Source organism: Neorhizobium alkalisoli, from assembly GCF_002968635.1.
GTDB lineage: Bacteria > Pseudomonadota > Alphaproteobacteria > Rhizobiales > Rhizobiaceae > Neorhizobium > Neorhizobium alkalisoli.
The window spans coordinates 115,344-169,201 of record NZ_PVBN01000010.1; the positions used below are offsets into that span (position 1 = coordinate 115,344).

A 53,858-nucleotide genomic window follows, 5' to 3' on the forward strand; every position below is an offset into this window, starting at 1 on the left:
CGATTGAGATACTTCCGCACCGCGGAGGCCAGCATGACCCCCGGCACGTCATTGCCGGCGAAAACCATTGGGCGCTCAATTGCGCCGGTCGCGAGAATGGCGCGCTTCGTGCGGACCAGCCAGTAGCGCTGGCGCGGCTTTCCGGCTTCCGGCGCCCTGACGTGATCCTGGAAGCGCTCGACGAGGCCGAAGACCTCGGTGTCATAGGCACCGAAGGCCGTTGTGCGGCTGAGGATGCGGACGTTGGGAAGATCGCGGAGCTCCGCCTCTGCGTGGGAGAGCCAGGTGTCCGATGGGGCTCCCGCCTGTTCATTGAGGAGAGAGCCTCCGAGGACGTGATCCTGCTCGACGAGAATGACGTTCTCGCCCTTGCGGCCCGCGGCCAACGCGGCGGCAAGACCGGCCGGACCTGTTCCGGCGATCAGGACATCGCAGAACGCATTGATCTTTTCGTAGTGATCGGGGTCGTCGAGTGTCGTCGCGCGGCCCATGCCCGCAGCCCTGCGAATGAGCCGCTCCCAGAACATCCAGAAACCGGTCCCCTTGAGCGGGCCGATGAACGTCTTGTAGTAGAAACCAGCGCCAAAGAACCGCGACATCAAGCCGTTCACCGCACCCACGTCGAACTGGAGGCTTGGCCAGGCATTTTGGGAGGTCGATTTCAAGCCATCGAAAGCCTCTACCATCGTCGCTTGAGCATTTGGTTCGTGACGGTTGCCGTCACGAAGATGCACGAGTGCATGCGGCTCCTCTACGCCGGCCGCCATCAATCCGCGCGGGCGATGGTACTTGAAGCTGCGGGCGAGAAGAGTCTGGCCGCCGGCCAGCAGCGCCGAGGCGAGTGTATCGCCGGGATGAGCGACAAAGGATCGGCCGTCGAACTGAACTCTGATGGTGCGGCTGCGGTCGATGCGTCCACCGCTGGGAAGTCTGCGCGCCGTCATGCCGCCACCTCATCGGCAAGATCTGCCACCTCGCGGGCCAGGTAGCTTCCGGAAATCTCGTGTGTGAGCGTGTCGCGCTTCACGATCAGCCATTGCCGGCAGCCGGTCACGTGATGCCAGTATTCCTTATGGGGACCGCGAGGGTTGTCGCGGATGAAGACGTAGTCCACCCATGCTTTGGGGTCGGATTCGGTCATATCAGGACGACGCATAGTTGCGTCCCCGCCATAGGTAAATTCGGTTTCGTCCCGAAGTCCGCAGACGGGGCAATGAATTCTCAACATGGTGACCTCAATGGGCGTTGGGTTGAGGGCCTGCGCCCTTTTCGTCAATCTGACAGCCGCGTTCGAAACGCTCGAGTGTAAATTCCGCGTTGTCGGGATGGGGCTCGTCCTTGGCGATTGTCCAGGCGAAGCAGTAACCGGACGCGGGTGTCGCCTTGAAGCCGCCGTAACACCAGCCACCGTTCAGCCAGAGCCCTTCGACCGGCATTTTACCGATGATGGGCGAGCCATCCATCGACATGTCCATGACGCCAGCCCAATGGCGGAGCAGACGAAGCCTTGACAGGGAGGGCATCAGAGCCTTGGCGCTGTGAAGGGTGTGTTCCACAATGGGCAGACCGCCGCGCTGGGCATAGGAATTGAAACCATCGAGGTCACCACCGAGCACCAATCCACCCTTGTCCGACTGGCTGATGTAAAAGTGGGCAGCGCCGAAAGAGATAACGCTGTCGACCATCGGCTTCAGGGGTTCGGTTACGAAGGCCTGAAGAACATGCGTCTCGACGGGCAGACGAAGTCCCGCCTTGCCCGCAAGATGACCGGTATGGCCGGCGACGGCCAACGCCACCTTCTTCGCGCGAATCGGGCCGCGGGTGGTCTCGACACCGACGATCCGGTCCTTATCCCAGATGTAGCCCACCACCTCGCATTGTTGGATGAGGTCAACGCCATGCTTGTCTGCGCCACGGGCATAGCCCCATGCGACGGCGTCGTGCCGCGCCGTGCCCGCGCGTCCTTGGTAGATCGCGCCGTGGATCGGAAAACGGGCGTTCTCCGAGTAATCGAGATAGGGAATGCGACGCATGACCTCGGCGCGATCAAACAGTTCTGCATCGATGCCGTTTGCACGCATGATGTTGCCGCGCCGGCGCGCCGCGTCCATCTGGGCGGGGGAGTGGCATAAGTTATACTGCCCACGCTGGGAGATCATGACGTTGTAGTTCAGGTCTTGGCTTAGGTTCTCCCAGAGCTGCATGGACCGTTCGTAGAACATCGTATTGCCCGGCATCATGTAGTTCGACCGCACGATCGTGGTGTTACGCCCAGTGTTGCCACCACCAAGCCAGCCCTTTTCGAGCACGGCGACATTGCGGATGCCGTGTTCCTTGGCAAGATAGTAGGCGGTCGCTAGACCGTGGCCGCCTCCGCCGACAATGACGACGTCGTAGCTTGGTTTCGGTGCGGGATCGCGCCAGGCGCGCGACCAGTGCCTGTTGCCGGTGAGGCCATGGCGCAGAATGGAAAGGGCAGAATAATGGTTCATGCGATCTCCTCGCGATAATCGGTACTTTCGCGAACAAGCTGGAGGACCTCATCGTGGGTCAGAAGGCCGCGTTCTATGGCTAGTTCAATAAATGGGCGCCGTTCGGCAACCGAGCCCTGCACAAGCTTGGAGACCTCGGCATAGCCGAGCTTCGGTACGAAGACGGTGGCAAGCGCCGAGGATTGCATCAAATTCTTGAGCGACTGCTCACGGTCGGCCTCGATGCCGGCGATGCACTTATCGGCGAAAATGCGTGTTGATTTCGAAAGGAGCTCGATCGAGTCGAACAGTCGGGAGGCGATGATCGGTTCAAAGTGATTGATTTCGAGCTGCCCCTGCAGCGAGGCCAGGGATACCCCAGCGTCGTTGCCGATGACGGCAAACGCCACCTGTTGCATCATCATCGGCAAGACCGGATTGACCTTGCCCGGCATAATGGAGGAACCGGGTTGGACGGAGGGAAGCCGCAACTCGCCGACACCGCTGTTCGGACCAGATGCAAGAATGATGAGATCGGATGCGATCTTGCCGATGACCTCGGCGCAAATACGGATCTCCGACGAGACGCGGGCAAACGCGTCGGCATTCTGCATGGCATCGAACATATTCTCGCCGGGGCGGACGTCGGCGCCGACGATTTCTTTCAGATGCCGATAAACGGCGCTTCGGTAACCCGGAGCGGAGCCGAGACCGGTTCCGATGGCCGTTCCGCCTAGGGGCAGGACGAGCATCTCATCACGAGCGGTAGTCAGTTTCTCGACAAGCCGACAAATGGCCGCAGCATAACCGCCGAACGCCTGACCGAGGCGCATGGGCTGCGCTGCCTGCATGCAAGTCCTGCCGATCCGCAACACATCTTCGAACGCCACGGAGCGATCTTCGAGAGCTTCCGCTAGATGCGCCAGGGCATCGAGGAGGGACTGCGACTTGTCGTAGACGGCCAACTTGACGGCTGCGGGCAGGACGTCGTTGGTCGACTGGCCGGTGTTGACGTGATCGTTGGGGTGGATGCGGCTATATGTACCCGGCTGCTCGTTGATGATCTGGAGCGCGCGGTTGGCAATGACTTCATTGACGTTCATGTTGATCGAGGTTCCACCGGAACCTTCCAGCAAGTCGACGATGAACTGATCGGCATGACGGCCGTTTTCGACCTCGACCGATGCGGCGATAATGGCGTTCGCGATATCGGCGGGGAGGACGCCGATATCGCGATTGGCTGCTGCTGCTGCATGTTTGATGCGCGCAAGCGCCTTGAGAAGTTCCGGTGCGTCGCCGAGCTTATGGAATGAGATGTCGAAGTTTTCCTGGCCGCGAAGCGTGGCGACGCCATATAGCGCTCCTGCCGGCAACTCCCGGGAGCCGAGGCTGTCTGTATCTGTTCTAGTCTTTGGCATGGGGTTCCCCAAGTCCGATCAAGTGATGCGTGAGCATGACAAAGTCGACCTGGATTTTGAACCAAATAAGCGCCACTTAAATCAATTCACTTAACAACATTATTTCCACTTATATTGATCCCGAGTTCTTGCGTCACGTGGCGTCAGATCGCTATCGATGGCCGACACAGTGGGAGAAGAGCATGCTTCCTAAAATTGCTTTCGTCGGAACAGGCGGGACGATCGCCTCTATCGGGACAGACCCGTTTGATCTGCTCGACTACAATGCGACCGGTGAGCGCATCGATGCTGAAACGCTGATCGAGCGGACGGGGCTCCAAGGGGCCATCGCAAACATAGTGCCCGTCAATTTTCGTCAGATCGACAGCACCGCTATCACGTTCAACGACTGGGCCGATCTCGCGGGTCTGTGCAGCGAACTTGCCTGCGACCCGGAGATCAACGGAATTGTCATCGGGCACGGGACGGCCAGTCTTGAAGAAACAGCTTGGCTACTGTCGCTGGTGCTGGATCTCAAAATCCCTATCGTCGTCACAGGATCGATGCGGCCCTTGACCGGCATTTCCTCGGATGCTCCGGCCAACTTGGCCGCGGCGATCCGCGTGGCCGCGGCCTATGCCGACAACCCGGATGTTCTCGTCGCCATAAACGACGAAATCCACTCGCCGCGCACGGTGACGAAGTCCCACACGCTTCGTCTGAATGCATTTCAGTCCCCGGGGTTTGGTCCGCTTGGTTTTGTTGACGGGCCGGTTGTCAATATCACCCGCGCCGAATGCAACCGCGAGCGAGGGAAATTCTCACAGGACCTCCTGCACCTCCTTCCGCGCGTCGATATCGCTCTCAGTTATGTTGGCGCAGATGGCGCAGCCATTCGTTCGTTCATCGGTGCCGGTGCAAAGGGGATCGTTTCGGCAGGATTCGGTCCGGGCATCGGCACGCCCGATGAGGTGCGCGCCTTAAGCGACGCCGTATCGGCCGGGCTCGTGGTGGTACAGTCGACACGAACCGGCGCGGGACAGGTGGTCGACAGTGCGCACCACCGATCAATCGGGATTATCGCCGGCAATGATCTCAATCCTCAGAAGGCCAGAATTCTGCTCGCACTGTGTCTCGCGAGAGGCGACTCTCCTCGCGAGATCGAGAAGATCTTTCAGTCTATCTGATCGCTGTCTTGCGAGGGCTGCCGCCAGATCATATCTTTGGCAATGCCCGTAAGCCACGGAATTTGGCTGGCGATCTGCGGCAGAGTATGGTTCTCGAGCATTTCTCGCGCAGCTTCCGCGATCCTTGGTCCGAGCGTGTCGAACTCGCCTCGACGGGTGACAAGGGTCAACTCTCTGGAGAATCCGGGACTAGGCAGAGGCAGTACTGAAAGCGCGGGTAGATGGATCGCCCCCTGCATCAGACAGAGCGGCGTCGTGATCGCAACACCGACCCCCCCTGCCACCATCGCAAGAAGTGAGTCCGACGTGTCGAAGGACAGAACCTGCGGATGCTCGATCCGCAATCGCCTCAAGTGTCTCTCGACCTGGTTTCCCATGTGCGAGCGCGCGCTGTAGCGAATGAGCCGGTGTTCGAACAGCACATCCCTGAGTGGGCGGTTCCGCAGCGTGTCGCCCCAGGCGACCGGCGCCACCAACAGGAAGGGCTCTCGATACAGCGGAAAGCGCATCAAGTCATCCAATTCCTCCATCGGATCGGACGTGATGGCTGCGTCGATCTCGTGACGCATCAGGGCATCTGTGTGAGCATGCGCCAATCCGGAAAACGCAGTTACCCTCAGCGCGATGGAGCCTTCCATCAGGTCACGTATCAACACCGGCCCGACCGCGGAAGCAAAGGTATCGACCATGCCCAAGCGCAGGTCCTGCCGCTCTGGCCGTAAGGCGGTTGCCCGTACCTCCTCAATGGCCCGCTCCGCACGTATGGCAATCTCTCTAATATGGGCAACGAGTACCCGCCCCGCTTCTGTCGGAACGAGGGGGCGACGGTCCCTATGCACCAATGTAACTTCAACCTGAGTTTCGGCGCGCTTCATCGCCTGTGACACGGCTGATTGGGTCATGCCAAGCTGTGCGGCGGCAGCACTCATGCTGCCTTCCTCTATGACTGTCGCGGCAATCTCGAGCGCATGAAGATCGGGGAGCGGCATGGCGTAATTTCAACTCGACCTAATGTTAATTAGTAATTCTGCTACTACTATCGAATTCCAATTGAAGCAATGGCCGTTATTCAGGACAGTATGAACGCACAGGCAATCCTCTCCGAATAACCACAAGAGGAAACAACCGGAGACTATCGACGGCCTGAATTAACCCAGCAAACGTAGGGGAACGGATATGATGAGTTTGAAAGCACTTGCACTCGCTGTCGGCGTTGCATTCGTCGGCACGGCAGCCGTCGCGCAATCGATAGAATGCGGCGACGACACCCTTTGCAAGGTCAAAGCCGCCGGTGTGCTGAAGATCGGCACGAAGGACGACTATGTTCCATGGTCTTACCGCGCCTCCGATGGCAGCTTCAAGGGCATGGAGGTCGATATCGGCAAGAAGATTGCCGAGGTCCTCGGTGTAAAGGCCGAGTTCGTGAAAGTCACGTCCGCCAACCGTTTCGAATTCTTGGCGCAAGGCCAGATCGACCTGATGATCGCGTCTGCATCCGATACTGCCGAGCGGCGAAAGATCGTCGCTTTCGTTCATCCGAACTACTACTCGTCCGGCTATACTGTTCTTCTCCCGAAAACTGTCAAGGCCACGGAATGGAGTCAGATCTCCAGCCAGACGGTCTGCGCTGTTCAGGGTGCCTGGTATAACAAGCCGGCGCAGGAAGAGTTTGGCGTGAAGGTCCTCGCATTTGCGGGTACCGCGGAGACTGAATCCGCAATGACCCAGGGTCGCTGCATCGGTCTTCTCGAAGACGACAATCAGATCAATGTTCGCCTCTCGAACGCGAAATGGGCCGACTACCAGATGCCACTGCCCATTCAGGCCGACACGCCTTGGGGAATGGCCGTCCGCCAGGCCGACCAGTTCGCGCCTTTCGGCTACTTTGTCGCCGGCATGATCGCCGAAATGCATCGCGACGGCACGCTGCTCAAGCTGGAAGCTGACAACGGCATCAAGAATTCCGCCTTCCTCACCAAGATGCATGACGCGCTGAAAGATCACCTCGACTGATCCTTGCACGTTAATTGGTCCGGCGCACACATGCGCCGGACACAGAGAGGATCGGGGTAATGATTACTGACATCCAGACATTTTTCCGCGAGCTGGCAGCCTCGGGAGTAAATCTGACGATTTTCTACGACGCGTTCGATTTTGATCGCTTCGTTACAGGTCTCGGCAACACACTGCTGCTTATCCTCGCCAGTTCATTTTTCTCGATCGTCATCGGGGCGGCCGGGGCGGCCGTCCTCACGTTGAGCAAAGGCCCGGCCGCAGCGGTCGTTCGTGGATACGTCGCCGTATTTCGCAATACGCCGCTGCTCGTGCAGATGTATTTCTTCTACTTCGCGGTGGGAAGCATCATGCCGGTGGGACAGAACGAAATCGGACTGCCGCAGCCCTTGATCGGGAGCTTCGCGTGGGCGGTCATATCGTTGTCACTCTACTCCGGGGCCTTCAACGTCGAGACCTTCCGGGCGGGCGTCGGGGCCGTCCACTCCTCCTATGAGGAAGCAGCGCTGGCGCTCGGTTATAATCGCAGACAAGCCTTCTTTTCCGTAACCGTACCTCTCGCGCTGAGATTTTCCTTCGCATCATTGGCAAACAATCTCGTTGACCTGACAAAGGCAACGACAGTGGCCTACGCAGTCGGTGTCGCTGAGCTGCTCTACGTTTCCAATCAGATCTGGTCGGATTCACTCAACACGATCGAAATGATGAACGTGATGCTCCTGATCTACCTGGTTCTGACGGGTGCCGTCGTCTTTATCATCAACAGGGTCGAAGCCGCGATGCGCTTGCCAGGATTTGGCCTGGGAGACGGACAATGAATCCAACAAATCTGCTTTCACAAATTCTGGAATGGATGCCTTTCGTCCTTCAGGGTTTTGCTCTGAACATCTTGATGAGCCTTCTGGCCATTGCGATCGGCACGATGTTCGGGACCTTTCTTGGTCTGGGGCAGCTATCCCCAGGCTGGATCATCGGCGCGCCTTCAAAGCTTGCGACGCAGCTGTTTCGCAACGCGCCTTGGCTGGTGCTCCTGTTCTATTGCATCTTCCTGATGCCGTATCAGATCAATGTCGGCGGAATTTCGATCCAGCTTCCGAGCTGGCTGCGAGCCACGATCGGCTTTTCTTTTCCGGTCGCTGCAAATTTCTCGGAGATCGTCCGAGGCGCCGTCAAGTCGGTTCCACGCGGTCAATGGGAAGCGGCAGAGGCTCTTGGTTATAGCCGTCGTTCGACGCTGTTTCGGATAATCTTGCCTCAGTGCATTACGCGGATGATACCCCCGTGGATGAACCTTTACGCTTTGCTCCTCACTGCGACACCACTCTCCATGATCGTGGGCGTTGAAGAAGCGCTCGGCAGAACGCAAGCCGCGGTTCAAGCGCAAAGCGACTCGCGGGTGCTCATCCCCATGTATCTCGCGCTGCTGGCAATGTTCTTCCTCTATACCTGGCCGATCAATCGGCTGTCGCTGTTGCTCGAACGCCGATTCCGCACGAAATGAGGTGCTGACATGACCCTTTCTTCAAACTCTCAGCCATTGATCTCGCTCCGTGGCGTCCGCAAGTCCTTTGGTAGCTTCGAGGTTCTGCGTGGCATCGACATGGACGTTCGCAAAGGCGAGGTCGTCGCCATCATTGGCCCCTCAGGATCGGGGAAATCGACGATCCTGAGAACGATTAACGGTCTGACCCCGATCAATGAAGGAACGATCAATGTTGGCGAGATCAAGGTCAGCGATCCGAAGCTGGACCAAGTCAAACTCCGCCACCGGGTGGGAATGGTGTTTCAGCAGTACAATCTGTTCCCCCACAAGACTGTTCTCGAAAACGTGGCAATGGCGCCGATCCAGGTCCTGAAGCAGCCCCGACGGCAGGTGGAAGACCGTGCCCGCAAACTCCTTGCGGAAATGCGTCTTCCCGATAAGGCGGACGCTTACCCTGGGGAACTCTCCGGTGGCCAGCAGCAGCGTGTCGCAATTGCGCGTGCGCTTTGCATGGAACCGGAGGTCATCCTGTTCGATGAGGTCACCGCAGCCCTCGACCCTGAAATGGTGAAAGAAGTGCTATCCGCGGTCAGGAAGGTCGCCGAGGACGGCATGACCTGCATTCTCGTCACCCACGAAATGGGGTTCGCCCGGGAAGCCGCAGATCATATCTATTTCACGGACAGGGGCGTGATCGTAGAGCACGCGCCTCCGGCTGAATTCTTCACCCGTGCGAGCGACCCGCGCACCAGAGAATTTCTCTCAAAGGTGCTGTGAAATGGCGACTGTCATCGACGGCAAGGCATTCGCGCTGCGTTTGCGCGACTACATACGTCTCCAAGTCGCAAGCCTCAAAAGCCAGCGTGGAATCGCACCCGGCCTCGCCACAGTGCTCGTCGGTACCGATCCGGCGTCGGAGGTATATGTCCGCAACAAGGCGAGGCAAACCACAGAGGCCGGCATGGAATCGTTCCAGCACAAGTTAAACGCCGATACATCCGAGGCAGCATTGCTGGAACTGATTGCCAAGCTAAATGCTGATTCCAAAGTCCACGGCATTCTCGTCCAATTGCCACTTCCGCGGCATATCGGCACCGAGCGCGTGATCAACGCCATCGATCCGACCAAGGACGTCGATGGTTTCCACGTCTCGAATGTCGGATTGCTTGGCAGTGGCCAGAAAGCGATGCTCCCGTGTACCCCACTCGGCTGCATCATGATGTTGCGTGAGCAACTGGGCTCTCTCAGGGGAAAGCATGCTGTCGTCGTGGGCCGGTCGAACATCGTTGGCAAACCGATGGCGCAACTGCTACTGGCGGACGACTGCACGGTTACGATAGCACATCGGTACACGGAAAACCTTCCCGACCTTTGCCGGCAAGCCGATTTATTGGTTGTGGCGGTCGGTAAGGCGGAGATGATTCAGGGCGACTGGATCAAACGCGGCGCTACGGTCATCGACGTCGGTATCAACCGCATCGAGAGGGCAGGCGAGATCCGCCTCGTTGGCGATGTCGATTTCCAATCGACTGCCGCTGTTGCCGACGCAATCACTCCGGTGCCAGGCGGAGTTGGCCCGATGACAATCGCGTGTCTGCTGTTCAACACCTTGACGGCGTTCTGCCGAATCCACGGGTTGCCCGAACCTCAGGATGCCGGTTTCGCGTTGGCCGAGGGGATCGGCGTCCTTCGCGAATTCCGACACGCAAGCTAAAATGACGTTTCCCAAGCGCACTCAAGCTGAAGCGCGCCAACTTGCCGGGCGCGTGCCGGGCATTTTTCGGGACTGACCCGTTAAATGAGGTCCGCGACAACGACACTTGACCACGCGTCTGCTCTTATTTTTACTCTAAGTAAAAATCAAACGTCTCTGGGGAGGGGATGCGGTTGAAACCGAACCGTAGTCGACGCGAAACCCGTGCGGCCATCCTCAACTATATTTGGTGCAATGGTGGTACATATAGGCCGAATTTGGCCGTGGATCTCGCGCTAACTGACGCAAGCATCTCCCGGATCGTTGCCGAACTGAAGTCGGAAGACGTGATCGCCGAGTCGCGCCATACTGCGCCCTACCAAGGAGGGCCGAGTGCATTTTTTACACTAAGTAAAAATAAACATGTCGGCGCGATCGAGGTCTCCAACAATTCCATTCACGTCGGCGTGGCGGCGTTAACCGGTGTGCCGATATTCGTCGAGCGTCTCACCCTCGTTGATGGCGCGGATCCACGGGTGGTAGAAGACGCCATGTCAAAGGCTGTAGGCGCGCTGGCCAGCGGCTGCGCCAGATACGGCACGCAACTCGAACAGATTGCCGTTGCCCTCCCCGGATATGGCGCCGGACGCGTCACGAACCCGATAATACCGCTCAACATGGGAAATTTGCTCAAGAGCCTGGAGCACGTATTTCCAGACGTGGCGGTCGAGATTGCCAACTCGATTGCCGCACGGGCGATTGCCCACCGTACGCGAATGCGCGTCGGTCGGAAGCTTGAAGGGCAGGTCCATGACGATCTCCTACAAAAGACGATGTAAACCTGTGGCGTCGATTGCGTGAGCTGTTTGCGCGGCGCGGGCGCCGCTATGCCGCCACCAGCCTGTTCGTCGAACATTTGGTGCCAGAATTGCTGGCGACGATGCAGGAATTGCAGGCCCATTGGCATATTCTGGTGCCGGAAGAATGAGGCCAGTCCATTCCTATTTCGAACAGAGATCGGAGAGAAGGCAGCTCCTCAGGTCTTCCAACAACTCCATGAAGCCCTTGGTGCCGGGTGAACAGCGCACCCATTTCAGCCGTACCGAGCGACGTGTCGCCAACGACGCCGTTGGGGTTGAGATCACGAGCGATCTAGGCGAGGTAATGCGGCGGCAGCGGCTGCAGATAACGGGTGTTGTCTTTCATCCATTCGGCCCTGAAGGGGAAATTCTCGGCTTTGTCCATGCGCACCAGATCCAGACGAAAATGCAGCATCATCGAGGCTTCCATGCCGCCGTGAATGCCGAAATTCTGCTCATGTTCGCCGATCAAGCCTTGGGGCTGCCGAAGCGTGACCACTGTGTGGCGACGACCGCCATCGAAAAGCGAACGCGCAATTCGCGCGACGATGTTCATGACATCGAGATTGCCGCCATGTGAATTGACGATCACCATCTTGCGCAAGCCAGTGGGAATGAGGATTTCCGCAGCGAGCGACAGGGTGCCGGGGCCGTAGATATGGAATGCGTGCGGAGTTCGCGTTGCGAAGCCCGCAGGCCGGGACGATCTGATCGCCGCGATGTTCTTTGACGGCCTCATTCAAAGCGTTCAAGACGCTTCCTTGGTCGCCGTATAGCGTCCTAACATCCAGGTGGCCGGCCTCGAAGCTCCTCAAAACCGCGCCGCCGGCCGGTATGGCCAATCTTCCACGACACGCACATAGGGCGAGCTTGGCAAGGGGGCGAGAGGCACGCGCTTAATCTTTGCCTCAGTGGCAAATGCTATGCCGACTCTCAAGCATATGTGGGTTCGAGCCGGCATTGTTTTCGCTCCTTGATATCGTGACAGCACAAGAAACGTTCCGGCAGAAGATACGCTGGAGGACTGTTTTGCCACAGACTGCTCGAACCATCGCGTTTCGCCGTTCGGCAGGGTGATGCTAAGGCACCGGCCATACCCGGTGGAGGGCTCCCGGAGAGCGGGGTACTTGATTCGAACGGCTACTGTGAGGCAATAAACTGCTCGACCAACCATTGACCAGCCGGACCCAACGCCTTTTCCTTCCTATAGGCAATGACCAAAGGGAAGCTCGGTATCCGGTCGGCCCCCTCCCAACTGTCCGGTCTCAGCTCGACCAAACGTCCCCTTGCGAGATCTTTCTCTACCCGTGACCGTGGCATTGAACCCCAGCCGACGCCAGCGAGGATAAGGTCGTATTTGGTTTGGAGGTCGTTGACCCGCCATCTGTTGACTGCAAGCACACCATAGTCCCGCCCACTGTCCAGGTGAGGGGCAGGGCTAATGACCAACTGGGTATGGTCTCGCAACAGTGCTGCGCTTAACCTTCCCTCCATTTGGCCAAACGGATGCGTTGGCGCGGCGACGGGGACCAGGTCGATCCGCCCGCAGACGCGGCGCTCGAACTCCTCCGGCTGACGCTCGGCAAGCAGGCCCAGATCGGCGACTCCGTCTCGCAAAGCCTTGGCTGCAGCATCGAAGGTGTCGGTCAAAATGCGGATTTCTACGAAAGGGAAAGTCGCATTGAATGCGCGAAGAACACGGCTCAACAAAGCCGGTGGCGCATAAGAGATAACGGCCAGGATGAGTTCGGCTTCCAGACCCATTGAGATGCCTTGCGCCTGGTGGCGCCAGTCTGCGACGTCTTCGAGGATGCGTCGCGCGCGCGGCAGCAAGGCTTTGCCGGCCTCCGTGAGAAGTGGGCGATAGGCCGAGCGATCAAAAAGCGTAAGCCTGCTCTGCTCCTCCAATTTCTGAATGGTGTAGGTGATCGCCGACTGCGCCCTGTTCAGATGCCGCGAGGCAGCGGCAAAGCCGCCCGCGTCGATAATCGTGACGAATACGCGGAATTGATCGAGAGTAAGCGCATCCATCGCAAATCCATGAGATTTGAATTCTTCACTGTTCAATATTTTTGCTCCACTGCCGCTGCGGTAAGACGGCTGCTCGTTCCGTCACTCCGGACCAGCTTTCGTCCCGCGAGACCGATCGACCCAATTCAGTCGCGCCTCAGCGTCGGATGGAATGATTGAAGGCGTTCTAAGCATATAACTCAATCAATTTCCTTGAACAAGAAGAGCTATATTTTATCACTTTTTTGTTCGGAGTTAGCAATTTAACCTCGTTTCCGAGGCTCACGTTGAGCAATTGGAATGAAGATACCCGTGTGGTCCGCGCATCAAGCCGGCTTTGATCACGGCATACAAAGACCAAGCGATTTAGTGTTCAGGAGACATACGAATGGCAGCCACCATGACAGCTTCATTTACCCCGCCCGCTGGCAAAATGCTGCGGATCAGCCTCTGGAGTGTTCAGACGCTGATGTGTGCCGCGTTCATTCTGTTCGGTTTACAGAAGCTCTTCATGCCCGTCGAGGCTCTGGCTGCTATGTGGCAGACTCAATGGCCAATCGAATATCCGAGCCTGTTGCGTTTTACCGGCCTCATCGATGTGGCGGGCGGGATCGGCGTCCTCTTGCCTACGCTTACTCGCATCCAGCCGCGTTTATGCGCGCAGACGCGGCAAGTCGCACGGCGAACATGACCGCCCTTGTGACAAACCGGATCATGACCCCGAACGAGGTTCGGGCCGTCCTGAATATGCCGCCACTCCCCGGTGGCGACGAGCTTATTAACCCCCACACGACTAGCACCGCAGCGCCGAAAATCGATCCCGGCCCGGAAAAGGAAGCCGCATGAGCGATCACCGCGCATTCTTTGGCGACGGGGAAAAGGTCTTCGCCTTCCCCTCCCGCGAACTCATTGAGGAACTGGAACGGAAAACCGGCCAAGGCGTCGGCGCGCTGTTCCGGCGCTTCCGGCAGTCCGATTACAGCTTTTCGGACGTGACCGAAATCATCCGGCTCGGCTTGATCGGCGGCGGCACTGCACCCGCCGAAGCTGACCGTCTCGTTTCCGTCTATGCCATCGGGCGACCGCTGGCCGAAGTCTTCGAAGTTGACTGTGCTTGCGGCGCTTGGCTGCGTGCTGCTGCAAATCTGCGCCATTATCTTCCATGCCACGCGTGGTGAGTTTGCCGCTCTTCCCCTCAACTTCATCCTTCTTCCTCTCGTGGCCTTCATCCTGTGGGGTCGCGGCAAGAGGGCACCTTCCTTGGAGTTCTACCATGAAGCTTTATTATAGCCCCGGCGTCTGCTCGCTTGCCTCCCACATTGTCCTACGTGAGGCCGGATTGCCCTTTACGCCCGTGCGCGTTGATCTGCAGACGCACACATTCGACGAGGGCGCCGACTACTACACTATCAACACGCGTGGCTATGTCCCGTTGCTCGAACTCGATGACGGCCAGCGTCTGACAGAAGGGCCAGCGATCATGCAGTACCTAGCCGATCGGGTGCCGGAGACGAAGCTTGCGCCTGCCTGGGGCACGATGGAGCGCTATCGACTTGTCGAATGGCTCGCCTTCATCAGCAGCGAGCTGCACAAGAACTTCGGCCCGCTATTCAGTCCCGCAATCCCTGAACAGGTCAAGGAGCTTCACCGCAAACGCGCACTCGATCGCTTCGGATGGATGGACCAGCAGCTCAGTGGCAAGGCCTACGTGATCGGCGATACATACACCGTGGCCGACGCCTACCTGTTGGTTGTTTCCAACTGGGGCAAGTACGTTGACGTCGACCTTTCGGGTTTTAGCAATCTGCAAGCAATTCTCGGCCGGGTTGCGGGCCGCCCATCGGTGCAGGAAGCGCTGAAAGCAGAAGGACTGGCATGAAGATTTTGTCAGAAGCCGCTCCTGCCAGTTGTTGCCATCGCCGCCCAGTCTGAAATCGCATTCGGAGGCCATTCAAGTCGAAACGTCGGCTTGAATGGAGCGCCTGGATGCTCGCAATTCTCCACGCCACCGTCAGAGACAACGCGCCCTGAAGCGGGCGACGAGGAGCCGTCAAACATGAACCAGCATCGTGCAAAAGTCGTGCATCACAAGAGCATCCCGCATATTCGCACCGCTGCCCAATTGCCTATCTTTATTGGCAATCGCGATGAAGCGCTCGGCACAATCTATAGCTTCGAAGGCCTTTCCGATGGCAAGGAGCATTTTGCGCTTAAGCTCGGCGTCCCCGATGAGCATGCGCCTCTGGTCCGGGTGCACTCCGAATGCGTGACAGGGGACGTTCTGGGCTCGGCGCGCTGTGACTGCGGTCCACAGCTTCAGGAGGCGCTGCTGCGTTTGTCAGAGGAAGGCGGCTATCTCCTCTATTTGAGACAAGAGGGACGTGGCATCGGCCTCTACCGCAAGCTGGAAGCATACCGGCTGCAGGAACTCGGACAGGACACCTATGCAGCCAATCGCGTTCTTGGCCATGGTGACGACGAGCGCGATTACACGGCGGCCGCTCAAATGTTGACCGCTCTCGAAATCACCCACATCACACTTCTCAGTAACAATCCGGACAAGCGCTCTCAGTTGGTGGCCGCCGGCATCGAAGTAGCTGCGGTTCGGCAGACGGGTGTTTTCGCAGGCCATCACAATCTTCGATATCTTGAAGCCAAGATTCGGCAAACCGGCCACACGATCGATCTGGCGCAGCGAATTGAGCAGGCAAATGCCCGCGACTGAGAGACTCGAGTTCATCAACGCGACTCTATGCACCCGTCTTGCTCTATCCGCGGCGAGGCGAGGGCGGCACACCGAGAACAGATCTTGTGGCGATTGCCATCCCGGCACACGAAAGGGGGCGGTGTAGTGTCGCAAGTGCGTTGGAACAACGTTGACCAACTTTCATTCGTTGGGACAAATGCCAACGAGCTCGCAGCAACCCTTTCTCGCCTGCATCCCGCAACAACAGTCTTTCCGGGGGGCAAGGAGCGGGTAGGTTATGAGATTCATATGTTCGGTATGGGAGAGCTCTCGTTCATCGCGAGCAGCTATGAAGACGATCTCACGATCCGTTTTCCGGGTCCAACCGATACGAACATGGTTCTCATTCCCGTGGCAGGAACTGCCGTTGTCACGGTCGACAATCGCGAAATGCTGTCCGCGGGAAACCACGGTATCATTGCCGATGGCATGTTAGAGAACCAAACGCGCATTATCGGACCTCGGAAACATCTCTGTATCAGAATACCCGATCGCGAACTGATCCGACGGCTCGCAGTTCGGTTGAACGCTCCAATAACAGGGCACTTTCATTTTGCGCCCGAAATTGATCTTTCGCGAGGCCCCGGCTTAAACCTGGTTCGGTTAGCTGCCATGATGCACATCGGTCTGGCGGACGGAACGCTATGTAAGTCGCCTATCGCGCTCGGCAATCTCTCAGACGCAATTCTCGAGCTGCTGCTTGAGGCCATTCCGCATAAATATTCCCATGAGTTGCACCGCATCGCCGAACCTCCTTTACCGCGGCACATCAAACGCGCGATTGACTATATGCAAGCCAATATCTTGCGACCGATCACGCTTCCTGAGATTGCGAATGCCTGCGGTGTGAGTGCCCGAACGTTGCAGGAAGGCTTTCGCAACTTTCGGATGACCACGCCCATAGCTTATTTGCAGCATTTGCGGCTGGAGGCTGCCCATAAAGACCTTTCATCACGTGAAAGCGGTTTATCGGTGAAAGCAGTCGCGCTGAAATGGAGTTTTGCCCACATTGGGCGATTTTCGGCGCTTTATCGAAAGCGTTTTGGGGAATTCCCTTCCCGTACACTTCGTGCGAGCGACTCATTAGACAGCTCGTACTTGGCCACGGGTGAAGCTCAACCGACAAATGCCCACCAGACGCATAACTGCCCATGACGCAGTCGAAGACTTTGACAATTGTACGAGCTGCGAGGACAAAGTCGTATAAGCGGTCATGCAAAGTTCCATAAATCCGATTATGCGATATGTTATATCATTACAACATGCATCCGTCCGTCAAGCACGTGCTCTGTCTCAGAGGCGCACCGTCGCGTCCCTCTACCGGAATTTGAAAATGCGTTCAGAAAATCGATCACAGCAATCCACAAAGCCCGACATCATAGATGTTGAGGTTGGAGAAAAGATCCGGTCAAGGCGTCGCGCCCTCGGGATAACGCAGAAGAAATTAGCTGATAGTGTCGGCGTCACATTCCAACAGATACAGAAATATGAGAAGGGCGCGAACCGGGTTGGTGCGAGCCGGCTCCTGCAAATTGCGAATGTCCTTACCGTCTCTGCCTCGTTCTTGTTTCCGAATGAAAGGAAGGCCAGTGCTGAAAAGAAGGAGCAGGCGGAATACCATCCTTATGCTGATCTGCTGGGCTTTCTAGAATCGAGCGAGGGGTCGGAGTTGAACGCGGCCTTTGCCCGGATAAGAAGTCCAGCGATTCGAGCGCGCACCGTTGCCCTTATCAAAACCATCGCGGAGGCTGGCCCCGACCGATAAAGCAGCATGTCAGCGGCCGACCGGTCCAAAGCGCCGTCCGCTAATCGCTCAACTTGGAACCCTATACACAACCAAAGGATGCTTACGAAACGCTGTTTGGAAGGATGTTCCTCGACCTTCGCCCCTAACGGCCAACCCTTTGCCGAAAAAAGAATTTTTGATTGTTCTCACGAATTTGTGACCACACTTTTGCGGACGTAGAAAAATATTTCTTCAAACCACCCGCACTACGCTTTAAACTTTAGGTAGCATCGCCGATGCGTTAAATTTTAGAGCGGATTCCGTATTACCGGACAAAGATTTCAAAGACATCGCATGAGCTTATATTCGGGCGTTGATTTCTTCCAGCTTGCTGAGCGGCACTCCGAGGCAGTCGCGATTGTGAAAGCATTGCAGCAAAGGCTTTTGCGCGAGGGGCACAGTGATGCTCAAGACTCTCTTGCCAATGCGATTGCCAGAGAAAAAGACATGCGAGCGGCGCTTGTCGAGTGGAAACCAAGATCGAACAACGAAGCGCAATTGAAGCTGCTCTACTTGGCACAGTATCTATTCGCCACGAAGAGTTCATTGAGTGACCGGGAAATGGCGGTGATCATGAATTCAATTGCCCATCTCAGCACGAAATAACAGCTGAACGGCTAGCTTTTCGTCACATCGACGCGATGTTAATGAAGTGCGTAGCCGTGGGCCTCGAACGTGGGTATGCTTTGGCGTCACGTTTGGATCAAATGGAATATGAGTAAGAATTTAGATAGCCACATCGAAGAGCTCGGGCTGCTTCAAACTGCCGACCCTGAGAATGAAAAACCCGTGTATCGCCGCCAAGGCTTCGACGGAATTTCCACGTTCGAGGAGCTCGACACCAAGTTGGGCGAAGAACTTCGTAAGTGTCGCCAGGCAAAGGACCTGAGCAGAGCAGACCTCGCGACTATGGTCGGTCTCAGTGAACAGGTCTATGGCCGCTATGAACGCAGTTCATCGAAAATGCAGGTGAGCCGGCTGATTCACCTGAGTGAAATTCTCGGTGTGTCACCGCTCGGCTTGCTTTTCGCCACGGCCCCCCACCTGTGGGGAAAAACGCCCGACGAAGCCGATACACGGTTTCGGATGATGAAATTGTTGGAAGAGCTCCCACCCGAAACCATGTCGTCGATCGTCAAACTGCTTGAAACCGTGGCGGTCCTTCAAGCAACGAGCGACGACCCTCTGCCCGCAACGCGATAGCTTTCTGCTGGCCAGCCGGGCGTTTTCGGGGTGCGCAAACAGCATGAATCAAAGGTCCAAGTTAAACCAGAAGCGGCTGGACTGGCTGGTTTGGTCATCTTTGATATCGAAGTAATAGGGGTCAGAGCGCAAGGGTCGCGCCTTGTACTCTGTAAATGAGCAGGAATTTGTTCCAGAAAAAATCCGCGTCACGCCATCGGATGTCGTCCGGCGCTGACCGCCATTCGACGAGCCCAAAAAGCGCTGCCCTCCCCTGCACTGGTTTACGGCACGCATGCACCGTGACTGACCTCGGACAGACATCGAGTGCTGATCGTCACCGTCCGTTGGCGTCCATCCCGCAGGGCATTCGGCATATCGCTCATAGCCCGGGGACCCCGCTCCTCCCTCGGGACATGTCGGCCATGAAAATCCAGGCTCCTTCATCGCCGAAATCAATTTTTCCATTGGCGGATGGCAGCTTTCAACCCCGCGCCAAGACGGATTGGAGGAGGCCGCACAAAGCAAAACTTCACAACCCCATTCGCTGGCATCTGCAGATGTCGTGGCCAGTCCGGCGAAAGCCATTGAAGCGAAGAATGCGAGAAGGTATTTCATTGGACCCTCCGTTGCTCAAGGGGTTATCGATCCCGACGCTTTGGCTGGCGCCGCGCATCAAGGAAAGGTGGTGAGATCTCGCTGTCGCGCTCCCTAAGCAGATTGATATCGGCCTGCGGCCTGCGCCCCAAGGTCTTGTCGATCGCTTTCCGGCGCCATTCCGGCATGTCGAGCACATAAGTTCGCCACATCCCGTAGCGCGCCGTCATCGCCGACTGTTGGGCCTCAACGTAACGCCCGTTTCGAGGAACCGTGCTCAGCTTCGCCCATCCGACCCTGAGCATTTCCAGCGCGAGATCGCGGTTGCCGACCCGGCACTGGCCCGCTAACGCAAGCGAGGAGCCGTCTGCAACCGCGTCACAACGAACGCTGTGGCGGCGGATCGTCCTCTTCAACCATGCTTTTGCCAACGCGCCGCACGGTATCGGCGCCAACGATGGCGCGGTCACAGGCGTTGCCTTGGGATCGAATGACCATTGCACCAAGTCGCAACTGTCTATGTCGGACAATCGCACAAGCATCCTGTCCGCCGGAAACCAGAGGGTCCGTCCGTCAACGACCGCGACCCGACCGCTCACGACGGTACGCTGCAGGGTCTCTTTGAATGCAGACGGGCCTTCATCCGCCAAGTCGGCGGCCGCGGAGCAATCATACGCCGAAATGGAAATCGCAACCGCACAGATGATACGACGGCTCATTTCAAAGCTCCCGGCTTCCTGGCTGCGCGGCTCAGTAATATGGCCGGATGTTGAACATCGTTGAACTGCCAGAGACCGCGCCGTGCCTCTCTGGCCCCCTGCTCTGCAACGGCATAGGCGGGGTAGACCGGCATCCCGGCGCTATCGAGGCTCGCAAAGCCGTAACCCTCGCTGATCATCATCATCGCAAGATCGAGCTTCTGACCGCCAACGAACGCATAGCAGACCGCAAAGGTCAGGTCCGTGCGACCGGCAACAGGGGCGCAAACTGGTCGGGTGTCCTTTACGAACGCAGCAAGCACGGCGATTGACGCCTCGCCACAGTCACGCCTGTTTCCCGACGCGTCGGTATAAGGGGTGCCCCTCAAGCATGCTTGAAGACCGTAGAGGCGATACCGCTTGCCAGCGGACATCCAGGTGTCGCCCGTCTCAAGCACTGTGCCTGGGGTGAAATCGAAGTAGCCGGCGGGCGCAGCGACAACGGCTTTAGTGGTTGTAAATGCCAAGGCCAATGCAGCGAGCAATGTCATCTTCATTGCTTCTGGACTCTCGGATCGGCCCACATGCCGAAGCCGCCCCTACTCGTCTCCTCAGCCGCAAGGAGATCTGGACGCATCGGCGTGCCATCAGGTTTTTTTGAAAGCCGCAGTGCCCCAAGCGATACGAGCTGCTCTTCAAGATTATCGACGGAATCGAGCGACCCGGGATAATGATAGTATCCGAAGCATGTAACATCCTGCAGCGACGCGTCGCGCTCAGTTAAAAACGCCCGGCAAAATATCACCTTCGCTGTCTTTACAAGAATCGCTAGTTGCTGCTGAGCGTAGGCGGCACAGGTTCCCGCGAACCCTTCCTTCTGATTGACCATGTCGCCAGCGCAGGGTTCCAGCCCATAGAGGTGCAGGCGGGTCTTCGCATCGATAGCGATGTCAACTGGCGTGTCCACGGCGAAACCGTTTGCAGAGGCAAAACCCTTTCGATCCAGCACCTTCCCTGCTGGATCATAGTACTCCACGACCAGAACCGTTTTTCCCGGCGCAGCCAACGATTTTACGTAGGTGGGATCGATCGTCCCGCCCGCCCAAGACGATGGCGCGACCAGGAACACGCACACCCCTACCAATAGTGCCCGTCTACGGCTCCTTACGTTTCTTGTTCTCAGCACTGCAACTCCAACAGGTGATTTTTCTCTTTTCGGCCGAAACTTTTCGATATAATGATGAACACAAATGGTAACGGAATCAATCGAAAAATCGCGTGCGCCCGGGAGAGACTCAACTTGTCCGGGGCAAACGATCAGTCGCCGGCTCAGATTAAGACAAAAGGGATTGCCGTGTTGAAGATCATATCATCCTCCCTCATATCGACCCTCTTCATAGCGTCGCAGAGTCCAGCTTTTTCGTTTGATTCTGCTAGGTTTTATTCGAACGACATTCACCCTGCGGATTTCGGCGGATCTGAGGTCAGCGTCGAAGAACCCAGCCAAAAAGACACGTTCGGGCTAGCGCCCTCGGGGCGAATCGACAGAGTCTCGTCCGATACCATTTCGAACACAAATGGTTCGTCTATCCCGGAGAGCTCCCTTCCGACCGATACCTCCGGTACCAACGCAAAACCGATTCGGAATTTGAACACATCATATTCAGATGCGCGCATCGCTCACGGCTCGATGAGCGAATGCGGCCCCTCGCCGATGACTGCCTCGGAAATCGAGGAACTCGTTGCGCGAACCGCACAAGCTTACGGTGTCGATCCGGGCTTGGCCAAGGCGATTACGTGGGCGGAAAGCCGGTTCGACCGAAACCGCAACAGCGAACAAGGCGCCCGCGGTCCGATGCAACTCATGCCCGCCACGGCGAGCGAACTTGGCGTAAGGGAGATCTGCGACCCGGTTTCAAATATTGATGGTGGCATTCGTCACCTGAAGCTGATGCTCGAAGAATTCCAGAATCCAATCCTTGCCGCAGCCGCTTACAATGCAGGTGCGCAAGCCGTCTACGACAACGGTGGCGTGCCTCCATTTAGCGAGACCGTTCGCTACGTCGCGGCGGTCATCAACCATCAAATGGGTCTGCAGATCCCGCTGAAGAATCGAGCCCGTGGAAATTCTGCCGGCATCGGATCCCCCTCCGCCAACGAAATGGCCAGTGATGTGATCGGCGCCCGAGGCAGCCGGTTCATCAAGGGCGTCATGCAGTTCTGAAAGCAAAGGAGACGTCGAATGAACACCAGCCTTTCTTCGCGCAACAAGAGCGCAATCCGTGTAGCCGGTTTGATGTCTGTGATCCTTGTGTCTCAGCTCATCACGGCTGACTACGCTGTGGCGCAGGCAACCAACCAGGCATTCGCCCCGCTTCAGACCGTCGTGCAGGCCGTGGTGGACTTCATCACCGGCCCGTTTGGTCGCCTGGTCGCCATCATTGCCGTTATCGGCTTGGGTTTCCTGGCCTTCGCCGGGCGGTTGAGCTGGTTCACCGCGGGCGCGGTCGTACTTGGCATCGGCCTGGTATTTGGAGCGCCTGCGATTGTTGACCAGCTGATGTCCACCGTCGGGAACTGACCGATGGCAGAGTTTGAAGACGACAAGCCAGTATTGACGCCCCTGATCATCGGTTTGACCCGGTCGCCGACGCTCTGGGGCGTCCCCTACATGGCCGTCGTCATCATCATCGGACTGACGATCATTGCCTGGCTTGCCACAAACACTGTGTGGGCGTTGCTGACGGCGCCGCTCGCCTACGTGATCCTGTTCACGCTGTGCACCTGGGACAGCCGAATCCTCGACGTGCTGCAGGTCGCAACACGTCTGACGCCCAAGACCCCGAACAACGCATTTTGGGGTGCCAACTCTTACGGACCGTGACGATCATGCTGAAGCTCATTCGAGAAGAACTGGGGTTTGGAAGCAAGCTCAACCGCGAAAGGCCGATGGCGAAGCATATCCCCTACCTGAGGCATGTCGCCGACACAGTCGTCAAGCTGGAGAGTGACGCATTGCTTTCGGTCATTCGCCTCAACGGGCTGTTTTTTCAGACCGAGGGTCAGGCCGAACTTAATATGCGATCCGTTGTGCAAAACACGATGATCAGGGCGCTCGGTTCGAGCCGCTTTTCTCTTTGGTCTACCGTGATCCGGCGTCAGGTCGAGAGCGATCTCGAAGGCGATTTCGCTGACCCATTCTGTGACCTACTCAATCGTCGTTACATGGCGCAATTGAGCGAAAAGCGCATGTTCACCAACGAACTTTATTTGACAGTTATCCGGTCCGGAATGCGCGGTGCACTGGCTATCGGGGACAAAGCGCGACGCCTTTTCGACAAGGCAGGTTCTCGCGACGCGGTGGACGACCAGCTGCGCGAAGAGGTCAGTGAGCTCGAAGAACTTGTCGGAAACATCAGCAAGGATCTTCAGAAATACGCTGCCCGGCCGCTCGGTATCGTGCATCGCAATGACGAACCCTATTCTGAGCCGTGCGAGTTCTTCCAGACGATCCTGAGCTGCGGCATTCCCCGCCGCATGCGCTTGCCCCGGATGAGCATTTCCAACTATGTCGGGAGCTCGCGCCTGCATTTCTCTCGGCGGACCATGCAGGCGCAGGGACCGGTGAAGGAGGATGATCGGTTCGGGGCGATGCTGTCGATCAAGGAATACCCTCCCTTCACCGGCCCCGGCATGTTGGATGGACTGCTGCAGGTCAATCACGAATTCATTCTGACTCAGTCCTTCACCATCACCGACAAACCGATCGCCCAAGAGCGCATCTCCCGTTTGAAACGCCAGATCGCAGCTTCGGATGAGGCCGGCAGTGATGTTGAAAACGATATCGACTTTGCCCTGAACAGCCTTATGAACCAGGAGGCGGTTTTCGGCCTCCATCACATGACCCTGTTATGCTTGTCGCGCGACCTCGATGGGATCAACAAGTCTGTTTCCGACCTCGGCGCCTGCCTGACGGACATGAACATCAACTGGCTGCGAGAGGATCTCAATCTTGAAGCGGGCTTTTGGGCCCAGCTACCGGGCAATCACAGCTACATCGCCCGGAAGGCGCTGCTCTCCAGCGCTAATTACGCCGGTCTGTCTTCGATGCATAACTTTGCCAGTGGACAGACGGACGGCACGCATTGGAACACACCGATCACCATTCTGGAGACGACCAGTCAGACGCCATACTGGTTCAATTTCCACCGCAGGGATATAGGTCATTTCCTGGTGACGGGTCCGACGGGCTCGGGCAAGACCGTCGTCTTAACCTTCCTGCTTGCCCAGGCCTTTCGCGTACGACCCGCCCCCAAAGCCGTTTTTTTTGACAAGGACCGGGGCGGCGAGATCTTCGTTCGGGCCATGAACGGTGCCTACGAGGTGCTGACACCTGGCACATCGTCCGGGTTCAATCCCCTGCAACTGGAAAACAACGGACCCAACCGCGAGTTCCTGCTTCGCTTGCTCAAGGCGATGCTCCAACACGGCGATGGCAGGGATTTCGATCAGGAAGAGGAAGACATTCTTGAAAGGGCATTGCTGCGGCTGATGCAGGAGCCGGCAGCCCAACGAAACCTTGCCAACCTCTCCGGTCTTTTAATCGGCCGCGCCCGCGCCGGACCAAATGACCTGAACGCCAGGCTCAGACCGTGGATCGATGGCGAAAAGGCTTGGCTTTTCAACGCGCAGCACGACGTTCTCACCTTCTCTGAGCAACAGATATTCGGGTTCGACATGACCAGCATCCTCGACAATGAGGAGCTGAGGACGCCCGCGCTCATGTATATTTTTCATCGACTGGACGAGCTTCTCGACGGCAGACCGGTGATGATCTTCATGGACGAAGGCTGGCGCCTTTTGCGGGATACGACGTTCAGCGACTTCATCGTCGACAAGATGAAGACGATCCGCAAGCTGAACGGCATCGTCGGCTTTGGCACGCAGTCGGCTGCCGACATTGCCCGCGCGCCGGCATCGCACACTTTGATCGAGCAATCGTCGACCAACATCCATTTCCCCAATCCGCGTGCGGACGAGGAAAGTTACATCAGGCGCTTTGGGCTAACGGTGAAGGAATTCAACTTCATCCGAACGACACCTCCGGAAAAGCGGACTTTCCTGATCAAGCACGGCAATGACAGCGTCATTGCCAGACTTGACCTCAGCGCGATGCCGGACATGGTCAAGGTCTTGTCCGGCCGCAAGGAGAGCATTGAGGAATGCGGACGGCTAAGAGATGAGCTGGGTGATGACCCTCTTGCTTGGCTTCCCAAATTTTGCGGTTGGGAGGCGTGGCCATGAAGCGTTTCGCCCTTCCCTTGTTCGCTGTCGCGGTGTTCGCGGTTCCTGGTCCAGCCTGGGCCGACGTCCCCGTTGTCGATGATACAATTCTGCAGGAAGACACAGCGCGCGACGAGACGACACGCAAAATCGAAACGACCGACAAGGACCGTCACACCATCAACACCTCGGTCACCTGCTCCATGTACCGGCCCTCCCGTCGCAACGATCCGGTCGGCGCCGCGGAGCAAAACGCTGAAATTTCCGGCCTCGTACGCCGTGTCGCTCGTGAAGAGGGCGTCAATGAAAACGAGTTCCTGGCGCTGGTCTACCAGGAGAGCCGGTTCAACCCGTGTGCCAAATCCGGCATGGGCGCGACCGGGCTGGCCCAGTTGATGCCAGGCACCGCGGCCGAACTTGGCGTCAACGAACACAATATCGAAGAAAACCTGCGGGGCGGCGCGCGTTACTACAAGCAGCAACTGCGCCGCTATAATGGCAACGTGGCCCTGGCCCTTGCCGCCTACAATTCCGGCGCTGGCAACGTCAACAAATATGGTGGCATTCCGCCGTTCAAAGAAACGCAAGGCTATGTGCGCAGCATCACGCAGGATTGGCTACCGGCCTTCGGCGGATCCGACAAATCAGGCATCCCACTGAACTTTGGTGGTGGCGAGACTGCCTACACCGGTATGCGAAACTCCACGCTAAACGCCATGGGTACGACCACGGCCACCTCGGACAGTCTCTCAAATGTCGGAAGCTGGTATCAGCAGTTGGCCGGGCTCCAGACAGGAACCATCCAGGACAGTTGGGACCACAATTCCACGGTGCGTAACGCCAACCTGGAAATGATGAACAACGTCATCAAGCTCGGCACCGCCATGGCCGACCTCATCAATTCGCGCAATGCCGTCACGACGTCCAACCTTTCGAGTTCGTCGCAATCCGCATCGAACGACGAGGACGAAGACAAGCCCAGGGACACCACTGGTCTCTGCGATCCAAAACTGAACCTCATCTGGGATCCCGAGCAACGAGCCTGCATCAAAAAACGCGAAGCTGCCTCCAACGTTCAGCTGTTGCTGCAACCACAATAGGAGCCAATCATGAAACTGTTGAAAGTGACTGCTGCGCTCGCTCTTTCGCCACTTGGCGTCGCCCATGCCGATGTGCCGGTGATCGACAAGAAAAACTACGAGATCGCCAAAGAGACTGCGGACACGACCACCAAGATCCTCGACACCAATTCGAACATTCTGAAAACGGTCGAGGACACCCTAAAGGCCGTGACAGGTGACAGAGGCAGCACGTCTCAACCGCTGCAGAACCTCGCCATCGGCCAGGGTTTCAGCGTCGCTTCGATGCCGTCTCTCGACAGCCTTATCAAAGGTGGGGTTCCCGACTTCGGCAGTATGAGTGGTGACATCTCCAAGGTCGCGACAACCTTCATCAACGGCCTGCAGTTGGTGAAGTCGTTGTCCGGTAAGGAAAACAGCACCTTCTCTGGCGACAAATCCTATGAGCAACTGGTCAACACTGTGCTTGGTGTTTCCGCCCTGATCAACGGATCGCAGAAAGCGACGGAAGCGCGGCGCGATGCGTTCGAGGCTGCCGGCCAGAAGATCGGCACCGCCGAAGATATCAAGGGCTCCATCGACCAGAACACCCAGTTGCAGGTGCAATCCGGGCTGACCCTCAACGAGATGATTGGCGTCATGAATGGCGCGGTATCGTCCCTGCAGGCCGACAACCAGCGGCGGCTAACCGATATCTCGAACAGCAAGAAAGCGCTTGCCTATGGCGATTAATGGCGCGCCAGGGCTCCTGCTTTCCTGCGTCCTGTCTACATCTGTCCTGCTCACCAGCTGCGGGACGGTCAAGGAAAAGACCGCTCCCTGCAAACGACCGGCCGAACTCACATCTTATGCGTCCGATCCTCGGCAAGGCTGCGGGCCAATGCGGCGCGTGAACGACCCAGCCGCCGCCTTCGCTGCGATCGGGCTGGAATAGGGGCTACAATGGAAGACTTTCTGGGTGACCTGCTTCAGCGAATCGAGGATTCGGGAACGTCGTTTTCCGAGCAAGCCTACACTGTCGTCGGACAGGAGATCTTGCCCCTCCTACAGCTTATGCTCGTTGCCTATGTGGCCTATTACGGCTTGCAGCTCTTTCTTGGAACAGCGCGTATCGGCGTTTCGGAGATTGTCGGCCTCATTGTCCGGATGATGATCATTCTCGCGCTCGTCAGTTCGTGGGCGAACTTCAACAATCTGCTTTATCAATGGATCAACGATACCCCCGAGGATGTTGGACGAGCGATCCTGGCCGCCTCCGGCACGGGCATCACCGAACCCACCAATGGACTTTCACAGATCTGGCGCACAGCCAACCAGGCGGCGTCCGCATTTGCCGAGCAATCGGGGTATTTTTCGATCCTTCCCAGCATGATCGGCGTGCTGATCATGGTTGGCGCGGGAATTTTCATCGCCGTCGCACTGGCGATCCTGATCCTGGCCAAGGTCATGCTGTGGGTGCTGATCGGCACCGCGCCGATTTTCATCGCCTGCATGCTGTTTGAGAGAACTCGTGGCTATGGCGTCGGCTGGTTCAACCAGGTTCTCACCTACGCGCTGATCCCCCTGTTCATTTATGTCGTTGCATCCTTCCTGATCGCCGCGATGAATCCCGAGTTGACAAAGATTGATGCCGCCAGCGGTTCCAGAACCCTCACGCTCGCCGATATTGCCGGCTTCCTGCTCCTCTGCGCCGCCGGTGCCTTCGTCATGCTTTACGTTCAGTCGATTGGCCAGGGCATCGCCGGCGGTGTTTCATCCGGCGTTGGATCATTTGGGATCGGAATGGCCAAGAGGTTCGGCATCACCGCTCCGTGGGCAACCGCTCGCGGAGCAGGTGCGGTTGGCCGCTCCGCATACCGCGGAGGTCGCGCCCTTCGCGACCGGTACAGATCCGGCGGGGACGATGAGAGTTCCGGCACCAAGGCCGCAATGCAAACGAAAATCACGCAGAACAGTACGCCGGCATAAGCTGGTGCCACAAATTCAAAGGGCATGAGGGGCAATGGCAGAGACGAATGACGAACGCTTGCGAACCTATTACCAGAGCGGCGACATCTGGGAACAGGAAGTCGTCAAGAAGGCCAAACGATCACGAGCGCTCGCATGGTTTGTCACCACCATCTTCGGTGCGATCACGCTCGTAAGCCTTGCGACGCTCGCCATGCTCGTGCCCTTGAAGAGCTTCGAACCTTATATCGTCGAGGTTGATAAGAACACCGGCTATGTCGAGGTTAAGACCGGGCTCACGAGGCCGACGAACCTGACCGAGCAACAAGCCATCACGCAGGCCAATATCGTCCGCTACATCCGGTCGCGAGAGGGCTATGATCCCTTTGCGATCGAACAGAACTTCGGCATTGCGGGCCTTCTGTCGACGGGAAACGCGGCCCGCCAGTTGCAGGATCTTTACAGCGCTGCCAATCCCCAGAACCCAGCAAGGATCTACGGGCGCAACAAGCGGGTGACGACTGAAATTGCCTCGGTCACTTTTCCCAATTCCAGTACCGGGATCGTCCGCTTCACAACGGTCGAGCAATCTGACACCGAATCGATCCCGCGGCATTGGATAGCCGTCGTTCGCTATCGCTATACCGACACTCCGGCAACCAACGAATGGCGTTTTGAAAACCCGCTCGGTTTCCAGGTCTACGACTATCGCCGCGATCAGGAGACTGTGACCGAGGGCGGCCGCTGATGATTAGTCGCATTCTGCTCGCTGTCGCCCTGACAGCAATCGGATCGTTGGAAACTGCTTCTGCGGCGCAGACTCCAGCCTCAGGCCGGCTTGATCCAAGGGTCACCAGTGTCGTGTATCAGCCAAACAACGTTGTGCGCGTCTTCGCGACCTATGGCATTTCAACGATGATCATTTTCGACGAGGACGAAAAGTTCGAGACCGTCGCGCTCGGCGACACCGAAAGCTGGGATGTTGTGCCGACCGACAAGGGCAATATTCTCTTCGTCAAGCCCAAAGCCAGACAAGTCACCACCAATATGAATGTGGTCACGACAAAGCGGATCTATTATCTCGAACTCAACGACTATGCGCCTGAGGACGGCAGACAAGTCTTCGGCATACGCTTCGTCTATCCGGAGAAGGATCTCAACGCTTCCCTCCGCAAGGAGGCTGAGGCGCGCGCCGCCAATCCCAACATGGCAGGCATCGACAAAGCCAATGTCAACATCGACTATTCATTTTCCGGCGACGGAAAGCTGAAGCCTTCGATGGTGTTCGACGACGGCAAGAAAACATTTTTCAAGTTCGGCGCGACCGTGCCGGCAATCTTTGCAGTCAACGCCGATTTCACTGAGACCCTGCGGAACTTCCGACGTGAGGGCGAATACATCGTCGTTGACGGAACCGCGACCCAATACACCTTGCGTGACGGCAACCAATGGACCTGCATCTTCAATTTGAGGAAGCCGGACTTCGGGGCCCCTGACCCCGACATCATGGCTCCGAGCTTTGACGAGAAGGCTAAAACGCGCCGAAGGAGCGGAAACTGATGCAGCGGTCTCCAGAACTCGAAGCGATGCTCGCTGGCGACGAGGTTGACGTCAGAGACAAACGCGCCCGCCGAAAGCAATTGTTGGGAGGGGCCGCCCTGCTGTTCGGCGGGGCGGCGCTGGCCTATGTCGTCGTGTTTGCGCCCGAGCAGCGCAGGCCGGAAAGCGTCAGAGGCGACGAAGAGTTCACCACAACGACGTTCCGGCCGCCATCGTTTCTGCGCGAGGGTGAAAAGCAGCCGGAAAAGGATCCTGAGCCGATTATCAAACTGCCTGATCCCCCGGTCGAAGAGGAAAAGAAGGAACTTTCGGATACAACAAAGTTCGAGGTTCCTCCTCCGCCGGGCATCGTCGAAACCAATGGGGAACCGGTCGTCCAGCCTGAAAAGGTCGAGGAGTTTCCGAAACGTTTCCTCTCAAAGCAGGTGGTGATTGACTCGACCAAGGCCGACGGGCGTGACACCTTGGGTGCTGGCAGTACCGAGGGCGGACCAACGGTCGCCGGCGAAGATCGAAACAGCAAATTTCTCGCGTCCGCTTCCGCGATCGGAGACCGATCTGCGCAAGCCCGGCAAATTGATCGCATCGATGCGATGATCCCGGAAGGGACGTTGATCCCAGGCATACTGGAAACAGCCATCAACAGCGACCTGCCTGGGCAGATCCGGGCCATCACTTCACAGGATGTCTACTCCTTTGACGGGCGGCGCATTCTGATCCCGACCGGAACAAGGCTCATCGGGGAATACCAGTCCGAGGTCACGCGTGGACAGAAGCGTATATTCGTCATCTGGACGCGGTTGCTGCGGGACGACGGCGTGACGGTTCGGCTCAACAGCATCGGCACGGACAGCCTGGGACGCTCTGGCCTGACAGGACTTGTCGACAACAAATGGCGGGAACGTTTTGGATCGGCAATCCTGCTTTCGATTGTTGGCGCCGGCTCCTCCTACCTGACGGGTTATGGCAGTGGATCCTACTCGAGCAACGGGAACGGCGATTCCGATTCTGACCGTGCAGCCGAGCTCGCGCGCGAAACGATCGCGCAGACATTTTCCGACATGGCAAATCAGGCGCTCGCAGAGAACCTCAAGATACCGCCAACGATCAGCCTTCACCAGGGTGAGCGCATCTTCGTCTATGTCCGCCAGGACCTCGACTTCTCCACACTGTATCCGGATCCCGTCGAGGAAGCCTTGAAGGAGATCAAGCATGAGCGAGGCATCCGCCAAAATCAAAGCCGCTGATCATAGTCCTTACTATTTTCTGCGACGATCGCTTGCCCCCCTGTCCGAGTTTCTGTCCGATCCGACAGTGGTGGAAATCTCGGTCAATCGACCAGGGCACGTCTATATTGAACGGCTCGGCGCCGAGGTGATGGAGCATCATGAAATTCCGTCGCTGACAGCGGCCGAGATCGAAAACATTGGGGAACGCGTTGCCGGCGCAACGCATCAGTTCATAAGCCGAGCAAACCCGATCCTCTCTGCAGCCTTGCCAACGGGGGAGCGAATCCAGATCGTCCTGCCGCCGGCAGCGGCCGACGGTGGCGCCATCTCCATCCGCAAACAGGTTACGAGTGACTTCACCCTCGAAGAGTACCGGGACAATGGCTCGCTGGATAAGGTCTCTGTGGCGGTAGCAGGCCTCACCGATGTTGAGCAGGCGCTCATCGAACATCTGAGAGGGGAGCGCATCTATGAGTTCATCCGGTCGGCCATCAGGCAGCGCGTCTCGATCCTGATCAGCGGCGGAACGTCCACCGGAAAAACAACCTTCCTCAATGCTTGCCTCAAGACGATCGACCCCTTCGAGCGCATCCTGACCCTGGAGGACACGCGCGAGCTATTTCCGCCACAAAAGAACACCGTCCACCTCCTGGCTTCACGCGGCGATCAGGGAACGGCGCAGGTCACGATCCAGTCGCTGCTCGAGGCGTCGCTTCGAATGCGACCCGATCGCTTGTTCGTCGGTGAGATCCGAGGATCTGAGGCATTTGCCTTTTTGCGGGCCATCAATACCGGGCACCCCGGGAGCATGTCCACCGTTCACGCGGACACCCCTCTCGGGGCCTATGAGCAACTTGCGATGATGGTGCAGCAAGGCGGAATGTCGACAGGCTACTCCAAGCAGGATCTCATGTCGTACATCCAGATGGTGATCCCGATCGTCATCCAGCTGAGACGCGAGGGTGGCCGCAGAGGCGTCTCCGAAATCTACTACGCGAGGCATTCGGCATGAGCAGGACATATCTCGCTGCTTATCTGCTTTTCTGCGTGCTCATCGCTGTGGCGATCTGGATCATCGGCTATGCCCTGATACTTCAGTTCGTCTACAAGGACAGCCGCATCCTTCAATTGACAGTCACAGCCAACCCGTTTGCGCCGCTACAGCAATTTTGGCTCTATTCAGACAATCGCGCACTCCAGATCGCCGCGGCGGGAGCGCTCGTTCCCGCAATTGGCGTTGCCACGGGAGCCGGCGTGTTCGGTTTGCGCCGCCCTTCCAACCCATTGGGAGACGCGGCGTTTCAGGATGTTAGCTCGATCAGGAAGGGGCGGTGGTTTCGCAAGGAAGGGCACATCTTCGGCAAAATGGGCCGCAATATCTTGCGACGGCTCGATGATCGGCATCATCTCATCATTGGCCCGACCCGATCCGGTAAAGGCGTCGGATATGTCATTCCGAACGCTTTGATGTTTCCAGGGTCGATGGTCGTCACCGATCTCAAAGGCGAAATCTATCAGCAAACCGCAGGCTACCGAAAGGCGAACGGGCACCAGGTATTCTTGTTTTCGCCAGGGGCGCCAAAGACTCATCGATGGAACCCGCTGGATTTCGTTCGGCAGGATCGCGGCAGCCGCACGATCGACATTCAGAACATGGCGAGCATTCTAATTCCTGAAACGCTCGGCTCCGATAATGCTGTCTGGCAAGGAACTGCTCAGCAGGTCATTGCCGGGATAATCAGCTATGTGCTGGAGAGCAGCCACTACAGAAACCGTCGCAACCTCGGTGAGGTCAACAGCATCTTCAACGCAGGCGTCGACCTGCAGGCCCTGATGAAGCTCATCAAAGAGAAGGAGCCGGATCTCTCGCGGTTCACAACAGACAGCTTCAACGCGTACATTTCCCTCAATGAACGGGCGGCCCGCTCTGCGCTACTCGACATCCAAAAGGCGATGCAACCGTTTCGCAATGAACGCGTGATTGCAGCGACCAATGTCACCGATATCGATCTCGCATCGATGCGCCGGCGGCCAGTTTCAATTTATCTGGCGCCGAATATCAGCGATGTGACCATCCTACGCCCGCTCCTGACCTTGTTCGTTCAGCAGAGCATGGACCTGCTGACCCGTGAATTCGATCCCGGCGCCCTGCCCGCCTATTTTCTGCTCGATGAGTTTCGGCAATTGAAGAGGATGGATGAGATCATGAACAAGCTCCCCTATGTCGCTGGTTACAACATCAAGATGGCCTTCATCATCCAGGATCTCAAAAGTCTGGATGAAATCTACGGAGAGACATCTCGTCAGTCCCTGCTCGGCAACTGCGGTCTGCAACTCATTCTCGGCGCCAATGACCAGGCCACGGCCGAGTACGCCTCTCGTGCGCTTGGCAAGAAGACCATCCGCTATAAGTCGGAGTCTCGAACTTTGGAAATGATGGGGCTGCCGCGGCGGACGAAAGTTGAACAGATTCGCGAACGCGACCTGATGATGCCACAGGAGGTTCGTCAGATGCGGGAGGACCGAATGCTCCTGCTCGTGGAAGGGCAGCGAGCTATATTCGGACAAAAGCTCCGATTTCATGAGGTAGCTGAGTTCAAGACCGCAGTACAATACGCTGCTGAGAACCAGCCTACCGTCCCCGAGCCGGAACTTGTTTCCCTGTTGCAAGTCCCGGCGGTTGCCGAGAACTATGGGCGTATTTCGATGTCATCAGGGGAGGATCGTGGACCAGCTCCCGCCGAGGCGGCTGATACCAACATCCCAGATGTCGTCGCCAAGGCGTTACCGTTGGCGCCGAACAGGAAGGGTGGAAACATTCCGGATTTTGGCTCCACTCAAGGACCGGCCAGCCCGGAAGACGAAGCCGCCGAGAAGATAGAGTCAAGACTAACACCGACCGCGGTACGGCTGCGCGAAGCAATCGATAAGAAGCTGATGCAGCCCGGCGGCGTCTCACCAAGGAGCAGACTAAGCGTCGCTGAGATTTTGAAGCAGACAGTCCCGGATCCAGCAGAGGTCGGATTTGTCTAAGGAGCGCGAACGCCGTAGATACCGTGCGCGTCCACAGCAGCGATTGCTGTCGCCGCAAAAGTCTCTTTTGCAATGCCGCAAATGTCAGTCGTAAAACGATCGCTTTAATTGGGATTTTTGCGAATATTGAAGAAAGACCGTTATGGGCGTCTTGATTTCCGGCAGTTCCAACGTTGGTAAGACGACATTCGCGGCGCGCCTAGCTCAACAGCTTGGATGTAACGTGATCTCGACGGATAGCATCGCACGTCATCCCGGCCGGCCTTGGCCGGACGTGCGTCCTCCTGTTGCCGAATATTATTCTCGCCTTTCGCATGAGACGATCTATTGGTTTCTCAAGGTACACCACGAAAACATGTGGCCGAGCATACGGCGACGAATCGACTCCGAGCGCCGTGTTCAAAAGCCCTTCGTGTTTGAAGGGTCTGCACTTCGGCCTGAGTATATAGCTCCCCTCATTTCCGGCGAGCTGTTGGGGGTTTTCCTCTATGCCGACAACGATTTCCTTCGAGAAAGGATGCGATCGGAGGCGAAATATAACCAATCTGATGAGACTAGGCGCATCATAACCGACAAATTTATAGACCGATCCTTGCGCGACAATTCGGAAATGTATGTGGCTGCCAGGAATCATGACATGAGGGCTGTGGACACCTCGGACGACCTTGCCGTGGCCACTCTCTTTGATGAGTTCGTGCAGCAGACGCTACTCCTAGCCTAGCCAAAATCCTAATTTTGCAGCGCTGCAAAAGTCGGGGTAACATATCGAGCAAAATCCGGGATTTTCGCGAACGCTGAAATGTATCCGATGTGATCGCTGACGGTCATCATCGGTCATTCCATTCCCTTTGCAAACCTGTCCGCTGTCGTGCGTTCGCATGACAAGTCGGGGTGCCTCTCCATGCGAAGCTACGTGGATGAAAGCACCGGGACAGGAGGGATATCGTGGACATCTACAGTCTCGCCATCACACACATTCGAACCGAGCCTCGACCAGTGCGGATGAATGCGTGGGCCGAGGATCGCTATTACTCAAACCACACGGGCCTGCGCTTCAGAGCAGGGCTGCTTGGGTCGATCGCTATGGCAACCGGCATGATCATGATGCTTGGCATCACCCTGATCTGAGCAGTCCCGTGGAATATGATTCCGACCGTGCTATGCAACTGTCTGGCATTTTGCGGAGATCATGGATGGACGAAGACGAGGCTAACAAAAACGCAATCTTGGCAGTGCTCCGCAGCGAGACCGAGGCATGGTTGCAGCGGGACTTCGAAACATTGGCGAACCACTGGGTACAGTCACCGCAGACCCGGAGAATGGAATATTACGCCTCTCTTGGCGTACGGGTCGATGAAGGCTGGGACGTGATTGCTGCGCGACTTAAGACGATCGTAGAGCGTTTCCCGCAGAAGCGGGCTTTTTCGGAGCACGTTCGGTGGGACAAGATCAACGTCATCGTTGCTGAGAGTATGGCATGGGTCACTTATGACCAAATCGGGATCGACGGCGGCGATGATCTTAAACGCGAGCTAAAAATTCTGCACAGGGTCGATGGGGTCTGGAAGATCAGCTGCGTGGTGATGATGGAAAGTGCCGTCCAGCAGGCGAACTTCCCGCTGATCGAGATCAACGCGGATATGCGCATTCTGTGGACGAATGGGCTCGCGCAGGAGCGGATATCCGGCCATCAGGGACTCGCCGTCGCTGCTGGTCGACTCCGCGCTAAGCGGAGCGAACATGCCTCCGCGCTCCGTGAAGCTGTCAGCTTGGCTTTTCGCGAGTTGCAGGGGCAGACACGACTAACCTTATCGCCGAAACAGGCTTGGCCGGTGATCCTTGGCGAGGATGCCGCGGGGGTGCCGATGCACTGCTGGATCCATCTTGAAGATGGCAAGGCGCTAGTGTCGTTCGATGATGCGGAGACGATCGCGCGCCGGATTGATCAGGCGCGGGAAGTCTATGGTTTGTCGCCGGCGCAGACCAGGCTCGCCCGTCTCATCGTCGATGGACATGATCTGGCATCCGCCGCCGAACGCCTGGCAGTCAGCACTAATACGCTACGTACTCAACTTCAGCGTATTTTTGACAAGACTGGCGTGCGTAGTCAGGCCGCGTTGGTGCGTTCACTGCTCAGCGTAGAGGCACCCAACAATTGACCGTATCTTGGGATTGTTCAATTGCTCACCTTCCGACCGAGGACGACACAGCTGTCGCGGAAATCCTGAGATTTGCATCCCTGCCATTCGCCGGTCGAATTTTGCCGTATCATCGAGCTGTGATTCAGATCGAGCGAGGAGCCAAGATGACCGAAGATATCAGCGTCGAATTTTCTTTGTTTGTTGAACATGGGCGGGAGAGAGAGGCCGCTAATTTCTATGCCGCCGCCTTTGGCGCGCAGGAAGAGAACACCAATGACATCGATGGCGCTCTGGCGGTTGTCGAAATGCGGTTCGGAAATCTGCCGGTATGGGTTGCCGGCTCCAACCCCAATCGCGAAAAGTCCCCATCCTACGGCGGCCCGTTCTTTCCGAAAGCACCAGGGGCGGTCAGCACGATTTTCCAGCTCAAGGTTGGCAACATTGAAGGTGTGGTGCAGCGCGCCCTTGCGGCCGGAGCCGTGATCCGCGACGAAGTCCAGACTGACATGATCGGTCGCCGCGTGGCCTCGATCTTCGATCCGTTCGGCCACATTTGGGCGCTCGTGGAGCGTAAGGCCGAGGGCATGTCACTCGCGGCGTAATTCTGTCGCAAATGTCTGTCGCGAAACTCTGACTTTTGCGAGCGAATTTTGCGACAGATTTTTCTCTGAATTTTCAGCGCCGCCAAACTTGTCGCGAAAGTTAGGACTTCCGCAAATGAGCCGGGAGGTAGGGAAATATGTGCGACGCCACTTCGCGTCTAAAAACGAATCTCAATTGAGCCATGCCGACACGGTTGCCCACGCCAGAGTAAGACCGCGATCGACAAGTGCGATTAGCATGAGGACAAAAATGAGAACGCCAAATACCCCGGCGACCCCGTCGCTTCGCTTATTCTCTTCCTCAACTACGATGATCCGTCTTTCGTCGCGCATCACGTTATCTCCTACCGTTCGCGATCATCTTGGTCGCGTTCGTTCCGCTCTTTCGTCTCACGCTGAATTTCTTCCAGGCGAGGAACATGCTGTTTCGCGGGATCGCTCTTGGTCGTGTCGCCGGTTTCTTGCCGCGAGCCGGTTTCTCCCGGACTCTCTTGACTTCGGGCATCGCGATCGTCAGGCCGGGCGTGCGATTGCTCTCCATAGGGCGTACCGCGATTGGCACTGGAGGCTTCATCGGATTGATCTCTAGAGGTGGACTTTCCATCCTCACGCCTCTGACGATCGCGTTCGAGCGCCCGCAGCGCCGTTTTCAGGTCGTCATCGAATTCCGCAACCTCGCGAATGATGCCGTTCCCTGACACCCCGAGCTCCGCCGCCCTGGTGATGTGTGCATCCAGCTCTTTCTTCAAGCCCGGTAGTTCGTCAGGCCTTTCCGCTGCAGTTCGCTCGATTGCTTCTCGTGTTCTCTCGATTTCGACAAGCACCTTATTTGCTGCATCGGCCGCGGCAAATCCATGTCTCTCGACCGCGTCGCTCCACCGTTGTTTGTCATCCTGCCGGCCGTCGGCCCCTCGTTCTTGAGACGATTGATCCGAAATTCCGGACGGGCCACGGACCTCAAGAAGTTCAACGATCTCACGGCGAACATTGACATGTTCGCGCGCCGCCTGCGCAATCTCCTCGAAATCCTTGCGCTCCTCAGGCGGCATGGTTTTCTCCGCCTGGAAGAGCGCAGTCTCGACCCGTTTTTCATATGCTTCGAATTCCGGTCGCGTCATGTGGCGCATATCGTCACCTTCAGAAACAAGCTCTGCCAACTTTACCAAATGTGTTCGAAATTGCGAGCCAGAATTTCCGGTTTCTTGATGAACTGTCTTGCGGGTTCCTACCGTGGTTCTGACTTCCTCCAGCCGAACGATCTGTGATCTGATGAAGACCCGTTGCGACTCAAACTCTTGGGATTGCCACCTTTCCCGCCACTCTCCGTGTGCCTTCTGCATATAGGCCTGGCTGCGGGAGGTTCCCGAACGATTGGATCGATCATCTCGTTTGTCACGGTACCGCCGCTCCGCTGCAGCACTGGTCCCTTCGTGCTCAGTGCGACCGATTGTGTTCACCGGACGAGCCTGATTCTTCGAATAGCTGGGGGCGCTTGCGCGATCGCGGCGATCGGTCATCTCCATGTTGATGCCATGTGCCCGCGCCTTCTCGGCCATGCCAAGCCGCCACTGGCGAAACGAGGCGATGGTTGTCTCGACCCGGTCGCCGGCATCTGACCGCATCGCGACGATGGCGTGGACATGAACGTGGGGACGCTGACCCCCGTCCGCCTCCGCCTTCGGATCGCTGCCTGCATCGTGGAGCGAGAAGACGTAGCGATGGCCCGCGAACTGCTGGCCTAGAAAATCGCGCGCGGCACTTTGAAACGCTTCCGTGTCCGTGCCCGCGCGCGCCGAGAGGATCAGGTGCATGACATCACGGGGTTTACGACTGTGGAGTTGGTCTCGCCATTCGAGCTGAACGAGATGACCAGCTTGCTTGGCATCGGTGATCATCCGCCCCTGTTCGTCCTGCACCTCGCCCTTGTGTGATGCCACCATCGAGCGCACCTGGCTCGTGCCATAGTCAGTCCCGTTGCCGTAGCCAGTAAACCGAAAGGTCGCGTCCGCCCCGGCACCCTCCATGCGCGTCTGCACGATCGCCGCGGCCTTGTCGTCCGCCGTCAGTCGCTCACCGTCGGTACTCCTAAGAACCGTCACGCCGTCAACTTCGAACCCGCTTCCATCCGCGCGGGCTGTGACCGCAAAAGCGAAGGCGCGGTTCCCCAAGCCGTGTTTCACAATCTCGCGAGCTCGGTCAAAGAGGTCATCGTCAGCGCGGCCGTCATCGGCGACCGCGATCTTGAAGAGGCCAATATCCCGGCTCTCGGCCCGGTTCTTCATCAGGTGATCCCATTCGTCGCCGACGGCGGAGAGTTCATCACGGCCACGAAGCTGATCGCCACGTTCGTTCTCGACCACAACGGCGCCATTGCGGGAGACATAATTGATCATCGCACCCAGTCTCGACCCGCCGCCAAACGATGCCATCTTGACGACGGCCGGTTGGCTACCAGAGGCAAGGCCGGCAAAGCGTGCGCGCATGGGCCGATCGGCGCGACGCTGGACGCTGTCTGGACGACCTTCTCCACCCCTGCGAAATCGAAAGCCCGATGGCTTTGCCATTCCGGTAGACCCTGCCGGCGCCACACCCCCTCCCCTGCGCCGGCGCTGATCCTCTTCTGGCAAGGTGCGACGACCGAGCGTCAGATCATGGAGCAAGGCTGCCTTGCGTTGCTCCCATTCAGCCGTGAACGCGCCGAGGAAAATCTCCATCACACGCTCCCGACGCGTTCACGAGCGCCACGCTCGGCAAAGGCCTGCAGTTCGAACAGCACAATGGCGACGACGCGTTGAACATCATCGATCACCCTTTTTTCCTCTTGCGACTGACCCGCCTCACCTCTGTTACGTGCTCGCGCCAACTGGTTGAGGTTGACACCGACAGCCTTGACGTCAGCCAGAAGCAGGGAAAGCACCGCCCTGTCCGCATCGGAAAAGAATGGACGCGCACCTGCTCCCTCCAGGGAGAGAGAGCGCAAGAACCCCGAAACCGTCATTCCGGCAGCTTCTGCGGCATCTTCAATCCGCTCGATTTCAGTCTTGCTGAAACGCGCATGGACCACCTTGTCTCTGCGCTCCCGCCTCATGTCATCGCTCGCAAACGCACCCATCGGACCTTCCCTTGGAGCCGGCCGCAGGCCTCATCGACGGCTTGTCTGTCGATCGTCAGCAAATTTGTATCACAAATTTGCGTATCCTGCCAAAAGTAACTTTACCGAATCAGTAACATCATTTCAAGTCTCGAAGCGCGATCCCAACCGTCCGACGCGCTGGAACGATGTCTCCCCCGAGCTTTGGCTGTAGCGCCACGATGTAGCGAACTGGCCGTCGGCCTACACTACACACATATACTACATGCCTACCAAACATTTGCTGTGTATGACGTTTTTCTATATCGCTACCGTCGCTCACGACCTGACTACAATGTGAAGCTGGGGTGGATCTGTGCAATGTGGAATATATTCCACACTGTAGCCGCGGAACGCTCACGCTTTGACCGCATCAATTCCAAATGAACATACTGTATTCATTTTTTGCTTGCGTCCGAGCTGGTGTTGGAAGCACAATGTCCACCCCGGAGCAGACGCGGAAAGATTCCATGACCCGAACCTATGCGGCGGTGAGTAACAAAGGCGGTGCTGGCAAAACGACGCTGGTGACCCTTATTGGGGGTGAGTACGCCCTTCGAGGGGAGCGCGTCCTGTTGATCGACGCCGACAACCGGCAGAACCTTTCAGGCTGGTGGCGTCTGTGTGCCGAAAAAGACAATGTGCCCGGCAATATCGAAGTGACTGTCGCCTCCACGCAGAGATCTATAGAGCAGGCAATCGACAATCTCGGGCGAGCTTTCGACCTGGTGATCATCGACGCGCCGGGGGTGGACAGTTCGCTGCAGACCACCATTATCCGCTCCGCTGAATTGGTGATTTCTCCCATACAGCCGGCGATCAAGGAACTCGAGGCGGCAGGTCAGGCAGTGGCGGCGGTGAACGAGATCAACGACCGGTTCGGTCTTTCCATTGACCACATTAACGTCCGCACTCGCATTTCCGTGCCGGGACGCAATCTAGAAGCCTATCGCTATATCCGACCTTTTGTCGCCGGCCTGGTCGAAGGAGACTATCGAACGCGATTGCTCAACACCGAGCTTTTTGAACGCAATATCTACCGGGAGATTCAAAACGGTCTTGGCACCTTGCAAATGCAGGAACTGACGGATCCGGTCCGAAAGGCAAGAATTGAGGTCCACGCCCTGGTCGACGAGATCGAGGAACACAGGACCTCCGAGCAAATTGAGGGCGCAGCATGAGCAAGGCGGGGCTTGGACTGTCGGACCTTTCGATCGCGCCACGAAAAATAGACCGCCAAACGGAAGCTGCGTCTGTTCCGATCACGCCCACGCCGGCGTCCACAGAGAAAGTGGCCGCTTCGATGTTGCCAAAGCCAAATGAAAAGCAGCGACGGGAAACGGCGGAGGCCCGTGCCATCGCGCAGGAGGAGGTGCGTTACAGTCTTAAAAATCTGAAGCGTTCCAAACAGCGTAATGTCAAATTTTTCATCAACATCGCGCTCGACTATGAGCTGAAAGCGCGGCTTCAGCGGGCCGCATCCGAGAACGATCTGAAGATGACTGCGGTCGTGAAAGCGGCGCTTGATTACTATCTGACGGAGAACGAGTATTGAGGGTCCTCGACGATACCGGCGCCGGTCGATCCGGCGATGGGATCGAACCCACAGCGGAAATCTGGCCCCTAGTCAGGGACCATGTTTTCGAGCAAGGCGTCGAGTTCTGCGACCGCGGTGGCCAGTTCCGCCACGATCTGTTGACGCTCTTCGAGGTCGATTGCGTTGCGAAGCTCGGCGCGCAGTTCTTCGATGTGCTGTTCGATCGTCATCTTCGTCTCCTTGACGTTTGTGAAAGATTGGACCGACGCGGCGCAAGGGGGATGACGGGTCAAGGTTCGCGTCAGCGACCGGCGGAGCCGGCGCGCGGAGGAGCCGATTTTGTCGGAGCAAAGCGCAGGCAAAATTGGAGGGGCCGCGCGACCTTGAGGCGGCATTCTCCTTGCGCCACACTGACAGATCTCAGCAGACAGGGGTGTTCTCTCGTGTGGCACCCTGATGAGACGGCACGGCAAGCGAGCGATCGCGTGAAGGCGCAGGTGCGATGAGCAGACGCTACCAAATAGGTCAAGCCATCGTGGAGGAGGAGGATCCGGCCTTCGGCACAATCCTGACAGAGGCATATCGGGCACGGCAGAGACCGATCTGCCTGTGCTGCGACACGGGCGTGGCAATGTATATCGCGCGCGTCGGCGAGCAGTTTTTGGTCAAGCGTATGCCTCTATCGGGATCTGAGCACGACCCGCAATGCCAGTCTTATGAACCGCCCTATGAGCTCTCGGGCCTGGGGCTATTGATCGGTGGAGCAATTCAGCTCGATCCGGCGAACGGCACGACGGCGCTTAAACTGGATTTTTCCCTGTCGAAGCGCGGCGCGCAGAAAAGCGCGAGTGCAGCGGCGCAAAATGAAGGACCGGTCAAAAATGAGATTAGGAAACTGTCGCTGCGCGCCCTTCTCCATTACCTGTGGCACCAGGGTGGATTGACCGAATGGACGGCGCATTGGGCAGGCAAGCGCCACTGGTTTCAGGTACGCAGCCATCTTATGGAAGCCGCAGCGACGACCACGGTCAAAGGCTCGGCGTTATCGGAGCGGCTCCTCATTCCGGAGAACTTTCGACTGGAAGACAAGGCTGCCATCGAACAGCGCAGGGCTGTGGTTCTTGCGGATATACGCGCCCCGTCGTCCGGGCCGAGAAAATTGATGGTGCTGATCGGCGAGGTGAAAGAGTTTGCCTCAGCCCGCAGCGGCAAGAAGATCGTCGTCAAACACATGCCGGGTTTCCCGTTGATGATCGAAGACGGCGCCTGGCGCCGGCTACAGTCGCGCTATGCTGCCGAGCTTGAACTCTGGCGGGCCAACGACAGGTTCCATCTCGTGGTCATCGCGACCTTTGGCATGACGCAATCCGGCCTCGCCATGATCGACGAGATAGCCCTGATGTCGGCAACCGAGCAATGGCTGCCGATCGAAAATGCCTACGAGCATCGGCTTGTCGAAGCTCTGTCGCGGCTCAGTCTCAAGAGCGTCAAGGGCCTGCGGTTCAACCTGTCATCGACGCAGCCGATTGCAGCGGCTACCCTTCCGCATCGCCGGCCAGCGCCGGCAGCGCTTTATATCGTGCCTCCGGATGCCGACGAAGAATTCGAGGCTGCACTTTCGGAGATGATCGCGGCGCGAGCCGATGTCGAACCCTGGATCTGGCGCGTGGCTGAAGGCGAGATGCCGCCCTTGCCTCTCGGATGATATGACAGCATCCGATCGATATCACTGTGGTGAATCGATCCGCGGCGACCGATTCAAAACTCTCATTGGACGCAGATTCGCAAAGAGACGATTCTGGCTTCATGATTGTCCAGACCTATTATCTCTATGTTGAGCGGATCGATGCTAGGAAGAACATGGCGCGGTTTTATGCGCTCTCCATTCAGCCGACCTTGTTCGGACATGCGTCGCTTTTGCGATGCTGGGGCCGCATCGGCTGTCGCGGCCAGCAGAAGGTTCATATGTTCGAGCATGAGGATCAGGCAGTCGAGCTGTTCCTCGAATTGCTTTCCGCCAAGCGCAAAAAGGGCTATCGCCCGCGCACAAGCTGTGGAAACCCGAGGGTTTCGGTGCGTTCTCCTGTGGCAGCGCAATGACATCGCCCCGATTGGCTGTCACTCATTCCGACATTGATAACAATGCGGAGAATTGACATGACGACAACGAACGAGATCGCCGACAAGCTTGCAACCGAGCACGGCCTGACCAAGGTGCAGGGAAAGGCCGTGGTCGAGGCAGTGATTGCAGCCATCACTCAAGCCGCGATTGCCGGCAACGAGACCAGCCTTCCCGGCTTCGGCAAGTTCAAGGTGAAGGATACGCCTGAGCGCGAAGCGCGCAATCCGGCGACCGGCGCGACCATCAAGGTCGCCGCTGCCAAAAAGCTGGCGTTCACGCCAGCCAAGGCGCTGAAGGATGCGCTCAACAAATGACATAAGGAAAGCCCCGCTCGGATCGAGCGGGGCTTTGTTGCTTGTTCAGCGGCGCGTATTGCGCGACCAGATGAGCTGCAGACCTTCCTGGCCCTGGACTTCGGTGAGCGTCGCGTAGATCGGGGCCGGAAAGCTCGGATCGTCGAGCTTGACCGAGATGTAGTCGCGCTCGGTTTCCCGGGCCTGTTTCTGCCATCCGGCGCCGAACTCGACATTGCCGGCCAGGACCCGGAAGTCGGGAGCGTCTTCCGAGCTGCGCTCGACCCGGACGATCTTTGCCTTGACGTTAAGGTTGAGGGTCTTGATGGTGCCGGAAAAGCCGTTTTCCGAAGCGGTGAAAGAGCCGATGGTTGCCATTGTCCTATTCCTTTTCAGTTGCTCGGGCCGCGCCCATCGCGGCCTCGATGGCTGTCGATCAGACCGGGGGCGATCGGCCCGCACCTGAAAAGGCCGAAACGAAGTGGAGGACGGCCATGGGCCGAGGCTTTCTTGTTTCGCGAGGAATGGCGGTGCAACCGGCAGGGGAAGAAAACGAGCCGGCCGTTGCGGACGACGATCGAGCCGAACAGCGTGAGGCGGCTTTCGGTCAGACATGCCCCATCGAGACCGCAGTGGGTGTGCCTTGCCCACATTGAAAGGAAAGGCGATGGCGACATCAGGCGTTACTCCGCCAACGACAATGCCGGCCCCATTGATCTCCCGGTTCGGTAAATGAAGAACGACATCACGAGTGTGCGACGCCCGCGAGTTTTCGGGCGCAGCCGCCTGTTTGACGGTGCTGGCGATGGTCTTGAGAAAGGCGGGGCTGAAGCTTCCGATCGGCGTTGTCGTGTCGAAGTCGAATTATACTCGTCGAGAATGATCCAGCAGGGAAAATCCAGTCCGGCGCGACGACACTCCATCTGGCTGATGGCAAGGGATACCCTCTCAGTTCCGGGCATTTGCGACGTGATCGGAAAGAGAAACACAACGCCTGGCACAGCGAGCGTGCGAACGACGACACAGTGGGTCTTGCCTTGCGGCCTGACTCTTCTCCAGCCGCCGCCTCGCGGCTCCACAGATAGAAAAACCGGACGATCTGCCCAGGCTCAAGCATTGTCAGTCCCGATGATGTCGCCAATGCCGGTCATCAGTTCCTGATGGACATCTTCCGGCGCCTCTAACAGATCGTAGGTCTGAGTGTGGGAGCGACCGATGAGCTTTCGATATTGCTCAGCCGTCAGGATGACCAGCTTGTCCTTGCCACGCTTCGTCAGGCTCACCGGTTCTATAAGAGCCGCCTCGAGGATTTCGCCCGAGGCGCGATTCATGTCTGAAAAGGTAAACTGCTTCATCGCGAAGCCTCCATCGTGAATTACCTATAATACGTATTCTATGCGATTCATGCAATTTGAATCGGCGACGTTCCAGATGGTGAGGGCCAGGGAGGAGCATCAGACGCCCCTCCCTGCGAGAGCTGATCTATGTCAGCCGAGGCGATCCTGAGTATCTTGGATCGGCTGCAGCAGATCCGGTTCCGCGCCAATGAAACGACGGGCGTGGATGGCAATTCCTGTCTGCCGCACAATGCCCCTCATAACAGGCGCCAGGGAGCCAAGTTCTTCGTCGGTCAACGGAACCAGTTCGGGATAATCGATATCGACACCTGTGTTATCGACGGCCAAGGCGCTCATCCAGGGACCTTCATCAAGGCGATATTCGTGTGTGTCGTAGTCGATGTCGATCTCATCCAGAAGGTTGATCGTAAACCGGCCGAAAATCTCGATCTCGCCCTCCAGTTGGAAAGCTGCAAATTCGTCACCGGCGAGAACCTTCCGCTCCAAGTCCATAATGATCCGAACCCGATCGATAGCGGCGTCGAGTCCGTCGATGAAACGCTCATGAAGCTCTCGGGAAATAGCGCTACTGCAACCGAGTTGGTTTGCAAGGACGATGAGCCGGAAGCCGGCGAGTTCGGTGTATACCGTCAGGCTATTGTTGGATGTCATGATGTGATCTCCTTCATCTGGATGACGGAGATCGGCCACTCCTTGGCAAAGAGGGGTCAAGGACCGCGGAACGCGGCTTGCAAGCGGGGGAACCGATTTTGTCGCTTGCGGCAAAATTGGGGGAGACCGCGCCGTCCTTGACGCCGGATTTGCTGGAGTAGAATAGGACGTCAGAGAGAGAGAAGAGACCCGCGTCCCCAAAGGGGACGCGACCGTTTCCGACGCAGTCGGCATGCCCTCCTGAAACGATGCCTAAGCCGCATCCTGTCGAACCTGTGGCTGAAGACCGTGCAGGTACGCAACGGCGCGCTGCGCCTGAGCGGCCGCCTGGAAAATGAAGCGCTTGTCGTTCTTCAGCACCGAAAGCCATGATGCGAGATAGCTCGCATGGTCCGGCCGCGGCTCCATTTCCGGAACCATGCCGAGGTCAGCCGCGAGAAACACTGCACCCAGTTCGGCGATGAGTTCTTCGCGTGCGCGCTCCGACCGGTCTTTCGCGTATCTGGAAAGATCACGATTGAGGCGATGGGGTGCACCGACCCAGTGAATTTCTTCATGGGCAAGCGTTGCATAATAGCTTTCCACGTCCCGGAACGTTTCGATCGGAGGCATCTGGATGTAGTCCGGCGCCGGCGCGTAGAAAGCCTTGTCGCCACCATGACGGATGACTGCGCCGGTTGCCGCGAAGAAGGCATCGGCGTGAGCGATCCTGTCAACGCGCCGCACGGTATCGTCCCCAGCCGGAACCGCATAAGTTTCGGGAAGGCCGTCGATCTGCTCGACGTTGAAGACGGTGTAGGCTTTGAGGAAGGGAATGTTGCGTTCGACCTCTTGCCCCTCGCCGTCGGTTTCGGTCTTGCTGATACGGTTGGCATAAACCACCAGCGAACCCGTCTCGCCCTTGCGGACGCAAGCGCCAAGTTCCAATGCCTGGCGAAACGTCATCCATGTCGATGACGAAAAGCCGCGTGCCATGCACTCCGACCAGAGCAGCAGCACGTTGATGCCCGAATAAGGCTCGCCATTATGGCGCAAGGGCCGCGAAACGCGGCCGCTCAGGTGCTTCGCGCTCCATGGCTGCACCCATGGCCGGACACCCTCGTCGAGCGCGGCAACGATCTTGTCGGTGATGCGTGCATAAATGTCTGCACGTTCGCCGGTATTCTTGTCTGACTTCTTCATGATCTTATCCCTCAATCCTGCGAACCGCGCCCTTCGCGGTTCGTCACGGCGGTCAAGGAAGCGGCGGCCGGAGGCGGTGCACCCGCTGGCATCCCGGTCGATAGTTCGATCATCGCAGGCGGGCCGATGCGTTGTGCCTGCGCGTTGTCCGGGCAGGCGTGGCGGACCATCTCGAGGGTGGTGGCGCGCAGGGCAGCTGGGCGCGCTTTCGGTGCGGAACGGTTGAGCGATGCCATGATGAATGTCCTTGTCCGTGTTGGTTGAGCGAAGCCCGGGGCCTGCCGTTTGTCCGGCGCTGTCCCTCGGGTGCGGTCGACACGAACCGGCGAAGCGGCCTGGCCCAAGGTCAGGACGATGCGAGGCGAGAAAGGTGGGGTTGCGGACAATGCGGACCGCACCCGCGGTCTGCAGCGGACGCGGCCACGCCTTGCGAAGCAAGCGTCGAGCCTGCCGCCCCGCGGCGCGGAACGCGGCCTTTGACCGGGCTGCCGTCCGGTTCAGACCGCAGCAGAACCGAGGGGCTCGCCGGATGAACCGCTCGACATGCGCACTCGGCCAACCCGGCTGGCACATCGTCGCGCCGCGGTCCCTCACCAAAGCTCCTCTCAGACCGCGGCAAACTTAGAGGTAAACCCGCCCGGCAGGTCCAGTCCCAGCACTTCGTGTTGAGAAAGCTCCCCGCGGTGGTTCGACAGGTGTGGTCTCAACCCCACCGTCATGCGCTTGACATCTGCGTGGCCAAGAGACGCGGCCTCCGCCATGGAAAACATGCCTTGGCAATCGCCGTACGTGCCTTCGGCAGTCCCGGACCTTGGTGTGCCGCTCGCCGGCCAAACTGACGTCCGGCCGACGCGTTTTCAGCGTGGTGACGGATGGCGGCTTCGGGAGCGCCTTACGGTTGGCTCCAGCCGATGAAACTCGACGGGCCGGCATATCGCTGGTCGCGGGCCTCGTCGATGACGAAACCGAAGTCGCCGATATCGTAGAACTCCTCCGCCACCAGGTAGCGGCGTTGCTCGCCGTCGTGCCGCCCACCGAGCCTCGCCACACATTCCACAAAACCCGGGCGGTGAGTGGAGAGCACGGCGGAGACGACGACCCAGCGAACGGCATTTTCCTGTTCGAACCGTCGGCGGTCCTTTCCGCGGGACTGGCCTGCCTCCAGCGTCTTGCAGTGAATCTCCTCCCAGACGTCGGGATAGGAGTGCCGGAGCGTTTCGTCGGCGTGGCGTTTTTCGAGGTCGGTGAAGAGCTCGGGAAAGGCGACCGCCACGGCCACCCAGGCACAATCCTCTTCGTAGTGGCCATCGCTTGTCCGCAGTGAGGCGGGAACAGCAGCATTGCGTTCCGCCGTCAGGGCGAAACCGCCATGACTTGCAGTGCTATGGGCGACGACGCCATCGGCGTAGGCGACGGCATGTTGCGAAAGTCCCCATGGGGTCGAAGCCCTTGCGGCAATGCTACGGCGGCCGAGGAGCACCAGCTGCCGCTGGTGGTCCGCCCATTCCTCGACCGTTCGCCTGAATTCAGCCTCGTCGACCGGATCCCTTCTGTTGTCGTGGAAGTCAGCCGCGGTCCAATCGTCCATCGTGCCGGTCAATCCCCAGCCTTTGACGAGATGGAACCCGCAATCATGCGGACGCATCGCAAAAACCTGGTCGCCGACCCGCGCAACGAGCATGCCGTCCCGGGTCCGGCCGTATATTGGTGATGTGGTGGACATGTTCTCTCCAGTCCAATCGTTGGAAACGGAAACGCCGCCGGGTGATGACAGCGGCGCGAATGACACGTGCGGTCGAACGCCTATTCGGCTGCGTCCCTGAAATCGATCTCCTCCTCGAGCGCATCTGCCTCGGTTTCGCGACCGCGAGACGCCTCGTCCTCCTCCACCTCGGCCTCGGCCTCGGATGTACTGGCGGTGTATCGGGCGGCCCACCCGGCAACCTCGTCGACAGATGGCGCGATCAGCGCCGCGGGATGGACGAAGCGGCCTTCCGCGAAATGCTCGACAAGGGCCGTGCGCGTGTCCTTGACCTTGATGCGACCGGCGACACCCGATGCGTCCGCGGCGACTTCAAGCGCTGAGCGCGACAGGCATGACAGGAATTCCTCTGTCGCGGTGTTGGTAAGGAACTGATCGGCGCCGATCACCTCGCCGGCAATACGGGCGGTGATGCCGCTGTCGGACCGGTTGCGGCGGCACGACATCACATCGATCAGCACCGAGCGCGCCACCTGCTGCAACGTGTCGCGATCGAAGGAGAGCTTGCCTTCTCTATCGATCAGCCGGGCGGCATGCTTGCGGCAATCGGCATGCCCGTAGGGATTGTCCGACGACCCGCTCGCGATCGTCACGTTGCCACCAGCAAATGCGAGAATAAGGAGAGCGATCAGCATATCGTCCTCGATCGGCGCGCGCGCGAGCCCTTCGTGGAGAGCCGCCGTCCTGAGATCACCGATCATGTCGAGACCCTTTTGCGTGACGTCTGGGCGAGCCTTTGTCGTAACGGTTTCATCAGCCGCCTCCGAAGCCTCTCCTGGTGCCGGCGCCGTCTTGGCGTCCGGCAGGCGATAGGCGACCGACTGGACCGAGCCGTCGCGCGGGCTGATATACCAGCCGGTGTTGTCGCCCTTCCCAGGCTTCGAGTAGATCTGGCTCGCCTTCGCCGGCAGCTTCGGCTGGCCCCAATCGTTGACCTCGATGATGGCGCCGCGCTTAGGTAGATTGTTCGACAGCCATTCCTGCTGGGCGCCGAGGAACGCCTCGATGTCCGTGGTGTAGCGGCTGTCCTCGTCAGCAGGCGCGAAGAGATCCTCCTGCCAGACGATGCCGTAGGCTTGGGCCAAGTCGTCGCCGAAGCTCGCGTCCTTTGCAAGCATGCGGGTCTTGGTGAGCGCCCTTGCGATCTCCCACCAGGACGCATGCTCCTGCTTCTTCGGCTTGTACTTCTTCCAGACCTCGGCCTGCTCGTCGTGGCCCGTTGCGGCAATGGTGCGAAGCTGCTGCTCGGACGGCATGTCGCCGCGTGCCATGTGTTCGAGCATGGCCGGAAACACATTGGCAAGCAGACGCAGGCGACGGATCTGGCGAACCGAGAGAGCCAGGGCGGCAGCGACCGACTCCTCCGTCCAGCCGAGCGCCACGAGACGCTCGATGGCGCGCCACTGGTCGACGGGGTTGAGCGGCTCGCGGGCGATGTTTTCGACCGCCGAGCGCATCGCACCGCCATCGTCGGTGGCGTCATCGACGAGAACGAAGATTTCCGGCAGGTCCGCCGCGATTGCCTGCGCGACCCGGCGGTGACCGGCATTGATGACGAAGCCGTTGCCACCGTCCCGCTCCGCAGCGATCACGGGCGGCTGCACGATGCCGACCGCCCTGATGGATGCGAGAAGCACGGCGTCGGCCTGCGGCGATGACTTGGACCGGCGCGTTTTGTCGGGATTTTCTTTCAGAGCGCGGGGGTCGACTGAGATCAGATGCATGGGAGTGTCCTTTGGAAGTTTGGGAACGGCGCCGTTCGCCGTCCTTGCCTGTCTTCATCTCGAAGACATCTCCCGGACCGCAGGCCGAGGATCGGCCGCAATTGCAACGGAGCACAGCCGGTTTGCGGGCAAGCGAGGCGCACCGCCTTGCGCGGATCGCGGGCCTGATGTCGCGACCGTCGCGATTGAGCGTCAGCGTCAGCCGGTGCCTCGGCCTGCGAAAGACTTCTCTTCTTTCCCTTCTGATCCTCCCGGGTTACAACCCAGCCGCACTGATCGGACGTCAATCTACGGCAGAGGCAGAAACCGAGCCTGCGGCACAGCACTCTTCTAGTTTAGAACCTTGACAGCATATAACTTAGAGATCATATTTAATGGCAATGGATTGGACAGTTCTGCTCCACGATGAGTTCGACCCGGAGTTTTCCGCGCTGCCGGAAGAGGTGCAGGACGAGATCTTCGTGGCATTGCCGCTCCTGAAGGCCTACGGCCCGCAGCTCGGACGCCCATATGCCGACACGCTGAAGGGCTCGGCCCATCCGAATATGAAGGAGTTGCGTTTCAAGGCGGCGGATGGGGTGTGGCGCGTCGCCTACGCTTTCGATCCGGAGCGCCGCGCCATCCTTCTGGTCGCCGGCGACAAGTCAGGGGTCAGCCAGGCGCGATTCTACAAAGTGATGATTGCGAAAGCCGACAAGCGATTTGCGCAGCATCTCGATGCAATGAAGGAGAAAAAGAATGGCTAGAACATTGGATGACGTTCTTCAGGATCTCCCGGCCGAGCGTCGCGAGCGTCTCGAACGCCTGGGCAAAGAGCGCCTGGAGGAATACCGCACACTTCAGGACCTGCGCAAAGCCCGGGATCTGACCCAGGTTCGCATGGCCGAAACGCTTGGCGTAAAGCAGGAAAATATCTCGCGGCTGGAAAAGCGAAGTGATCTGCTGTTGTCGACTTTGCGCGGCTACGTCGGAGCTATGGGCGGTACGTTGGAACTCGTCGCCCGGTTTCCGGACCGGCAACCGGTGATCTTGTCGTCCTTGTTCGACGATGACGCCGAGCCGGCGCCGAAGCAAAGACCGCCAAGATCTCGCGTAAAAAAACACCGTTCCGCTGCCTGAGCTCAATCGCCGTCGTCACTGGACTTGAGCGCGAGGGCATCGGACCGACGTCAGGTCAATCAAAACAAAAAGGGCGCTCGACCCTTTCGGGGAGCGCCCTTTTAACCCGGACAGCATCGAACGCTCCGACCGGAGGTCGAGCAAGAGGCCGTCAGAACGGGAAGTGGACTTTAGATGAGATCCGTATCAGCGGATTTCAAGTGGCACGAAGATATTCGGCGGGCCAGAATCGAAGCCGGGAGCCGGACAGCATGACATCACGCAGATCCATTGCCGAGCGGGTAATTGCACGGGCCAGCGCCCGCGGCACTCCGATCGACGGAGACCCCGAGTTCATGGCGATCGTCGAACTGTGGGTGACTGGCGACATCGAATCCGATGAGATGCGCGATCGGTATAATGCGTTGCTGGGACAGCGTTCACGCGGAAACCGCAGCGTCGGTCTCAGTCCCGAAGGTGCGGAAATGCCCGAAGCAACGGTCCTCCAACCGAACACCGAGCCAGATGATCAGGCCACGGCTTCACTGCAGATAAAATCAGCCCACTGGAGAGAAGCATGACACGAACACCACGCCGCGCGGCCAATCCACTTGACGCCGCAGAGGCCTTGTTCAAGCCGGCAAAGAAGGTCGCGCAAGCGTCCGCCGTCGGGCGGCGCGCGCTGCCGAATGTGAAGGAGCCAGTCACCTTGAAACTCGACAGCGATGTGCTCGCCTATCTTCAAGCGGATGGCCCGGGCTGGCAGGAGCGCATCAACGACGCGCTGCGTGCCGCCATGAAGGACGATCGTTGAACTTGACTGCTCACGCGGCCGCCCGTTCAGGCGCAGCGGAATCGACGACGCAATTAGGCTATCGCACCACCAAAAGTCTCCAAACAATGAGCTCGTCACGACGGGATCAACCCGAGGATATGCTGCTCGGTTCAGGCAGCACCGAAGCGATGCAACATCATTCGAAGCTGCAGATTCTGTCGGCGAAGGCGATCAGCCAAAAGCGCCTTCAACCGGCGATTTTCGGCTTCGAGGGCTTGCAGTTCATCAATTGGAGCGTCGCTGGGAGCCGCCAAGTGGGAAGTCACCGAGGTACCGACCTTATCGCCGCCTTTAGGCGTAATTGGCGACTGACGGCCTATCATCCGCGATCGACGGGGCTTTCTTGTCGCGACGGCGGCTTTTGCAACGACTTCGACGGCTGCCAGCTCTTGAGGCTCTGAGCGCTCTTCCACAGTAGCAACGGCGATAGCAGCGATGACTTCGGAAGTCTCAGCCACCGGCGCGAGGACCGGCTCTGCAACAGGCACATTTTCCACCGCAGGCGCGACGACAGTGTCTTCGACCGTCGGTTCAGCTTGGTGCCCGTCCTCGAACAGCTGCGGCGCCACCCTGGCTGCCTGACGGGCAAATGCCTTCAGATCTGTGCTGCCCCAGATGGATCCCTGCCGGACTGCCGATCGGCGGCCCTTCGACTTGATCTCGACAACGAAATTTCTCTGCGGGGTCTTCATGTCATTCCAATCATAACAGCCTGATCGGCAGGCTATCGAATATCAAAGCGCTCGAGCATCTTTTTCAATTGAGCGTTCTGCAGTTTCAGCTTCAGCGCCAAGGCAGCCTTCAGCGCCGCGATTTCTTCGTCGAGGAGGGCAACCTCCCCAAGAAATGTCAGAGGCTGCGCCGGACGAGATACGGCCTGTGGATCCTCGCTCGGCTTCGACGGAGACTGCGTCACGACTTGAACCGAACCGGGCTTTATCCGCTTCGACTGACTTTTGCTAGGGGCCGACAGGGCTTCCACATCGGCATGGTTTGCCGGTGCTATTGCCACCGGAGTTGGATCTGGTCGCTCGATCGCGAGTTCCGGCTCTACTATGTCAACCGCTCGTTCCGACGGCAAATGGGAGGCGACTTCGCTCGGTTCGACCGTGGTATTGACCACCGGCGATGGCGAAACCGGAGGCGCGGCGGCGGCGTCTGTCGTTCCG

At 58.2% G+C, this 53,858-nt stretch carries 67 protein-coding genes (2 of these 67 cut by a window edge); 43 read left to right on the forward strand and 24 right to left on the reverse strand.

Annotated features, from left to right (window positions below; genetic code table 11):
- The 4 genes in view from C5L13_RS20605 to C5L13_RS20620 are tightly spaced (at most 7 nt apart) and all read right to left on the reverse strand, a layout consistent with a single transcriptional unit that may run on beyond the window.
- Positions 1 to 944, reverse strand: the beginning of a protein-coding gene (locus C5L13_RS20605) for a sarcosine oxidase subunit alpha family protein (RefSeq protein ID WP_105385140.1). Its footprint begins 2,020 nt before the window's first position; only the first 944 of its 2,964 coding nucleotides appear in the window; the start codon lies at positions 942 to 944; the stop codon falls past the left edge of the window.
- Positions 941 to 1,228, reverse strand: a complete 288-nt coding sequence (locus C5L13_RS20610) for a sarcosine oxidase subunit delta (protein WP_205836860.1) — start codon at positions 1,226 to 1,228, stop codon at positions 941 to 943. The genes C5L13_RS20605 and C5L13_RS20610 overlap by 4 nt, the downstream gene beginning before the upstream one ends.
- A gap of 7 nt (positions 1,229 to 1,235) precedes the next feature.
- The gene (locus tag C5L13_RS20615) at positions 1,236 to 2,492 is read right to left on the reverse strand and encodes a sarcosine oxidase subunit beta family protein (protein ID WP_105385141.1); all 1,257 of its coding nucleotides are present in this window, start codon (positions 2,490 to 2,492) and stop codon (positions 1,236 to 1,238) included.
- Positions 2,489 to 3,889 carry an aspartate ammonia-lyase gene (locus tag C5L13_RS20620; protein ID WP_105385142.1) on the reverse strand — a complete coding sequence of 467 codons (1,401 nt, stop codon included), beginning with the start codon at positions 3,887 to 3,889 and terminating at the stop codon, positions 2,489 to 2,491. Before C5L13_RS20620 ends, C5L13_RS20615 begins: the two co-directional genes overlap by 4 nt.
- A gap of 137 nt (positions 3,890 to 4,026) precedes the next feature.
- Between C5L13_RS20620 and C5L13_RS20625 the strand changes: the two genes are divergently transcribed.
- Positions 4,027 to 5,055 (forward strand): asparaginase, encoded by a 1,029-nt coding sequence (locus C5L13_RS20625; RefSeq protein WP_245571419.1) that lies wholly within the window; start codon positions 4,027 to 4,029, stop codon positions 5,053 to 5,055.
- Here the strand turns inward: C5L13_RS20625 and C5L13_RS20630 are convergent.
- Positions 5,043 to 6,044: a LysR family transcriptional regulator gene (locus C5L13_RS20630; protein WP_105385144.1), complete on the reverse strand. Its 1,002-nt coding sequence runs from the start codon at positions 6,042 to 6,044 to the stop codon at positions 5,043 to 5,045. The genes C5L13_RS20625 and C5L13_RS20630 overlap by 13 nt on opposite strands.
- 187 nt (positions 6,045 to 6,231) lie before the next feature.
- Here C5L13_RS20630 and C5L13_RS20635 point away from each other — a divergent pair, with 187 nt between their 5' ends.
- The 7 genes from C5L13_RS20635 (at position 6,232) to C5L13_RS29490 (ending at position 11,232) form a co-directional block, all read left to right on the forward strand.
- Positions 6,232 to 7,068, forward strand: coding sequence for a transporter substrate-binding domain-containing protein (locus C5L13_RS20635; protein ID WP_105385145.1), 837 nt, complete (start codon positions 6,232 to 6,234; stop codon positions 7,066 to 7,068).
- A gap of 59 nt (positions 7,069 to 7,127) precedes the next feature.
- On the forward strand, positions 7,128 to 7,886 hold the full coding sequence (locus tag C5L13_RS20640) for an amino acid ABC transporter permease (protein WP_105385146.1): 759 nt from the start codon (positions 7,128 to 7,130) through the stop codon (positions 7,884 to 7,886).
- A complete protein-coding gene (locus C5L13_RS20645) occupies positions 7,883 to 8,569 on the forward strand; it encodes an amino acid ABC transporter permease (protein ID WP_105385147.1) in 687 nt (228 codons plus the stop codon). Before C5L13_RS20640 ends, C5L13_RS20645 begins: the two co-directional genes overlap by 4 nt.
- Before the next feature lie 9 nt (positions 8,570 to 8,578).
- On the forward strand, positions 8,579 to 9,328 hold the full coding sequence (locus tag C5L13_RS20650) for an amino acid ABC transporter ATP-binding protein (RefSeq protein WP_105385148.1): 750 nt from the start codon (positions 8,579 to 8,581) through the stop codon (positions 9,326 to 9,328).
- A gap of 1 nt (position 9,329) precedes the next feature.
- Complete coding sequence (folD, locus tag C5L13_RS20655; protein WP_105385149.1) at positions 9,330 to 10,265, forward strand: bifunctional methylenetetrahydrofolate dehydrogenase/methenyltetrahydrofolate cyclohydrolase FolD; 936 nt, start codon at positions 9,330 to 9,332, stop codon at positions 10,263 to 10,265.
- Positions 10,266 to 10,438: 173 nt separating this feature from the next.
- Positions 10,439 to 11,083: a hypothetical protein gene (locus C5L13_RS20660; protein ID WP_158693491.1), complete on the forward strand. Its 645-nt coding sequence runs from the start codon at positions 10,439 to 10,441 to the stop codon at positions 11,081 to 11,083.
- Positions 11,084 to 11,097: 14 nt separating this feature from the next.
- Positions 11,098 to 11,232: a hypothetical protein gene (locus C5L13_RS29490; protein WP_280952639.1), complete on the forward strand. Its 135-nt coding sequence runs from the start codon at positions 11,098 to 11,100 to the stop codon at positions 11,230 to 11,232.
- Positions 11,233 to 11,396: 164 nt separating this feature from the next.
- On the opposite strand, the gene C5L13_RS20665 is transcribed toward C5L13_RS29490, so the two are convergent.
- Positions 11,397 to 11,843 (reverse strand): creatininase family protein, encoded by a 447-nt coding sequence (locus C5L13_RS20665; protein ID WP_105385151.1) that lies wholly within the window; start codon positions 11,841 to 11,843, stop codon positions 11,397 to 11,399.
- Between the two features lie 401 nt (positions 11,844 to 12,244).
- Entirely contained in the window at positions 12,245 to 13,171 is a 927-nt protein-coding gene (locus tag C5L13_RS20675; protein WP_158693492.1) for a LysR family transcriptional regulator, read from the reverse strand.
- A 331-nt stretch (positions 13,172 to 13,502) separates the two neighbouring features.
- Between C5L13_RS20675 and C5L13_RS20680 the strand changes: the two genes are divergently transcribed.
- From C5L13_RS20680 to C5L13_RS20725, 9 genes are all read left to right on the forward strand, one after another.
- Entirely contained in the window at positions 13,503 to 13,805 is a 303-nt protein-coding gene (locus C5L13_RS20680; protein ID WP_105385154.1) for a DoxX family protein, read from the forward strand.
- A 151-nt stretch (positions 13,806 to 13,956) separates the two neighbouring features.
- Positions 13,957 to 14,292, forward strand: coding sequence for a gene transfer agent family protein (locus C5L13_RS20690; RefSeq protein WP_105385155.1), 336 nt, complete (start codon positions 13,957 to 13,959; stop codon positions 14,290 to 14,292).
- Complete coding sequence (locus C5L13_RS29340) at positions 14,246 to 14,404, forward strand: hypothetical protein (RefSeq protein WP_245571397.1); 159 nt, start codon at positions 14,246 to 14,248, stop codon at positions 14,402 to 14,404. The genes C5L13_RS20690 and C5L13_RS29340 overlap by 47 nt, the downstream gene beginning before the upstream one ends.
- Positions 14,388 to 14,993 carry a glutathione transferase GstA gene (gene gstA / locus C5L13_RS20700; protein ID WP_105385156.1) on the forward strand — a complete coding sequence of 202 codons (606 nt, stop codon included), beginning with the start codon at positions 14,388 to 14,390 and terminating at the stop codon, positions 14,991 to 14,993. Before C5L13_RS29340 ends, gstA begins: the two co-directional genes overlap by 17 nt.
- A gap of 177 nt (positions 14,994 to 15,170) precedes the next feature.
- Positions 15,171 to 15,839 carry a GTP cyclohydrolase II gene (locus tag C5L13_RS20705; protein ID WP_105385157.1) on the forward strand — a complete coding sequence of 223 codons (669 nt, stop codon included), beginning with the start codon at positions 15,171 to 15,173 and terminating at the stop codon, positions 15,837 to 15,839.
- 126 nt (positions 15,840 to 15,965) lie between these two features.
- Positions 15,966 to 17,015 (forward strand): AraC family transcriptional regulator, encoded by a 1,050-nt coding sequence (locus C5L13_RS20710; RefSeq protein WP_245571399.1) that lies wholly within the window; start codon positions 15,966 to 15,968, stop codon positions 17,013 to 17,015.
- Positions 17,016 to 17,193: 178 nt separating this feature from the next.
- The gene (locus tag C5L13_RS20715) at positions 17,194 to 17,625 is read left to right on the forward strand and encodes a helix-turn-helix domain-containing protein (RefSeq protein ID WP_105385159.1); all 432 of its coding nucleotides are present in this window, start codon (positions 17,194 to 17,196) and stop codon (positions 17,623 to 17,625) included.
- 315 nt (positions 17,626 to 17,940) lie between these two features.
- On the forward strand, positions 17,941 to 18,252 hold the full coding sequence (locus C5L13_RS20720; protein ID WP_105385160.1) for a hypothetical protein: 312 nt from the start codon (positions 17,941 to 17,943) through the stop codon (positions 18,250 to 18,252).
- Positions 18,253 to 18,360: 108 nt separating this feature from the next.
- Positions 18,361 to 18,849, forward strand: a complete 489-nt coding sequence (locus C5L13_RS20725; RefSeq protein WP_105385270.1) for a helix-turn-helix domain-containing protein — start codon at positions 18,361 to 18,363, stop codon at positions 18,847 to 18,849.
- 48 nt (positions 18,850 to 18,897) lie between these two features.
- Here the strand turns inward: C5L13_RS20725 and C5L13_RS28810 are convergent, their stop codons facing one another.
- From C5L13_RS28810 to C5L13_RS20740, 4 genes are all read right to left on the reverse strand, one after another.
- Entirely contained in the window at positions 18,898 to 19,446 is a 549-nt protein-coding gene (locus tag C5L13_RS28810) for a hypothetical protein (protein ID WP_158693493.1), read from the reverse strand.
- Between the two features lie 23 nt (positions 19,447 to 19,469).
- The gene (locus C5L13_RS20730; protein ID WP_245571420.1) at positions 19,470 to 19,961 is read right to left on the reverse strand and encodes a thermonuclease family protein; all 492 of its coding nucleotides are present in this window, start codon (positions 19,959 to 19,961) and stop codon (positions 19,470 to 19,472) included.
- Positions 19,962 to 20,140: 179 nt separating this feature from the next.
- On the reverse strand, positions 20,141 to 20,680 hold the full coding sequence (locus C5L13_RS20735) for a thermonuclease family protein (protein WP_105385162.1): 540 nt from the start codon (positions 20,678 to 20,680) through the stop codon (positions 20,141 to 20,143).
- Positions 20,677 to 21,252, reverse strand: a complete 576-nt coding sequence (locus C5L13_RS20740; protein ID WP_245571402.1) for a hypothetical protein — start codon at positions 21,250 to 21,252, stop codon at positions 20,677 to 20,679. Before C5L13_RS20740 ends, C5L13_RS20735 begins: the two co-directional genes overlap by 4 nt.
- A gap of 171 nt (positions 21,253 to 21,423) precedes the next feature.
- Here C5L13_RS20740 and C5L13_RS29345 point away from each other — a divergent pair, with 171 nt between their 5' ends.
- The 17 genes from C5L13_RS29345 (at position 21,424) to C5L13_RS20825 (ending at position 36,997) form a co-directional block, all read left to right on the forward strand.
- The gene (locus C5L13_RS29345) at positions 21,424 to 22,347 is read left to right on the forward strand and encodes a lytic transglycosylase domain-containing protein (RefSeq protein WP_245571404.1); all 924 of its coding nucleotides are present in this window, start codon (positions 21,424 to 21,426) and stop codon (positions 22,345 to 22,347) included.
- 18 nt (positions 22,348 to 22,365) lie between these two features.
- A complete protein-coding gene (locus C5L13_RS20750) occupies positions 22,366 to 22,704 on the forward strand; it encodes a TrbC/VirB2 family protein (protein ID WP_105385164.1) in 339 nt (112 codons plus the stop codon).
- Positions 22,705 to 22,707: 3 nt separating this feature from the next.
- Entirely contained in the window at positions 22,708 to 23,007 is a 300-nt protein-coding gene (locus C5L13_RS20755; RefSeq protein ID WP_105385165.1) for a type IV secretion system protein VirB3, read from the forward strand.
- Positions 23,008 to 23,012: 5 nt separating this feature from the next.
- Positions 23,013 to 25,427 carry a VirB4 family type IV secretion system protein gene (locus C5L13_RS20760; RefSeq protein WP_105385272.1) on the forward strand — a complete coding sequence of 805 codons (2,415 nt, stop codon included), beginning with the start codon at positions 23,013 to 23,015 and terminating at the stop codon, positions 25,425 to 25,427.
- Positions 25,424 to 26,506, forward strand: coding sequence for a lytic transglycosylase domain-containing protein (locus tag C5L13_RS20765; protein ID WP_105385166.1), 1,083 nt, complete (start codon positions 25,424 to 25,426; stop codon positions 26,504 to 26,506). The genes C5L13_RS20760 and C5L13_RS20765 overlap by 4 nt, the downstream gene beginning before the upstream one ends.
- Before the next feature lie 9 nt (positions 26,507 to 26,515).
- A complete protein-coding gene (locus C5L13_RS20770) occupies positions 26,516 to 27,217 on the forward strand; it encodes a type IV secretion system protein (RefSeq protein ID WP_105385167.1) in 702 nt (233 codons plus the stop codon).
- Entirely contained in the window at positions 27,207 to 27,419 is a 213-nt protein-coding gene (locus C5L13_RS29350; RefSeq protein WP_105385168.1) for a hypothetical protein, read from the forward strand. The genes C5L13_RS20770 and C5L13_RS29350 overlap by 11 nt, the downstream gene beginning before the upstream one ends.
- 8 nt (positions 27,420 to 27,427) lie before the next feature.
- The gene (locus C5L13_RS20780) at positions 27,428 to 28,453 is read left to right on the forward strand and encodes a type IV secretion system protein (protein WP_105385169.1); all 1,026 of its coding nucleotides are present in this window, start codon (positions 27,428 to 27,430) and stop codon (positions 28,451 to 28,453) included.
- A gap of 34 nt (positions 28,454 to 28,487) precedes the next feature.
- On the forward strand, positions 28,488 to 29,180 hold the full coding sequence (locus tag C5L13_RS20785; RefSeq protein ID WP_105385170.1) for a virB8 family protein: 693 nt from the start codon (positions 28,488 to 28,490) through the stop codon (positions 29,178 to 29,180).
- Positions 29,180 to 29,992, forward strand: coding sequence for a TrbG/VirB9 family P-type conjugative transfer protein (locus C5L13_RS20790; protein ID WP_105385171.1), 813 nt, complete (start codon positions 29,180 to 29,182; stop codon positions 29,990 to 29,992). Before C5L13_RS20785 ends, C5L13_RS20790 begins: the two co-directional genes overlap by 1 nt.
- Positions 29,992 to 31,239 (forward strand): type IV secretion system protein VirB10, encoded by a 1,248-nt coding sequence (virB10, locus tag C5L13_RS20795; RefSeq protein WP_105385172.1) that lies wholly within the window; start codon positions 29,992 to 29,994, stop codon positions 31,237 to 31,239. Before C5L13_RS20790 ends, virB10 begins: the two co-directional genes overlap by 1 nt.
- Complete coding sequence (virB11, locus tag C5L13_RS20800) at positions 31,205 to 32,233, forward strand: P-type DNA transfer ATPase VirB11 (protein WP_105385173.1); 1,029 nt, start codon at positions 31,205 to 31,207, stop codon at positions 32,231 to 32,233. The genes virB10 and virB11 overlap by 35 nt, the downstream gene beginning before the upstream one ends.
- Positions 32,230 to 34,254, forward strand: coding sequence for a type IV secretory system conjugative DNA transfer family protein (locus C5L13_RS20805; RefSeq protein WP_105385174.1), 2,025 nt, complete (start codon positions 32,230 to 32,232; stop codon positions 34,252 to 34,254). The genes virB11 and C5L13_RS20805 overlap by 4 nt, the downstream gene beginning before the upstream one ends.
- Positions 34,255 to 34,396: 142 nt before the next feature.
- On the forward strand, positions 34,397 to 34,975 hold the full coding sequence (locus C5L13_RS20810) for an AAA family ATPase (RefSeq protein ID WP_105385175.1): 579 nt from the start codon (positions 34,397 to 34,399) through the stop codon (positions 34,973 to 34,975).
- 224 nt (positions 34,976 to 35,199) lie between these two features.
- Positions 35,200 to 35,382 carry a hypothetical protein gene (locus C5L13_RS20815; RefSeq protein ID WP_105385176.1) on the forward strand — a complete coding sequence of 61 codons (183 nt, stop codon included), beginning with the start codon at positions 35,200 to 35,202 and terminating at the stop codon, positions 35,380 to 35,382.
- A 65-nt stretch (positions 35,383 to 35,447) separates the two neighbouring features.
- Positions 35,448 to 36,413, forward strand: coding sequence for a helix-turn-helix transcriptional regulator (locus C5L13_RS20820; RefSeq protein ID WP_245571406.1), 966 nt, complete (start codon positions 35,448 to 35,450; stop codon positions 36,411 to 36,413).
- A 146-nt stretch (positions 36,414 to 36,559) separates the two neighbouring features.
- On the forward strand, positions 36,560 to 36,997 hold the full coding sequence (locus C5L13_RS20825; RefSeq protein ID WP_105385178.1) for a VOC family protein: 438 nt from the start codon (positions 36,560 to 36,562) through the stop codon (positions 36,995 to 36,997).
- 171 nt (positions 36,998 to 37,168) lie between these two features.
- Here C5L13_RS20825 and C5L13_RS28815 read toward each other — a convergent pair whose 3' ends face one another.
- From C5L13_RS28815 to C5L13_RS20835, 3 genes are read right to left on the reverse strand one after another with little or no spacing between them, the layout of a single operon-like run.
- Positions 37,169 to 37,330 carry a hypothetical protein gene (locus tag C5L13_RS28815; protein WP_158693494.1) on the reverse strand — a complete coding sequence of 54 codons (162 nt, stop codon included), beginning with the start codon at positions 37,328 to 37,330 and terminating at the stop codon, positions 37,169 to 37,171.
- Positions 37,331 to 37,341: 11 nt separating this feature from the next.
- The gene (locus C5L13_RS20830; protein WP_105385179.1) at positions 37,342 to 39,711 is read right to left on the reverse strand and encodes a conjugal transfer protein TraA; all 2,370 of its coding nucleotides are present in this window, start codon (positions 39,709 to 39,711) and stop codon (positions 37,342 to 37,344) included.
- Positions 39,711 to 40,109, reverse strand: coding sequence for a plasmid mobilization protein (locus C5L13_RS20835; RefSeq protein WP_105385180.1), 399 nt, complete (start codon positions 40,107 to 40,109; stop codon positions 39,711 to 39,713). The genes C5L13_RS20830 and C5L13_RS20835 overlap by 1 nt, the downstream gene beginning before the upstream one ends.
- A gap of 488 nt (positions 40,110 to 40,597) precedes the next feature.
- Here C5L13_RS20835 and C5L13_RS20840 point away from each other — a divergent pair, with 488 nt between their 5' ends.
- Together C5L13_RS20840 and C5L13_RS29355 are read left to right on the forward strand one after the other, a co-directional pair.
- The gene (locus C5L13_RS20840) at positions 40,598 to 41,308 is read left to right on the forward strand and encodes a ParA family protein (protein ID WP_105385181.1); all 711 of its coding nucleotides are present in this window, start codon (positions 40,598 to 40,600) and stop codon (positions 41,306 to 41,308) included.
- Positions 41,305 to 41,682 carry a hypothetical protein gene (locus C5L13_RS29355; RefSeq protein ID WP_105385182.1) on the forward strand — a complete coding sequence of 126 codons (378 nt, stop codon included), beginning with the start codon at positions 41,305 to 41,307 and terminating at the stop codon, positions 41,680 to 41,682. The genes C5L13_RS20840 and C5L13_RS29355 overlap by 4 nt, the downstream gene beginning before the upstream one ends.
- A 68-nt stretch (positions 41,683 to 41,750) precedes the next feature.
- On the opposite strand, the gene C5L13_RS29055 is transcribed toward C5L13_RS29355, so the two are convergent.
- A complete protein-coding gene (locus tag C5L13_RS29055) occupies positions 41,751 to 41,894 on the reverse strand; it encodes a hypothetical protein (RefSeq protein ID WP_170117299.1) in 144 nt (47 codons plus the stop codon).
- Between the two features lie 272 nt (positions 41,895 to 42,166).
- On the opposite strand from C5L13_RS29055, the gene C5L13_RS20855 reads away from it, so the two are divergent.
- The 3 genes from C5L13_RS20855 (at position 42,167) to C5L13_RS20865 (ending at position 44,100) form a co-directional block, all read left to right on the forward strand.
- A complete protein-coding gene (locus C5L13_RS20855; RefSeq protein WP_105385184.1) occupies positions 42,167 to 43,369 on the forward strand; it encodes a DUF1173 domain-containing protein in 1,203 nt (400 codons plus the stop codon).
- A 65-nt stretch (positions 43,370 to 43,434) separates the two neighbouring features.
- Entirely contained in the window at positions 43,435 to 43,764 is a 330-nt protein-coding gene (locus tag C5L13_RS20860; RefSeq protein ID WP_245571408.1) for a WGR domain-containing protein, read from the forward strand.
- Positions 43,765 to 43,821: 57 nt separating this feature from the next.
- Entirely contained in the window at positions 43,822 to 44,100 is a 279-nt protein-coding gene (locus C5L13_RS20865; RefSeq protein ID WP_105385186.1) for an HU family DNA-binding protein, read from the forward strand.
- Between the two features lie 45 nt (positions 44,101 to 44,145).
- On the opposite strand, the gene C5L13_RS20870 is transcribed toward C5L13_RS20865, so the two are convergent.
- The 7 genes from C5L13_RS20870 to C5L13_RS20910 form a co-directional block, all read right to left on the reverse strand.
- Positions 44,146 to 44,457: a DUF736 domain-containing protein gene (locus tag C5L13_RS20870; RefSeq protein ID WP_105385273.1), complete on the reverse strand. Its 312-nt coding sequence runs from the start codon at positions 44,455 to 44,457 to the stop codon at positions 44,146 to 44,148.
- 731 nt (positions 44,458 to 45,188) lie between these two features.
- Positions 45,189 to 45,434, reverse strand: coding sequence for a type II toxin-antitoxin system Phd/YefM family antitoxin (locus C5L13_RS20880; RefSeq protein ID WP_105385187.1), 246 nt, complete (start codon positions 45,432 to 45,434; stop codon positions 45,189 to 45,191).
- A gap of 132 nt (positions 45,435 to 45,566) precedes the next feature.
- Complete coding sequence (locus C5L13_RS20885) at positions 45,567 to 46,088, reverse strand: hypothetical protein (protein ID WP_105385188.1); 522 nt, start codon at positions 46,086 to 46,088, stop codon at positions 45,567 to 45,569.
- Positions 46,089 to 46,340: 252 nt separating this feature from the next.
- On the reverse strand, positions 46,341 to 47,270 hold the full coding sequence (locus C5L13_RS20895) for an ArdC family protein (RefSeq protein ID WP_105385189.1): 930 nt from the start codon (positions 47,268 to 47,270) through the stop codon (positions 46,341 to 46,343).
- Between the two features lie 11 nt (positions 47,271 to 47,281).
- Entirely contained in the window at positions 47,282 to 47,506 is a 225-nt protein-coding gene (locus tag C5L13_RS20900) for a hypothetical protein (protein WP_105385190.1), read from the reverse strand.
- A gap of 656 nt (positions 47,507 to 48,162) precedes the next feature.
- The gene (locus tag C5L13_RS20905; protein WP_105385191.1) at positions 48,163 to 48,993 is read right to left on the reverse strand and encodes a DUF7007 domain-containing protein; all 831 of its coding nucleotides are present in this window, start codon (positions 48,991 to 48,993) and stop codon (positions 48,163 to 48,165) included.
- Positions 48,994 to 49,073: 80 nt separating this feature from the next.
- Positions 49,074 to 50,756: a ParB N-terminal domain-containing protein gene (locus tag C5L13_RS20910; protein ID WP_105385192.1), complete on the reverse strand. Its 1,683-nt coding sequence runs from the start codon at positions 50,754 to 50,756 to the stop codon at positions 49,074 to 49,076.
- Between the two features lie 374 nt (positions 50,757 to 51,130).
- Between C5L13_RS20910 and C5L13_RS20915 the strand changes: the two genes are divergently transcribed.
- The 4 genes from C5L13_RS20915 (at position 51,131) to C5L13_RS20930 (ending at position 52,668) form a co-directional block, all read left to right on the forward strand.
- A complete protein-coding gene (locus C5L13_RS20915; RefSeq protein WP_455363819.1) occupies positions 51,131 to 51,502 on the forward strand; it encodes a type II toxin-antitoxin system RelE/ParE family toxin in 372 nt (123 codons plus the stop codon).
- A complete protein-coding gene (locus tag C5L13_RS20920) occupies positions 51,495 to 51,875 on the forward strand; it encodes an XRE family transcriptional regulator (protein WP_105385193.1) in 381 nt (126 codons plus the stop codon). Before C5L13_RS20915 ends, C5L13_RS20920 begins: the two co-directional genes overlap by 8 nt.
- A 335-nt stretch (positions 51,876 to 52,210) precedes the next feature.
- On the forward strand, positions 52,211 to 52,435 hold the full coding sequence (locus C5L13_RS20925) for a hypothetical protein (protein WP_245571409.1): 225 nt from the start codon (positions 52,211 to 52,213) through the stop codon (positions 52,433 to 52,435).
- Positions 52,432 to 52,668: a BrnA antitoxin family protein gene (locus C5L13_RS20930; protein ID WP_105385195.1), complete on the forward strand. Its 237-nt coding sequence runs from the start codon at positions 52,432 to 52,434 to the stop codon at positions 52,666 to 52,668. The genes C5L13_RS20925 and C5L13_RS20930 overlap by 4 nt, the downstream gene beginning before the upstream one ends.
- Before the next feature lie 131 nt (positions 52,669 to 52,799).
- Here C5L13_RS20930 and C5L13_RS20935 read toward each other — a convergent pair whose 3' ends face one another.
- Both C5L13_RS20935 and C5L13_RS20940 read right to left on the reverse strand, forming a co-directional pair.
- A complete protein-coding gene (locus tag C5L13_RS20935; protein WP_105385196.1) occupies positions 52,800 to 53,381 on the reverse strand; it encodes a hypothetical protein in 582 nt (193 codons plus the stop codon).
- 32 nt (positions 53,382 to 53,413) lie between these two features.
- A protein-coding gene (locus C5L13_RS20940; RefSeq protein WP_105385197.1) for a hypothetical protein crosses the window boundary here: on the reverse strand, positions 53,414 to 53,858 show its 3' portion. 155 nt of this gene lie beyond the right edge of the window; the window shows 445 of its 600 coding nt (coding positions 156-600); its start codon lies off the right edge, out of view; its stop codon occupies positions 53,414 to 53,416.

What these genes read in the sequence shown, in the direction of transcription:
- C5L13_RS20610 (WP_205836860.1), bottom strand. Translation starts at nt 1,228, where the DNA reads ATGTTGAGAATTCATTGCCCCGTCTGCGGACTTCGGGACGAAACCGAA.
- C5L13_RS20615 (WP_105385141.1), bottom strand. Translation starts at nt 2,492, where the DNA reads ATGAACCATTATTCTGCCCTTTCCATTCTGCGCCATGGCCTCACCGGC.
- C5L13_RS20620 (WP_105385142.1), bottom strand. Translation starts at nt 3,889, where the DNA reads ATGCCAAAGACTAGAACAGATACAGACAGCCTCGGCTCCCGGGAGTTG.
- C5L13_RS20630 (WP_105385144.1), bottom strand. Translation starts at nt 6,044, where the DNA reads ATGCCGCTCCCCGATCTTCATGCGCTCGAGATTGCCGCGACAGTCATA.
- C5L13_RS20635 (WP_105385145.1), top strand. Translation starts at nt 6,232, where the DNA reads ATGATGAGTTTGAAAGCACTTGCACTCGCTGTCGGCGTTGCATTCGTC.
- C5L13_RS20640 (WP_105385146.1), top strand. Translation starts at nt 7,128, where the DNA reads ATGATTACTGACATCCAGACATTTTTCCGCGAGCTGGCAGCCTCGGGA.
- C5L13_RS20645 (WP_105385147.1), top strand. Translation starts at nt 7,883, where the DNA reads ATGAATCCAACAAATCTGCTTTCACAAATTCTGGAATGGATGCCTTTC.
- C5L13_RS20650 (WP_105385148.1), top strand. Translation starts at nt 8,579, where the DNA reads ATGACCCTTTCTTCAAACTCTCAGCCATTGATCTCGCTCCGTGGCGTC.
- folD (WP_105385149.1), top strand. Translation starts at nt 9,330, where the DNA reads ATGGCGACTGTCATCGACGGCAAGGCATTCGCGCTGCGTTTGCGCGAC.
- C5L13_RS20665 (WP_105385151.1), bottom strand. Translation starts at nt 11,843, where the DNA reads ATGAGGCCGTCAAAGAACATCGCGGCGATCAGATCGTCCCGGCCTGCG.
- C5L13_RS20680 (WP_105385154.1), top strand. Translation starts at nt 13,503, where the DNA reads ATGGCAGCCACCATGACAGCTTCATTTACCCCGCCCGCTGGCAAAATG.
- C5L13_RS20690 (WP_105385155.1), top strand. Translation starts at nt 13,957, where the DNA reads ATGAGCGATCACCGCGCATTCTTTGGCGACGGGGAAAAGGTCTTCGCC.
- gstA (WP_105385156.1), top strand. Translation starts at nt 14,388, where the DNA reads ATGAAGCTTTATTATAGCCCCGGCGTCTGCTCGCTTGCCTCCCACATT.
- C5L13_RS20705 (WP_105385157.1), top strand. Translation starts at nt 15,171, where the DNA reads ATGAACCAGCATCGTGCAAAAGTCGTGCATCACAAGAGCATCCCGCAT.
- C5L13_RS20715 (WP_105385159.1), top strand. Translation starts at nt 17,194, where the DNA reads ATGCGTTCAGAAAATCGATCACAGCAATCCACAAAGCCCGACATCATA.
- C5L13_RS20720 (WP_105385160.1), top strand. Translation starts at nt 17,941, where the DNA reads ATGAGCTTATATTCGGGCGTTGATTTCTTCCAGCTTGCTGAGCGGCAC.
- C5L13_RS20725 (WP_105385270.1), top strand. Translation starts at nt 18,361, where the DNA reads ATGAGTAAGAATTTAGATAGCCACATCGAAGAGCTCGGGCTGCTTCAA.
- C5L13_RS28810 (WP_158693493.1), bottom strand. Translation starts at nt 19,446, where the DNA reads ATGAAATACCTTCTCGCATTCTTCGCTTCAATGGCTTTCGCCGGACTG.
- C5L13_RS20735 (WP_105385162.1), bottom strand. Translation starts at nt 20,680, where the DNA reads ATGAAGATGACATTGCTCGCTGCATTGGCCTTGGCATTTACAACCACT.
- C5L13_RS20750 (WP_105385164.1), top strand. Translation starts at nt 22,366, where the DNA reads ATGAACACCAGCCTTTCTTCGCGCAACAAGAGCGCAATCCGTGTAGCC.
- C5L13_RS20755 (WP_105385165.1), top strand. Translation starts at nt 22,708, where the DNA reads ATGGCAGAGTTTGAAGACGACAAGCCAGTATTGACGCCCCTGATCATC.
- C5L13_RS20760 (WP_105385272.1), top strand. Translation starts at nt 23,013, where the DNA reads ATGCTGAAGCTCATTCGAGAAGAACTGGGGTTTGGAAGCAAGCTCAAC.
- C5L13_RS20765 (WP_105385166.1), top strand. Translation starts at nt 25,424, where the DNA reads ATGAAGCGTTTCGCCCTTCCCTTGTTCGCTGTCGCGGTGTTCGCGGTT.
- C5L13_RS20770 (WP_105385167.1), top strand. Translation starts at nt 26,516, where the DNA reads ATGAAACTGTTGAAAGTGACTGCTGCGCTCGCTCTTTCGCCACTTGGC.
- C5L13_RS29350 (WP_105385168.1), top strand. Translation starts at nt 27,207, where the DNA reads ATGGCGATTAATGGCGCGCCAGGGCTCCTGCTTTCCTGCGTCCTGTCT.
- C5L13_RS20780 (WP_105385169.1), top strand. Translation starts at nt 27,428, where the DNA reads ATGGAAGACTTTCTGGGTGACCTGCTTCAGCGAATCGAGGATTCGGGA.
- C5L13_RS20785 (WP_105385170.1), top strand. Translation starts at nt 28,488, where the DNA reads ATGGCAGAGACGAATGACGAACGCTTGCGAACCTATTACCAGAGCGGC.
- C5L13_RS20790 (WP_105385171.1), top strand. Translation starts at nt 29,180, where the DNA reads ATGATTAGTCGCATTCTGCTCGCTGTCGCCCTGACAGCAATCGGATCG.
- virB10 (WP_105385172.1), top strand. Translation starts at nt 29,992, where the DNA reads ATGCAGCGGTCTCCAGAACTCGAAGCGATGCTCGCTGGCGACGAGGTT.
- virB11 (WP_105385173.1), top strand. Translation starts at nt 31,205, where the DNA reads ATGAGCGAGGCATCCGCCAAAATCAAAGCCGCTGATCATAGTCCTTAC.
- C5L13_RS20805 (WP_105385174.1), top strand. Translation starts at nt 32,230, where the DNA reads ATGAGCAGGACATATCTCGCTGCTTATCTGCTTTTCTGCGTGCTCATC.
- C5L13_RS20810 (WP_105385175.1), top strand. Translation starts at nt 34,397, where the DNA reads ATGGGCGTCTTGATTTCCGGCAGTTCCAACGTTGGTAAGACGACATTC.
- C5L13_RS20820 (WP_245571406.1), top strand. Translation starts at nt 35,448, where the DNA reads ATGGACGAAGACGAGGCTAACAAAAACGCAATCTTGGCAGTGCTCCGC.
- C5L13_RS20825 (WP_105385178.1), top strand. Translation starts at nt 36,560, where the DNA reads ATGACCGAAGATATCAGCGTCGAATTTTCTTTGTTTGTTGAACATGGG.
- C5L13_RS28815 (WP_158693494.1), bottom strand. Translation starts at nt 37,330, where the DNA reads ATGCGCGACGAAAGACGGATCATCGTAGTTGAGGAAGAGAATAAGCGA.
- C5L13_RS20830 (WP_105385179.1), bottom strand. Translation starts at nt 39,711, where the DNA reads ATGGAGATTTTCCTCGGCGCGTTCACGGCTGAATGGGAGCAACGCAAG.
- C5L13_RS20835 (WP_105385180.1), bottom strand. Translation starts at nt 40,109, where the DNA reads ATGGGTGCGTTTGCGAGCGATGACATGAGGCGGGAGCGCAGAGACAAG.
- C5L13_RS20840 (WP_105385181.1), top strand. Translation starts at nt 40,598, where the DNA reads ATGACCCGAACCTATGCGGCGGTGAGTAACAAAGGCGGTGCTGGCAAA.
- C5L13_RS29355 (WP_105385182.1), top strand. Translation starts at nt 41,305, where the DNA reads ATGAGCAAGGCGGGGCTTGGACTGTCGGACCTTTCGATCGCGCCACGA.
- C5L13_RS29055 (WP_170117299.1), bottom strand. Translation starts at nt 41,894, where the DNA reads ATGACGATCGAACAGCACATCGAAGAACTGCGCGCCGAGCTTCGCAAC.
- C5L13_RS20855 (WP_105385184.1), top strand. Translation starts at nt 42,167, where the DNA reads ATGAGCAGACGCTACCAAATAGGTCAAGCCATCGTGGAGGAGGAGGAT.
- C5L13_RS20865 (WP_105385186.1), top strand. Translation starts at nt 43,822, where the DNA reads ATGACGACAACGAACGAGATCGCCGACAAGCTTGCAACCGAGCACGGC.
- C5L13_RS20870 (WP_105385273.1), bottom strand. Translation starts at nt 44,457, where the DNA reads ATGGCAACCATCGGCTCTTTCACCGCTTCGGAAAACGGCTTTTCCGGC.
- C5L13_RS20880 (WP_105385187.1), bottom strand. Translation starts at nt 45,434, where the DNA reads ATGAAGCAGTTTACCTTTTCAGACATGAATCGCGCCTCGGGCGAAATC.
- C5L13_RS20885 (WP_105385188.1), bottom strand. Translation starts at nt 46,088, where the DNA reads ATGACATCCAACAATAGCCTGACGGTATACACCGAACTCGCCGGCTTC.
- C5L13_RS20895 (WP_105385189.1), bottom strand. Translation starts at nt 47,270, where the DNA reads ATGAAGAAGTCAGACAAGAATACCGGCGAACGTGCAGACATTTATGCA.
- C5L13_RS20900 (WP_105385190.1), bottom strand. Translation starts at nt 47,506, where the DNA reads ATGGCATCGCTCAACCGTTCCGCACCGAAAGCGCGCCCAGCTGCCCTG.
- C5L13_RS20905 (WP_105385191.1), bottom strand. Translation starts at nt 48,993, where the DNA reads ATGTCCACCACATCACCAATATACGGCCGGACCCGGGACGGCATGCTC.
- C5L13_RS20910 (WP_105385192.1), bottom strand. Translation starts at nt 50,756, where the DNA reads ATGCATCTGATCTCAGTCGACCCCCGCGCTCTGAAAGAAAATCCCGAC.
- C5L13_RS20915 (WP_455363819.1), top strand. Translation starts at nt 51,131, where the DNA reads ATGGCAATGGATTGGACAGTTCTGCTCCACGATGAGTTCGACCCGGAG.
- C5L13_RS20920 (WP_105385193.1), top strand. Translation starts at nt 51,495, where the DNA reads ATGGCTAGAACATTGGATGACGTTCTTCAGGATCTCCCGGCCGAGCGT.
- C5L13_RS20925 (WP_245571409.1), top strand. Translation starts at nt 52,211, where the DNA reads ATGGCGATCGTCGAACTGTGGGTGACTGGCGACATCGAATCCGATGAG.
- C5L13_RS20930 (WP_105385195.1), top strand. Translation starts at nt 52,432, where the DNA reads ATGACACGAACACCACGCCGCGCGGCCAATCCACTTGACGCCGCAGAG.
- C5L13_RS20935 (WP_105385196.1), bottom strand. Translation starts at nt 53,381, where the DNA reads ATGAAGACCCCGCAGAGAAATTTCGTTGTCGAGATCAAGTCGAAGGGC.